Annotated in this window: 45 protein-coding genes, 1 tRNA gene and 1 pseudogene (1 of these 47 running past the window's edge); 20 read left to right on the top strand and 27 right to left on the bottom strand. The window is 43.3% G+C overall.

Annotated elements, in window-relative coordinates:
* From nqrF to JMX94_RS05310, 9 genes are all read left to right on the top strand, one after another.
* A protein-coding gene (gene nqrF / locus JMX94_RS05350) for an NADH:ubiquinone reductase (Na(+)-transporting) subunit F (protein ID WP_201563911.1) crosses the window boundary here: on the top strand, nucleotides 1–363 show its 3' portion. 873 nt of this gene lie to the left of the window's left edge; 363 of the gene's 1,236 nt are visible here — the last part of the coding sequence; its start codon lies beyond the left edge, outside the window; the stop codon is at nucleotides 361–363.
* Nucleotides 364–547: 184 nt separating this feature from the next.
* The gene (locus JMX94_RS05345; RefSeq protein ID WP_201563909.1) at nucleotides 548–1,348 is read left to right on the top strand and encodes an SDR family NAD(P)-dependent oxidoreductase; all 801 of its coding nucleotides are present in this window, start codon (nucleotides 548–550) and stop codon (nucleotides 1,346–1,348) included.
* 191 nt (nucleotides 1,349–1,539) lie between these two features.
* Nucleotides 1,540–2,670, top strand: coding sequence for an FAD:protein FMN transferase (locus tag JMX94_RS05340; protein WP_201563907.1), 1,131 nt, complete (start codon nucleotides 1,540–1,542; stop codon nucleotides 2,668–2,670).
* Nucleotides 2,671–2,792: 122 nt separating this feature from the next.
* Nucleotides 2,793–3,038 (top strand): (Na+)-NQR maturation NqrM, encoded by a 246-nt coding sequence (gene nqrM, locus JMX94_RS05335; RefSeq protein WP_201563905.1) that lies wholly within the window; start codon nucleotides 2,793–2,795, stop codon nucleotides 3,036–3,038.
* Nucleotides 3,039–3,443: 405 nt separating this feature from the next.
* Nucleotides 3,444–4,769: a CynX/NimT family MFS transporter gene (locus JMX94_RS05330; protein WP_201563903.1), complete on the top strand. Its 1,326-nt coding sequence runs from the start codon at nucleotides 3,444–3,446 to the stop codon at nucleotides 4,767–4,769.
* Between the two features lie 112 nt (nucleotides 4,770–4,881).
* On the top strand, nucleotides 4,882–5,697 hold the full coding sequence (locus JMX94_RS05325; protein ID WP_201563901.1) for an arylesterase: 816 nt from the start codon (nucleotides 4,882–4,884) through the stop codon (nucleotides 5,695–5,697).
* Entirely contained in the window at nucleotides 5,694–6,377 is a 684-nt protein-coding gene (locus JMX94_RS05320; RefSeq protein ID WP_201563899.1) for an ABC transporter ATP-binding protein, read from the top strand. The genes JMX94_RS05325 and JMX94_RS05320 overlap by 4 nt, the downstream gene beginning before the upstream one ends.
* Entirely contained in the window at nucleotides 6,377–9,064 is a 2,688-nt protein-coding gene (locus tag JMX94_RS05315) for an ABC transporter permease (protein ID WP_374220401.1), read from the top strand. The genes JMX94_RS05320 and JMX94_RS05315 overlap by 1 nt, the downstream gene beginning before the upstream one ends.
* A gap of 131 nt (nucleotides 9,065–9,195) precedes the next feature.
* The gene (locus JMX94_RS05310) at nucleotides 9,196–10,542 is read left to right on the top strand and encodes a valine--pyruvate transaminase (RefSeq protein WP_201563897.1); all 1,347 of its coding nucleotides are present in this window, start codon (nucleotides 9,196–9,198) and stop codon (nucleotides 10,540–10,542) included.
* A gap of 46 nt (nucleotides 10,543–10,588) precedes the next feature.
* Here the strand turns inward: JMX94_RS05310 and JMX94_RS05305 are convergent, their stop codons facing one another.
* The 3 genes from JMX94_RS05305 to hisB form a co-directional block, all read right to left on the bottom strand.
* Complete coding sequence (locus tag JMX94_RS05305; RefSeq protein ID WP_201563895.1) at nucleotides 10,589–10,981, bottom strand: hypothetical protein; 393 nt, start codon at nucleotides 10,979–10,981, stop codon at nucleotides 10,589–10,591.
* 183 nt (nucleotides 10,982–11,164) lie between these two features.
* Nucleotides 11,165–11,809, bottom strand: coding sequence for an imidazole glycerol phosphate synthase subunit HisH (hisH, locus tag JMX94_RS05300; RefSeq protein ID WP_201563893.1), 645 nt, complete (start codon nucleotides 11,807–11,809; stop codon nucleotides 11,165–11,167).
* Nucleotides 11,810–12,484: an imidazoleglycerol-phosphate dehydratase HisB gene (gene hisB / locus JMX94_RS05295; protein ID WP_201563891.1), complete on the bottom strand. Its 675-nt coding sequence runs from the start codon at nucleotides 12,482–12,484 to the stop codon at nucleotides 11,810–11,812. It lies immediately after the preceding gene.
* Nucleotides 12,485–12,871: 387 nt separating this feature from the next.
* Here hisB and JMX94_RS05290 point away from each other — a divergent pair, with 387 nt between their 5' ends.
* The 4 genes from JMX94_RS05290 to JMX94_RS05275 all read left to right on the top strand — a co-directional run bounded on the left by JMX94_RS05290 (nucleotide 12,872) and on the right by JMX94_RS05275 (nucleotide 14,982).
* The gene (locus JMX94_RS05290) at nucleotides 12,872–13,294 is read left to right on the top strand and encodes a hypothetical protein (protein WP_201563890.1); all 423 of its coding nucleotides are present in this window, start codon (nucleotides 12,872–12,874) and stop codon (nucleotides 13,292–13,294) included.
* Between the two features lie 122 nt (nucleotides 13,295–13,416).
* Nucleotides 13,417–13,492: transfer RNA gene (locus JMX94_RS05285), tRNA-Phe, on the top strand.
* A 195-nt stretch (nucleotides 13,493–13,687) separates the two neighbouring features.
* Nucleotides 13,688–14,188, top strand: coding sequence for a DUF4385 domain-containing protein (locus JMX94_RS05280; protein WP_201563888.1), 501 nt, complete (start codon nucleotides 13,688–13,690; stop codon nucleotides 14,186–14,188).
* A 101-nt stretch (nucleotides 14,189–14,289) separates the two neighbouring features.
* Complete coding sequence (locus JMX94_RS05275; protein ID WP_201563886.1) at nucleotides 14,290–14,982, top strand: phosphoglycolate phosphatase; 693 nt, start codon at nucleotides 14,290–14,292, stop codon at nucleotides 14,980–14,982.
* A gap of 12 nt (nucleotides 14,983–14,994) precedes the next feature.
* Here the strand turns inward: JMX94_RS05275 and JMX94_RS05270 are convergent, their stop codons facing one another.
* Nucleotides 14,995–16,563: a YifB family Mg chelatase-like AAA ATPase gene (locus JMX94_RS05270; RefSeq protein ID WP_201563884.1), complete on the bottom strand. Its 1,569-nt coding sequence runs from the start codon at nucleotides 16,561–16,563 to the stop codon at nucleotides 14,995–14,997.
* A 380-nt stretch (nucleotides 16,564–16,943) separates the two neighbouring features.
* Between JMX94_RS05270 and JMX94_RS05265 the strand changes: the two genes are divergently transcribed.
* Together JMX94_RS05265 and hemN are read left to right on the top strand one after the other, a co-directional pair.
* Nucleotides 16,944–19,439 carry a penicillin acylase family protein gene (locus tag JMX94_RS05265; protein ID WP_201563881.1) on the top strand — a complete coding sequence of 832 codons (2,496 nt, stop codon included), beginning with the start codon at nucleotides 16,944–16,946 and terminating at the stop codon, nucleotides 19,437–19,439.
* Between the two features lie 183 nt (nucleotides 19,440–19,622).
* Nucleotides 19,623–21,167 carry an oxygen-independent coproporphyrinogen III oxidase gene (gene hemN, locus JMX94_RS05260; protein WP_227673521.1) on the top strand — a complete coding sequence of 515 codons (1,545 nt, stop codon included), beginning with the start codon at nucleotides 19,623–19,625 and terminating at the stop codon, nucleotides 21,165–21,167.
* A 116-nt stretch (nucleotides 21,168–21,283) separates the two neighbouring features.
* Here the strand turns inward: hemN and JMX94_RS05255 are convergent, their stop codons facing one another.
* From JMX94_RS05255 to grpE, 7 genes are all read right to left on the bottom strand, one after another.
* Nucleotides 21,284–22,660, bottom strand: a complete 1,377-nt coding sequence (locus tag JMX94_RS05255; protein WP_201563878.1) for an esterase-like activity of phytase family protein — start codon at nucleotides 22,658–22,660, stop codon at nucleotides 21,284–21,286.
* Nucleotides 22,661–22,859: 199 nt separating this feature from the next.
* The gene (locus JMX94_RS05250) at nucleotides 22,860–23,720 is read right to left on the bottom strand and encodes an SPFH domain-containing protein (protein ID WP_201563875.1); all 861 of its coding nucleotides are present in this window, start codon (nucleotides 23,718–23,720) and stop codon (nucleotides 22,860–22,862) included.
* A gap of 21 nt (nucleotides 23,721–23,741) precedes the next feature.
* Nucleotides 23,742–24,215, bottom strand: coding sequence for an NfeD family protein (locus tag JMX94_RS05245; protein ID WP_201563872.1), 474 nt, complete (start codon nucleotides 24,213–24,215; stop codon nucleotides 23,742–23,744).
* A 186-nt stretch (nucleotides 24,216–24,401) separates the two neighbouring features.
* On the bottom strand, nucleotides 24,402–24,950 hold the full coding sequence (locus JMX94_RS05240; RefSeq protein ID WP_201563869.1) for a porin family protein: 549 nt from the start codon (nucleotides 24,948–24,950) through the stop codon (nucleotides 24,402–24,404).
* Nucleotides 24,951–25,188: 238 nt separating this feature from the next.
* Nucleotides 25,189–25,731, bottom strand: a complete 543-nt coding sequence (locus tag JMX94_RS05235) for a porin family protein (RefSeq protein WP_201563866.1) — start codon at nucleotides 25,729–25,731, stop codon at nucleotides 25,189–25,191.
* 332 nt (nucleotides 25,732–26,063) lie between these two features.
* The gene (gene dnaK / locus JMX94_RS05230; RefSeq protein ID WP_201563864.1) at nucleotides 26,064–28,007 is read right to left on the bottom strand and encodes a molecular chaperone DnaK; all 1,944 of its coding nucleotides are present in this window, start codon (nucleotides 28,005–28,007) and stop codon (nucleotides 26,064–26,066) included.
* A 253-nt stretch (nucleotides 28,008–28,260) separates the two neighbouring features.
* Nucleotides 28,261–28,890, bottom strand: a complete 630-nt coding sequence (gene grpE / locus JMX94_RS05225) for a nucleotide exchange factor GrpE (protein WP_201563861.1) — start codon at nucleotides 28,888–28,890, stop codon at nucleotides 28,261–28,263.
* A 507-nt stretch (nucleotides 28,891–29,397) separates the two neighbouring features.
* Here grpE and JMX94_RS05220 point away from each other — a divergent pair.
* Complete coding sequence (locus JMX94_RS05220; RefSeq protein WP_201563859.1) at nucleotides 29,398–30,879, top strand: alpha/beta hydrolase; 1,482 nt, start codon at nucleotides 29,398–29,400, stop codon at nucleotides 30,877–30,879.
* 166 nt (nucleotides 30,880–31,045) lie between these two features.
* Here JMX94_RS05220 and JMX94_RS05215 read toward each other — a convergent pair whose 3' ends face one another.
* From JMX94_RS05215 to fmt, 8 genes are all read right to left on the bottom strand, one after another.
* A complete protein-coding gene (locus tag JMX94_RS05215) occupies nucleotides 31,046–32,128 on the bottom strand; it encodes a metallophosphoesterase (RefSeq protein ID WP_201563856.1) in 1,083 nt (360 codons plus the stop codon).
* A 256-nt stretch (nucleotides 32,129–32,384) separates the two neighbouring features.
* Nucleotides 32,385–33,341, bottom strand: a complete 957-nt coding sequence (locus JMX94_RS05210) for an epimerase (RefSeq protein WP_201563853.1) — start codon at nucleotides 33,339–33,341, stop codon at nucleotides 32,385–32,387.
* A gap of 228 nt (nucleotides 33,342–33,569) precedes the next feature.
* Entirely contained in the window at nucleotides 33,570–34,265 is a 696-nt protein-coding gene (locus tag JMX94_RS05205) for an L-threonylcarbamoyladenylate synthase (RefSeq protein WP_201563851.1), read from the bottom strand.
* 107 nt (nucleotides 34,266–34,372) lie between these two features.
* Complete coding sequence (gene dprA / locus JMX94_RS05200; RefSeq protein WP_201563849.1) at nucleotides 34,373–35,629, bottom strand: DNA-processing protein DprA; 1,257 nt, start codon at nucleotides 35,627–35,629, stop codon at nucleotides 34,373–34,375.
* A 57-nt stretch (nucleotides 35,630–35,686) separates the two neighbouring features.
* The gene (locus tag JMX94_RS05195; protein ID WP_201563847.1) at nucleotides 35,687–36,784 is read right to left on the bottom strand and encodes a LysM peptidoglycan-binding domain-containing protein; all 1,098 of its coding nucleotides are present in this window, start codon (nucleotides 36,782–36,784) and stop codon (nucleotides 35,687–35,689) included.
* 348 nt (nucleotides 36,785–37,132) lie between these two features.
* Nucleotides 37,133–38,557, bottom strand: a complete 1,425-nt coding sequence (gene thrC, locus JMX94_RS05190) for a threonine synthase (RefSeq protein WP_201563845.1) — start codon at nucleotides 38,555–38,557, stop codon at nucleotides 37,133–37,135.
* A gap of 58 nt (nucleotides 38,558–38,615) precedes the next feature.
* Nucleotides 38,616–40,202, bottom strand: a complete 1,587-nt coding sequence (locus tag JMX94_RS05185; protein ID WP_201563843.1) for a transcription antitermination factor NusB — start codon at nucleotides 40,200–40,202, stop codon at nucleotides 38,616–38,618.
* Nucleotides 40,203–40,306: 104 nt separating this feature from the next.
* Nucleotides 40,307–41,413 (bottom strand): methionyl-tRNA formyltransferase, encoded by a 1,107-nt coding sequence (gene fmt, locus JMX94_RS05180; RefSeq protein ID WP_201563841.1) that lies wholly within the window; start codon nucleotides 41,411–41,413, stop codon nucleotides 40,307–40,309.
* Between the two features lie 233 nt (nucleotides 41,414–41,646).
* Here fmt and JMX94_RS05175 point away from each other — a divergent pair, with 233 nt between their 5' ends.
* Nucleotides 41,647–44,640, top strand: coding sequence for a response regulator (locus tag JMX94_RS05175; protein ID WP_201563838.1), 2,994 nt, complete (start codon nucleotides 41,647–41,649; stop codon nucleotides 44,638–44,640).
* 259 nt (nucleotides 44,641–44,899) lie between these two features.
* On the opposite strand, the gene JMX94_RS05170 is transcribed toward JMX94_RS05175, so the two are convergent.
* The 8 genes and pseudogenes from JMX94_RS05170 to rpmH all read right to left on the bottom strand — a co-directional run bounded on the left by JMX94_RS05170 (nucleotide 44,900) and on the right by rpmH (nucleotide 52,479).
* Nucleotides 44,900–45,574, bottom strand: a complete 675-nt coding sequence (locus tag JMX94_RS05170; RefSeq protein WP_201563835.1) for a riboflavin synthase — start codon at nucleotides 45,572–45,574, stop codon at nucleotides 44,900–44,902.
* Nucleotides 45,575–46,052: 478 nt separating this feature from the next.
* Nucleotides 46,053–47,108 carry a bifunctional diaminohydroxyphosphoribosylaminopyrimidine deaminase/5-amino-6-(5-phosphoribosylamino)uracil reductase RibD gene (ribD, locus tag JMX94_RS05165; RefSeq protein WP_201563833.1) on the bottom strand — a complete coding sequence of 352 codons (1,056 nt, stop codon included), beginning with the start codon at nucleotides 47,106–47,108 and terminating at the stop codon, nucleotides 46,053–46,055.
* Between the two features lie 109 nt (nucleotides 47,109–47,217).
* Nucleotides 47,218–47,676 (bottom strand): transcriptional regulator NrdR, encoded by a 459-nt coding sequence (gene nrdR, locus JMX94_RS05160; RefSeq protein WP_149490272.1) that lies wholly within the window; start codon nucleotides 47,674–47,676, stop codon nucleotides 47,218–47,220.
* Between the two features lie 174 nt (nucleotides 47,677–47,850).
* On the bottom strand, nucleotides 47,851–49,296 hold the full coding sequence (mnmE, locus tag JMX94_RS05155; RefSeq protein WP_201563999.1) for a tRNA uridine-5-carboxymethylaminomethyl(34) synthesis GTPase MnmE: 1,446 nt from the start codon (nucleotides 49,294–49,296) through the stop codon (nucleotides 47,851–47,853).
* A 205-nt stretch (nucleotides 49,297–49,501) separates the two neighbouring features.
* Nucleotides 49,502–51,184, bottom strand: coding sequence for a membrane protein insertase YidC (yidC, locus tag JMX94_RS05150; RefSeq protein ID WP_201563830.1), 1,683 nt, complete (start codon nucleotides 51,182–51,184; stop codon nucleotides 49,502–49,504).
* Nucleotides 51,185–51,400: 216 nt separating this feature from the next.
* Nucleotides 51,401–51,775 (bottom strand): membrane protein insertion efficiency factor YidD, encoded by a 375-nt coding sequence (yidD, locus tag JMX94_RS05145; protein WP_201563828.1) that lies wholly within the window; start codon nucleotides 51,773–51,775, stop codon nucleotides 51,401–51,403.
* Nucleotides 51,772–52,146, bottom strand: coding sequence for a ribonuclease P protein component (gene rnpA, locus JMX94_RS05140; protein WP_201563826.1), 375 nt, complete (start codon nucleotides 52,144–52,146; stop codon nucleotides 51,772–51,774). The genes yidD and rnpA overlap by 4 nt, the downstream gene beginning before the upstream one ends.
* Nucleotides 52,147–52,345: 199 nt before the next feature.
* A pseudogene (gene rpmH / locus JMX94_RS05135) lies at nucleotides 52,346–52,479 on the bottom strand (50S ribosomal protein L34).
* Between the two features lie 622 nt (nucleotides 52,480–53,101).
* Here rpmH and dnaA point away from each other — a divergent pair.
* The 3 genes from dnaA (at nucleotide 53,102) to recF (ending at nucleotide 57,246) form a co-directional block, all read left to right on the top strand.
* Complete coding sequence (gene dnaA / locus JMX94_RS05130) at nucleotides 53,102–54,547, top strand: chromosomal replication initiator protein DnaA (RefSeq protein WP_201563823.1); 1,446 nt, start codon at nucleotides 53,102–53,104, stop codon at nucleotides 54,545–54,547.
* Nucleotides 54,548–54,738: 191 nt separating this feature from the next.
* Nucleotides 54,739–55,914 carry a DNA polymerase III subunit beta gene (gene dnaN, locus JMX94_RS05125; RefSeq protein WP_201563820.1) on the top strand — a complete coding sequence of 392 codons (1,176 nt, stop codon included), beginning with the start codon at nucleotides 54,739–54,741 and terminating at the stop codon, nucleotides 55,912–55,914.
* Nucleotides 55,915–55,995: 81 nt separating this feature from the next.
* On the top strand, nucleotides 55,996–57,246 hold the full coding sequence (gene recF, locus JMX94_RS05120) for a DNA replication/repair protein RecF (protein ID WP_201563817.1): 1,251 nt from the start codon (nucleotides 55,996–55,998) through the stop codon (nucleotides 57,244–57,246).
* Nucleotides 57,247–57,671: the final 425 nt, after the last annotated feature.

Genomic DNA, 57,671 nt, shown 5'->3' with positions numbered 1-57,671 from the left:
CGCTCGCACATCTTCGATCAGCTTAAACGCTTACATACTGACCGTAAGATTAGCTTTTGGTATGGTGCGCGCTCGATTCGTGAGATGTTCTACGTTGAAGATTATGATCAACTAGAAGAAGAGTTTGATAACTTTGAGTGGCATGTGGCTTTGTCTGACCCATTACCAGAAGACAATTGGGAAGGTCCAACGGGCTTTATCCATAACGTACTACTTGAGAATTATCTCAAAGACCATCCAAACCCAGAAGACTGTGAATACTACATGTGTGGGCCACCGATGATGAACGCGGCGGTAATCGACATGCTACACAGCTTGGGCGTGGAAGATGAAAACATCATGCTTGATGACTTCGGTGGTTAAGTGGGTGGTTAAGCGGGTGGTTAAGCTGCTTGATTAAATTGGGTGATAAAAGCCATTCATCAAGCAAACAGTATTACCCAGATAATATATGCTAAATTAAGAGTCTCAATGGAGGCTCTTTTTTTATGGGCTAAATAAATTAGATGATGTGATGAAAAACATATTCGCACAAGAAAGGATTCTTATGAAAACCAAAGTGAAAGATTTAACCATTTGGATTACTGGTGCTTCTAGCGGTATTGGTGAAGCACTATCTATCGCCTTTGCCAAACGCGGTGCCAGCATTATTTTAAGTGGCCGTGATAAGGATAAATTAGAAGCGGTTAAAAGTCGCTGCAAAAACAGCAAAAAACATATCGTTGTCTCCTTTGATATCGCCGATGCTAAGCAAGCAAAAGAAGCCTATGAAACAATCAAAGCCCAAACTGGAAAAGTGGATTGGCTGATTAATAATGCCGGCGTCAGTCAACGTTCGCTTATCATGGAAACCACTGAAGACGTCGAACGCCAAATCATGGAGATAGATTACTTTGCGCAAACGCGGCTGACCAGATTGGTATTGCCCGATATGATTGCGCAAGGCGGAGGCAAAATTGTCATGGTATCGAGCGTGGCAGGTTTACTTGGCACCCAATATCGCGGCGCTTATGGTGCTGCAAAAGCGGCTATCCATATGTGGGCAAACAGTCTACGCGCTGAATTGCATGACCAAGGTATCGAGGTGGCGACGATATTTCCAGGATTTATTCAAACCAATATCTCTATAAATGCCTTAACGGGTGATGGGAGCGCGCAGGGTACGATGGATGAGGCAACCAATAAAGGACTGACGGCGACTACATTTGCCAAACAGGTCGTCAAAGCACTGACTAAAGGTGATGAATATATTATCGTTGCCGGCAATAAGGAAAAACTCGCCACTAGAGTCAATCGTTTATCGCCGCCAAAGCTTTATAAGCTCATCCGTGAATCGAAAGTAAAATAAATCTAATAAGCTCAGCAATCAGATCTTAAGTCGATGATTGGCGTTATGGGTGACAAGGGGTGTAAAATAGGCAGCGCTTAGCTTAGTTAGTTATTTATTAACTGTTCTTAAATAGCCATTCTTTACTGACCATTCTCTACTAGCTAACGCCCCCACTCACCCCTTCGCTTTATCAAGCTGTGATGACTTATATGACAAATTTAACCGCGTTTTCTTCTTCTACTAAACCTATAAAACCCGCCTTCTTGTCCGTAATTGCTATCGGCTCTGTATTAAGTATTAGCGCCTGCCAGCAAAAAACCGATTATAACAATCTCAGCGGCGAGACCATGGGTACCAGCTACCATATTAGTTATCAACTGCCCAAAGGCGCTGATGAAGCTGCCATACAAGCCGCCATCGATAAGCGCTTGCAAGACATCAATGACAGCATGTCCACTTATCAAGCAGACTCAACTATTTCTAAATTTAATCAATTAGGCAAAGATACACCCATTGCTATCGATGCCGATTTTAACCATGTATTAGAAGCGTCTAGGCAAGTTTATGAGCTGTCGGGCGGCGCGTTTGATCCGACGGTAATGCCATTGATTGAAACATGGGGCTTTGGCAGTACCATGACGGTTGAGCGCTTACAAAGTCCACCGACAGCGCTTGAGATTGCACAAGCCAAAGCCTTGGTCGACTTTAAAAGCGTGATACAAAAAGAGCAAACTATCTATAAAACCAAAGATGGCGTCGAGCTTGATTTTTCGGCGGTTGCTAAAGGTTATGGCGTTGACGTCATTGCCGATGTACTCCGAGATGACTATCAGATTCGCAATTACATGGTTGAAATTGGCGGCGAAGTGGCGACCTCTGGGGTCAGCGCTCAGCAGCAACCGTGGCAAATCGCTATTGATGCGCCCATCGAAGGCAGCACGGTGAGCGCGCGCCAAACCATGGCAGTGATTCGCCAGCCTATTAATAATGGCTCTACTATGTCGCTAGCAACCTCTGGCAACTATCGCAATTCCGTCGTTTTTGATGGTAAGCATTACAGCCATACCATTGACCCGAAAACGGGCGAGCCCATTGTTGGTGGCGCGCCATCAGTGACTGTGGCAGCAGAAACAGTCGCACTGGCGGATGCTTGGGCAACTGCTTTGACCGCGATGCCTTATGAGAAGGCCCTTGCCACTGCCAAAGAGCACAATATCGCCGCCTTATTTGTTATCTTGGCTGATAATGTAAATCTTGATGCAACGGCCGACAGTATCGATGATTGGCAAGTAGTAGAAACCCCTGCGATGAAAGCCTTACGTGCCGACAAAAAGTCCTAATATCCAAAGCATGGGCTTTACTATGCCTGCTAAGCACAAACGGGCAAGGCGAAATTTTGCTATACTATAAGCAAGTTATCGACTAGATGACTGTCCTATATTTTAAACGAGAGGTTCCCTCTATGCTTAACCAATTGCTCCCCATGCTTGCTATCACCTTTACCGTCTTCATGCTGTTTTTTATCTTCATGGGTATCGGTTATATGGTCAAGAAAAAGCCGCTTAGAGGCTCTTGCGGCGGTGTGGCAAAATTGATGGGCGACGAGCATTGCTCATTTTGTGGTAATGACCCCAATAAATGCGATTCACTGGTCGACCAACAGCAAGAAACCGCCCTTAAAGCTGCCCAACTAGGTAAGTCTGTATAAACGCCTTATTTGTTACTATATGCTGGTAGTATTTAACTAACCTCTGTTCCTATAATAGCGTCTAGTCCTTTGCAATTGAACGTTGCAAGCTAACAGGGACTGACGCTATTTTTTTGGGCGCTTAGTCCTTTATAGCTTAGCCTTTGTATAGAATACTTTTTATAAGCCAATTTCTATCATAAGCGCTTGATAAGCAAAATCGACTTATAAGCAAAAACTAAAAATCACTACTCATATACTAAGCTTACCCTGCTAAATGGGGTAGAAATTTTGTATGACGGGCTTTCTGCAAGTGTTTTTATATCCTAAACTCGTACATTCTAATATATTGTCTTAGCCTTAATTACCGTCTTAGTGACGTACTCTGGTGTTATTTTATAAGCGATGGTGCGCCAGCGCTTTTTAATGACGTGTCCTTTTTCTTATGCTGATAGTCGTGCTGCTATGTCTACCTCTCCTAATTTGCAAACTGATTTGCCGTCCCAGTCTCCCACGTCTCAGTCGAGTGCGCCGTCAAATTTTAAGCTACCCTCTTCGCGCTTTACGTTTTGGTTGGTGCTATGTGCCATGATTTTATTGGCGACCAATATGCGCTCGCCGATTGTGGCGCTGGGTTCTATTGCGCCGGTGGTTCAAGGGGCGCTTAATATCTCCGAAACCCAAATTGGCTGGCTTGGCGCGGTGCCGATGCTGACCTTTGCGCTTGGGGCGTTTATTTCGCCAGCGATTGGTAAGCGTTTTGGCCTTGAAAACACCTTGATTGCGATGATTGCCCTCTTAACCACGGGCATGATTATTCGCAGCGTTATTCCTACTTGGATTGGCTTTTTAGGCGGCACGTTATTGCTAACGTTAGCGATTGGCTTTGCCAATACCCTTGCTGCGCCTGTTATCAAGCAGCGCACACCGAATCATATTCCGTTGATTACGGGTCTATTTAGTCTCACCATGACGGTGTCGGCAGGGATTGTCGCTGGCGTGGTCTTGCCATTATCTGAGCAAGTTGGCTGGCAATGGGCGCTTGGTGGTTGGTCGATTTTAGGTTTGTTTGCCTTAATGATTTGGGTGCTGCTACGCTTGCGTTTGGGTTCATCAAACCATCAACCAATAGTACCGCTTGCTGAAGGGGTGCAAGCACCGTCACCTATTTCTATGTGGCGTACACCTTTTGCTTGGCAAATTGCGGTATTTATGGGCTTGCAATCGCTGCTTTTTTATACCGTTGCCAGTTTTTTACCCTCGATTTGGCTCAGTAAAGGATTATCAGCGGTAAGCGCGGGGCAGATGAACTCAGTCTTCCAGTTTATGGCACCGGTAGCGATTTTAAGCTTAACCTGGCTGGTCAATCGCGGACGTCCTATTCAGGCGCTAGCGGTACTTGCTGCGGTCTTAAACGTGATTGGCATTTTAGGGGTCAGCTATTTATCAGCTGATTTGGCGTGGTTATGGTCGGCGCTGATGGGCATTGGTTGTTCAGCGATTTTTACCTTAAGTATGATGCTGTTTTCGATGCGAACCTATACCGCCAATCAATCAAGCGAGCTGTCGGGCATGGCGCAAGCGGTCGGTTATCTGATTGCGTTCTTTGGTCCGCTGGGCACCGGCTGGTTGCATGAAGCAACGGACAGCTGGGATTTGCCCTTATTAATCATGTTGGTTTTGATGGTGGTAAACGTGGGTTTTGCATGGATGGTCAGCCGTCCAGTGATGGTCGATGGTAAGAAGGTTTAATTTTTACCGTTAATGTCAACTGACAGGCGCGCAATACCGTTAACTGTCGCGCCATATTGCTCATAAGCTTAGTTTGCTACACTGGTTTGATTGTAGATAGGACAGCAAAATCATGATAAATATATCTTCTTATTTGGCTAAACCTTTAATAATAGCGGCGGCATTAAGCGTTACCCTTGTGGTTAGCGGCTGTCAAAAAGAGCCTGATAGCAATACAGCTGATGATAGTACGCAAACTACCAGCACTCAAAGCACTAGCACTCAAACTAATGAAACTCAGAAAATAACAGAGGCAACTGAGCAGCAGCAAGCGCCATTAACAATATTGGCATTGGGCGATTCATTAACCGAAGGGTTGGGCGTCGATAACGATGCCAATTATCCCGCGCAGCTAGAAGCACGTTTAAAAGAACTGGGCTATAAAAATGTCAAAGTAGTCAATTCAGGCTTAAGCGGTGAAACCAGTACGGGCCTCGTCAATCGCTTAGATTGGGTTTTGCAAACCAAGCCTGATATTACGATTTTGACTGTTGGAGCTAATGACGCCATCCGCGGTATCGATGTAGCAACGGTCGAAGCCAATATTCGCACCGCTGTTAAACGCCTGCAGGATAATGGTAGCGAGGTTATCTTAGGTGGCATGCAGATTTATGACAACCTTGGCTCCGACTATGTAGAGTCCTTTGCCGCGATATACCCAAGAGTGGCTAAAGATATGAATGTGACGCTGATTCCTTTCTTTTTAGATGGTGTGGGCGGCGACCCTAAGCTCAACCAAGCCGATGCGATTCATCCAACCAAAGAAGGCTATACCATTATCGTTAATGATAATATTTTGCCAATTTTACAGCCTAAAATTGAAAAGTTAGAAGCTAATCACGCCAATACAGCAACGAAATCTAGCACACCTACTGAGACTACCCAATGACCGCTACACCCAATAATAAAGCACTACTTACCGCCACAAAACTGAATAAAACCGTGCAAGTCGGTGAGCAAAAGCTATCTATCATCAAAGATGTAGATATATATGTTAATGCGGGCGAGTTTGTGGTCATTATGGGTAAATCTGGCTCAGGTAAATCTACCTTATTAGGTCTATTAGCGGCGTTAGATTATCCGGATAGTGGCTCGGTTGAGCTAGCGGGACACAGCTTAAGTAGCCTTGATGAAGATGCGCTTGCCGTCATTCGTCAACGCGATATGGGTTTTGTCTTTCAGTCGTTTCACCTATTACCGACATTAACGGTAGCAGAAAATATTGCCTTCCCGCTTGATATTGCCCGTCGTCCGAATAAAGCACGGGTAAATGAGCTGATTGAAGCGGTTGATTTGGGGCATAGGCGTGATAGCTTACCCAACCAATTATCCGGTGGTGAACAGCAGCGTACTGCCGTGGCGCGCGCCTTGGTTTCGCAGCCAAAAATCGTCTTTGCCGATGAACCAACCGGTAACTTAGATGAGCAAAATGCCAATCAAGTGATGCAATTACTCTTAGATTTACGGCAGCAAGTTGGTTCAGCATTGGTTGTTGTCACCCATGATGCCGCGCTTGCGGAGATGGCAGATCGGGTTATTACTATGCACGACGGGCGGATTATTTCTTGATGAATAACTTGAAGAATAATAAGCAAACAGAGAAACATTCAGCCATCGATGCTACTGCTACGACTGATACTCGCATGGCAAAAGAGTCAGACTATACTGGCGGTATCATGCGCCAGTTGTTTAGCGGTATTTTGAATTTGCCCATATTGGGCTTACAAGGATTGGGCGCACAAGCCCTAAGTCGCAGTTGGTGGCAACGCTGGATTTATCCGCTATTATTTTTATTGACGCTAACGTTATCGCTTGCAACCTACTTGACCCTCGACTCTGTTCAGCAATCGGTTAATACCTATATCAATGATAACCAGCGCGCGCTCGTTGGCGGCGATTTGATATTAAACAGCAAGCAAGAGTGGCCAAGCGAAGTATTAACGCAGGTAGAGACGGTTACTGATACGCAAATAGTATATGACTATCAGTTTAGCGCGATGGTGGTGACCGATGAGCAAACCTTGCTTGCCAGCGTCAAAGCCGTCTCTCCGGCTTATCCCTTATACGGAGAAGCTGAGCTTGCTTCAGGGCAACCGTTATGGGAGCAATTAAGCGCTGATAATGTCGTCGTCGCACCAGAAGTCCTGAATAGCTTAAATGCCAGCGTCGGTGACCAAATCACCATTGGTGATGCTGAATTTACCATTAGCGACGTGCTAACCAAAGAGCCTGACCGTCCATTGACCGCCTTTGGTTTTGGCGGACGCGTTTTGATGCATCAAGATGCGCTTGTAGCGACCAATTTATTGGGACAGCGTAGCCGTATAAACTATCGTATTGAGCTGGCCGGTGAGCCAGAGTTAATGGTAGTACAGCGAGATAAGCTCACGCAAATACTAAGCAATTATCCTGATATCGAGCTGTCTGATGCCGAGTCAGCAGATACCTCTGTCTCGCGTATCTCTGACAATGTCTTGATGTTTTTAAAGCTGCTCGTCATCGCCGTGCTGTTATTATCTGCGGTGGCGATGTATGGCGTCATTACGGCTTTTGTGACCAAGCAGCAGTCTAGTAATGCCATTCGCTTGGCATTAGGTGAGCCGCTTAGGTCGCTGAAACGCAGCTACTATCAGCTGTTGATTGTCACCACTATCATCGCTTGTGTGGCCGCGGTTATCGTCAGTTTTGGCTTACTGAAAGTCGGTCAACCGTATCTGATTGCTATCTTACCAGCTGATGTTGGTTTAGCTATTAATCCTATCAGTGCCATTAAAACCATTATTATCGCGTTAGTGCTAACATTGCTTATCGCTCAGCGTGGTTTAAGCACATTAAGTACGACCAAGCCTGCTACTTTACTTAATCAAGGAGTAAGTACAAACTCGCAAAACCTACCTTGGTATCGACGTTTGCCATTATTATGGTATGGACTGACGCTCATCGGACTGTATGCGTTTTTTGCTTATGAAGTAGACTCTTTGATACTAGGTGCGCAGCTACTGATAGGCTTAACTGCCTTCGTAGCAATATTTTGGCTCTTGGCACGCGGTTGGTTATGGCTGCTGACTAAGTTTGCCAAGCATTCTAATATCAGCTGGATGCAGCGTATTGCTATCCATAACCTTGCGCGTAAAGGCAATCAGTCGGCATTATTCTTTGTCACTTTATCGCTGTCAGTGGCGGTCTTAACCCTGATTACCACGCTCAATCATAGTATCAATACCCAGTTTATTAATGCTTATCCTGAAGATGCGCCCAATTTATTTTTGCTCGATATTCAAAGCGACCAGCATGATGAGATTAATAACATCATTGCTGCACCTGTCAGCTATTATCCTGTCATTCGTGCCCGCGTCGTCACTGCTAATAATGTACCGGTACAGGATATCGAACCTGCTGACGGCTTCGATGACCCTACACGCGTCTTTAATTTAAGCTACGCTGATACGGTGATGGATACTGAGTTTATTACGGAGTCGTTAGCAGATGACAAGCTTTATGCACCTATTGAAACTGCAGATAGTGACTCAGCACAAACCGTTGCGCCGTTATCGATTTTGGATACTGCTGCCAGCTTGCTAAACGTCGGTATGGGTGATCAGGTGCGCTTTAATATCCAAGGGATTGAGATTGTCGGGCAAATCACCAGTATCCGCTCGCGCTATGAAAAAGGACCCAGTCCCTACTTTTACTTCTTATTTGAGCCAGCGGTTTTATCAGCTGCTCCGCAAATCCAATTTGCTACCGCCCACGTTGCAGCAGAGGATATTCCAAAACTCCAAGGTCAGTTAGTACGCGAGTTTCCTGCGGTAACGACCATCGACGGCACAGCAATCGCGCAGCAAGTCCAAGAGTTGGTCGTGCAAATGAGCCGCTTGGTTTACGTCTTCACCTTACTGGCATTATTGACCGGTATCATGGTCTTGATTAGCTCGCTACTCTCCACCTCACAAGACCGCATGGCAGATAGCGCATCATTTAGGCTACTCGGTATGCAAAAGCGTGACCTATATATGCTCAATATCTTAGAGCTTGGCATACTTGGCATTAGTGCCGCCTTATTTGCGGTTATTATCGCTAATATCGGTGCTTGGGCTGCTATTACCCAATGGTTTAATCTGCGCTTTAGTGTGCCGTGGGCAAGCTTGGGTATCGGCGGTGTGGCGTTAGTTGGTTTGCTGTTTGCTATTGCCATTATTTATGTGCGATTGGTGATTGGGCGTGGGATTATGGCAAGGGTAAGGGCGATGATATAACGGTCGATATTGTCAATATCAGCCAGTATTCATATTCAAGCTCGTTTAAAACTGACTATTTGCTATACTAATGCCCATCTCAGCATTCAGATATAGCCCTCATAAACCATTTAGGAAAGTACGGTAGCCTTATGAAATTCTCAAAGTTCGGTCAAAAATTTACCCAGCCAACTGGCATCTCACAACTGATGGATGACTTGGGCGATGCGCTAAAAAGCGATCAGCCTGTCAATATGCTGGGCGGTGGTAATCCTGCCAAGATTGATGCCGTCAATGAGCTATTTTTAGAGACTTATAAGGCGCTTGGCGTTGATAACGATACCGGTGAAGCCAATAGTAGCGCGATTATTAGTATGGCAAATTACTCCAATCCGCAGGGTGATGCGGGTTTTATTGATGCTTTGGTTGGCTTCTTTAACCGTCATTATGATTGGAATTTGACGGCAGAAAACATCGCTTTGACCAACGGTTCACAGAATGCTTTTTTCTATTTGTTTAATTTATTTGGTGGGGCGTTCGCTGATGAAAAGAGCCAAGATAAAGAAAGCCAGTCTATCGATAAATCAATTCTACTGCCATTAACCCCTGAATATATTGGCTATAGCGATGTGCATGTCGAAGGTCAACATTTCGCAGCAGTATTGCCGCATATCGATGAAGTGACTCATGATGGCGAAGCAGGTTTCTTCAAATATCGTGTGGATTTTGAGGCGTTAGAGAACTTGCCAGCGCTAAAAGAAGGTCGCATTGGCGCGATTTGCTGCTCGCGTCCGACCAATCCAACGGGCAATGTGTTGACCGATGAGGAGATGGCGCATTTGGCCGAGATTGCCAAGCGTTATGAGATACCGCTGATTATCGATAACGCCTACGGTATGCCCTTCCCGAATATCATTTATTCAGACGCGCAATTAAGTTGGGATAACAATACGATTCTTTGCTTTAGCCTGTCTAAAATTGGCTTGCCCGGTATGCGTACCGGCATTATCGTTGCTGATGCTAAAGTGATTGAAGCAGTCAGCGCGATGAATGCGGTGGTCAATCTAGCACCGACCCGCTTTGGGGCGGCAATTGCCACGCCATTGGTGAACGATGACCGTATCAAGCAGTTAGCTGATAATGAGATTAAACCCTTTTATCAAAAGCAAGCCACGTTAGCAGTAAAGCTTTTAAAAGATGCTTTGGGTGATTATCCATTGATGATTCATAAGCCTGAGGGCGCGATATTTTTATGGTTATGGTTTAAAGATTTGCCAATTAGCACGCTTGAGCTATACGAGCGCCTTAAAGAAAAAGGCACATTGATTGTACCAAGTCAGTATTTCTTCCCTGGTGTCGATGTCAGTGGTTACCAACATGCCCATGAATGTATCCGTATGAGTATCGCCGCTGACGAACAGACCTTAACGGATGGCATTAAAGTCATTGGTGAAGTGGTGCGCGAGCTTTATGATGAGGCTAATAGTCAGAACTATTAAAGTTTTTATTAAGCAAAGTGTTAATGGTAGAAATAAAAAAACGGACTTATGAATAGTCCGTTTTTTTCTGCCTTTTAATCATAGGTTTGACGGTATTGATTGATTGAAACGTCTTTGTCCATACCGTAAAGCCATAGATTATATAAGACAGCAGACAGGTATTAATCAAATCGTGAATACTGGCTTTTAGCTCCGTGCTGCCTATCGCTGTGATACCCAGCTCAGTAATCGTCTGGCGATTATCCAAATATTCGCCCAATAAGGCGATGGCGGTCACCATAATTAAAGCGATAAACGCCCTGACACTATATTTTTTAAAAATTGGACGTAGCAAGATTAAACTTAATAGGTACACGCTGATGCCCACATAAATATGCAAGGCGTCTTTGTCTAACCCTGTGGCAGCCACGACACCGTTTTTGAAGAGATAAAAATCCACGATTTTATTCCGCGTATAAGAGATAGAAGATAGCTGAGTATAAATAAAAAAAACAACTAAGTATAAATTAAAAATAAAAAAGGTAGATTATGCATTTGCTAACCTACCTTCCTATTTAATCGAAGCTGTTTAATCGAAACTGTTTAATCAAAACGGACCAATCAAACATTTAATGCATACTGGTTAAATATTCCAATCGACAAAGTTCTTTAACAGCTGTAAGCCCGCGGTGTGGCTTTTTTCTGGATGGAATTGGGTGGCAAATAAATTGTCTTGCAAAATACTGGCACAAAACTGCTGACCATAATCACAAACGGCCGCCACTTGCGCGTTATCGCTAGGCGCGCAGTAATAACTATGTACAAAGTAAAAATGCGCATTGTCTTCGATGCCATTCCACAATGGATGCTCGAAATCCATACCGTTAATAGTATTCCAGCCCATGTGCGGCACTTTAATGGTCGCCCCTTGCTCGTCTTTCCACGTCGGGTCAAACGCTTCTACATTGCCATCTAAGATGCCCAAACATTTTGTACCACCATCCTCAGCGGACTGCTCAAACAACGCCTGCATGCCAACACAAATGGCCATAACAGGCTTATTAAATATCGCCTGACGTATGACCTCGTCAATACCCGCATCTTGCATGCCAGCAATACAATCACGCATCGCACCGACACCGGGGAAGAAAATCTTATCAGCCGCCGCGACCACTTTTGGGTCATTGGTAATAGAGACTTCCGCGCCTACCGCTGACAATGCCTTGCTGGCCGAGTGCAGATTACCCATGCCATAATCTAATAAAGCAATCTTTGTGGTTCGGCTCATCTAAAAAGCCTCTTTGGTCGATGGCAAGGTATTCAGCGCACGCTCATCATATTCGCAAGCCATACGTAGCGCACGAGCAAAGGCTTTAAAGGTAGATTCGATCTGGTGATGGCTGTTTTTACCTTTAAGATTGTCTAAATGCACCGTCAACCATGAATGGTTGACGAAGCCATAGAAGAACTCGCTAAATAAATCGACATCAAAGTTACCAACATGCGAGCGGGTAAAAGGAATGTCCATATGCAAACCAGGGCGTCCTGATAAATCAACAACCGCGCGCGTTAGTGACTCATCGAGTGGCGCGTAAAAGTGCCCGTAACGACGGATGCCTTTTTTATCGCCCAATGCTTTATTGAATGCTTGCCCAAGTGTAATACCCGTATCTTCGACACTATGGTGATCATCGATAAAGGTGTCGCCGGTACATTTGATGTCTAAGTCAAACAAACCATGACGCTTGATTTGATCAATCATATGGTCTAGAAATGGCACGCCAGTATCGACAGTTCCTTGTCCCGTTCCATCAAGATTGACGGTGCAAGTCACTTGCGTTTCAGCAGTATTACGCTCAACGGTAGCGGTACGGGCTGGGCGACCATGTAAATTTAGATTGGCAGATTGGTTTTGCCCAGTTGTATCGGCGGTATTGGTTGTCGTCGTAGAATTGGCAGTCATGGCTACTCTCTATAAATGAAAAGCGGTCAATAAAATAGGGCGAAAAAGCGCCCAAATCATTCTTACTAGCGTCTAAAGCAAATGATAAAACAATGAATAAAAAATATAAAAAACTAAGCTAAAAATGGGTTCAATGCTTATTCAAAAAGCTTATGCATAAAAGCCAAAGTATTAGCTTTTATGCATAAAAAGCATCATCTATCTTCATCATAGCAAACCCTAGCATTTACTGCCACGACCAAGCAGTAAACCACGCACAAAATCCTGTCATTCTGCTAAAATAGTGAGTTCAGTATTATCAATCATGAACCGCACCGACTCTACAATGCTACACTCGATGCCACGCTGTATCACCTTATAGCAACCGATTATTTATAGGAACTGATTATGCCTTTAGAAGCGATCGCCATCAACAGCTTGGATGCGCCACTGATTAAAAAACCTGTGCGTGAAAACGAACTATCCGAGCGCCTGCATGCCTTATATGACAGCGATGAGAACCAGCCAAGTGGCGCAGAAGTACTACATCTCGTTGAGCAAGGCTTTAAGCGTGGTCAAACCCTGTATGTCGGTATGTTTAATGACAAGCCTATCGCCGCCGTTGCCTGCTTTGATGATGGACAAACCGATGCCAAGCGCTTGCAATATCTCACAGTACACACCCAAAATCGAGGTCGCGCTATCGATGCTAAATTTATCAAACTGGTCTATGATGCCGAAGTGAAAAAAGGCGTCCGTGAGTTTGTCCCAGTCGATGCCGATATTCATCGTATCATGAGCGAGTATGAGCTACTGCGCGTTAAGGATTAAATGTGAGGTTAAAAGCTTGAATTTGGCTTATATTTGACTATTTATGCCTTTTTATCGCATATTATGCAAAAACCACTTGACAGTAACGCCGATATTTAGTTTAATAGCGCCTCAACGAAGACGGCTCGATAGCTCAGTCGGTAGAGCAACGGATTGAAAATCCGTGTGTCGGCAGTTCGAACCTGCCTCGAGCCACCATTCGTTTAAGAATTCTAAAAAGCCCCGAACATTTATGTTTGGGGCTTTTTTTATGCTTAAAATTTGATAAACATTACAGGGATACCTATCAATAACATCTGATACCCACACTAATACATAACATTTTTAGGCTGTTTTTGAAGTGCAAATGCTCTCTATACTAAAACAACCAATTAGCTGCAAGAGGTAGAAGCCATGAGAGAGTTTGATTATGATTTGGATTATAAAAACCTAAACTTACGCGCGCAGCCTGAGCTGTATCGCGTCGGTCGCGGTGAGCAAGGCGTGTTATTGGTCGAGCCTTATAAATCCGAAATCCTGCCGCACTGGCGCTTTGCGACGCCTGATATCGCGCTTGAGAGTAGCGAAATTATTTATCAAATGTTTTTAGATTATTTGGCAGCTGATGACTTTGTTGGTGCGGATATGGCGCGCAAATTTATTCAAATGGGTTATACCCGCGCCCGCCGCTATGCCAATCATAAAGGTGGCAAAAAGTATAAGGGACCCGTGCCCGATGATAAAAAAGGCCAAAGCGGCGCGCATGGACGCGAAGAATTACCACGGCAAAGCGAAGACCCTATCAAAGCAGAATCTGCGCGTATTTTTAAACAAAAATGGGATAAGTGCCGTAAAAATGAAACCTATCTAAAGATGAAAGCGGCACACCGTGAGCGCTATAAAGAGGTTAAATAATCGAGTAAAAATGCGCTTTGCATGCGCTTTAATGGCTTCTTATGCTATGGTTAAAACATAAATCTAAGAAACAGACGTGATAACCCGAAAGGCGAGAAATAATGGATAAGCAGCTTTTAATTTTTGACTTTGATGGCACATTGATTGATAGCGTACCAGATTTGGCTGATGCGACGAACGCCATGCTAACCACACTTGGTAAAGAGACTTATTCTCTCGACATCATCCGCAATTGGGTTGGCAATGGTTCAAGAATGCTGGTCGAACGCGCGTTGGTGGGTAAAATAGAAGTACTAGAAGATGAATTAACGGTCGAGGAAGCCGATCACGCCGAGCAGGTGTTTTTTGACGCTTATAAAAATATTAGCGGTAGCAAAACCGTCGCCTACCCAGATGTCGATAGCGGACTAAAAAAGCTCAAAGCAGCGGGCTATACGTTGGCATTAGTGACCAATAAACCGATTCGTTTTGTCCCTAAGATATTGCAGTCTTTTGGCTGGCAGGATTTATTTTCTGAAGTACTGGGCGGAGATAGTCTACCTCTTAAAAAGCCTGACCCCACGCCGCTATTGCATGTCTGTGAGGCGTTGAATGTGACTCCAGCACAGGCGGTGATGATAGGTGATTCTAGAAACGATATATTAGCCGGACAAAACGCCAATATAGACACCCTTGGACTGTCTTATGGTTATAACTACGGGCAAGATATTCGCGAGCTCAATCCTACCGCAGCATTTGATGACTTTGCGGCATTGGTTAAATACCTTTTAAAAAAGGAGATTATAAATAATTGAACTTCAAGTAAATTACTTACTACGATAACTCAGCGCCTCTGATACATGAGCGCTGGTAATATCAGTACTATCAGCCAAATCAGCAATGGTACGCGCGACGCGTAATACACGATGATAGCCACGGGCAGATAGATTAAGACGTTGCTGAGCGAGCTGTAATAACTGCTGCTCGCCCGCGCCTAGCTGAATATATTTATCAATCTCGCTAGGACTCAGCTCGTTATTGACCTTTTTTTGGCGTTTTAATTGCTGCTTATGGGCAGCAGCGACCCGAATTCGCACTTGTGCCGAGGTTTCGCCAGCTTGAGCATTTTGCAAATCAGCTATTGGCAGTGCTGGCACGGTAATATGCAAATCAATGCGATCAAGCAGTGGCCCTGATAGCTTATCTTGATAGCGCTTAATTTGCTCCGGTCGGCAGCGACATCGTCCTGATCCGTCGCCATCATAGCCACACGGACAAGGATTCATCGCCGCCACTAGTTGAAAATTTGCCGGAAAAGTAAGCTGTGAGTTTGCACGGCTAATGGTGATTTGCTTGGCTTCCAACGGCTGACGCAATACTTCTAACACCGTACGGTCAAACTCTGGTAATTCGTCCAAAAATAAAACGCCCTTATTGGCAAGGGTAATCTCGCCAGGTTTGGGACGAGAACCACCACCGACCAAAGCAACAGCTGATATAGTATGGTGAACTTGGCGAAATGGCCGCGTACCATAATCATAGTCGCTGTCTGCCACTGAGTAGGTACTGGCAACTTCTAACGCGTCCTCATCACTCAAATCAGGCAAGATAGTCGGTAGGCGTGACGCCATCAAAGTCTTGCCCGAACCGGGTGGCCCTGTAAACAACAGTGAATGACCACCGGCTGCAGCAATCTCTAACGCCCGCCTAGCATGATGCTGACCTTTTACATCCGCCAAATCTACGTGATAACCAATATGCTGCTGCGCCGGACTGGGCGTGACTATCTCCAGTCTCTCAGTGATTACGCTTGGGTCAGCTAACGATTGTAAGTGGTCACAAACCGCTTTTAGGCTTCGAGCGCCTAATATCTCGACGCCTTCAACACGACTTGCTTCCGCGCCATTATCAATCGGTACTATTAATTGACGTAATTGCCGTAATTGCTGTAACTGGCGCGGCTCTTGTTCATCAGCTGTTGCAGACTTTGCCACTACTGACTCTGCTTTCATTGCCCGTGCAACCGCCAAGCTACCACTTACCTGCCGCAACTCACCATTCAATGCTAACTCGCCGATAAACTCAAACCCTGACAGTACTTCTGGCTCAAGTTGCCCGCTTGCCGCTAAAATACCGATGGCAATCGGCAAATCTAGCCTTGCACCATCTTTTGGCAAGTCTGCTGGTGCTAAATTAATCGTCAAGCGGCGATTAGGGAATTGAAATCCCGAATTCAAAATCGCCGAGCGCACCCTATCTTTACTTTCACGTACGGCAGCAGCAGGCAAACCGACAATGGTCAGCGCTGGCAAGCCTTGTGATAAATGCACCTCGATGATGACCTGCGGGGCATGCAGTCCGACGACTGAGCGCGTATAGACTTGAGCAAACGACATGAGCGTTTCCTAATATAGATATTTATCGATAATAGAGTATTATTAATCAGTGCGCAAATGTCGTGTCTTATAATTTATCAATCTGTATGAATAGTATTGTTCCTAGCCTATTATTTAAATAGATAAAGGTCATTTATTGCTATCTTTAAGCCAAATATCAGCCATTAAATCCGTTGGTTTATTCGCTAGCATAGAGGTTTGAAAGTGTTATATGATTGATAAATGCTTTTTAACTTATCTTATCTATCATCACGCATAATAAATGCAATATAAGGCATAAAAAAGCATGGCAATAAAAGGAATTTATTGACATATAAAGCTTGATGGTGGTTTTTGTCGACGCTTTATAAAATCGTAATTAACCATGGATGGGTAAGCTTATGAGCATCAATATGCTGAATCGGCGTGTACACACACTCACGCTATTGACGATGGCAGTCTCGTTGGGATTGTTTGGCTGTTCGGATAACGATAATTTTAATGGCAATATAGATAACGATGACAGCTATGCGGCGGATATCCAGCGCACTGAGTTTGGGATACCGCACATCACTGCCAAGAACTATAAAGGCTTGGGTTATGGCGTCGGCTATGCCTTTGCTGAAGATAATATCTGCTCACTGGCGCGCGAAATCGTAATCGCTAAGGGCGAGAGTATGCGTTATCTGGGTGATAAAGGCGATGTCGATAGTGATGTCTTTTATACCTGGTATAACTCAGAGGCTAAGCGTAAACAGTTTTTAGATGCGCAAGAGCCTGAGGTTTTGGATGCGGTAGCAGGTTATGCCGCGGGTTATAGCCGCTATTTACGTGATAAAGGCGTCGACAATATCGATCCTGATTGTGCAGGCGCTGAATGGGTTCGCGAAATCACTACCGATGATTTGCTAGCGCTTTACGGCAAGGCCAATTTGCGCGGTGGTCTATCAAACTTTGTTACGCCTATCGCCACTGCGGCGCCTTCAGTCGAAAAAGGTATCATGGGTAGCTCTCGAATGCGTACGCTTTCTATAGAACCAGAGAACGACTTATCGCCAGAGTCGGCAGCGGATTTGGCCTCAGGCTTTGATTTTGATATGAAAACCATCAATGTGACTGATGGCGGCAGTAACGCCTATGCTTTTGGTAGTGAAGTCACTGGCACTAAGAGCGGTATCCTTTATGGCAATCCTCATGAGCCATGGGATGGTCTACAGCGCTTTTATGAGTTCCATTTGACGATGCCAGGCGAGCTTGATGTCATGGGAGCAGGACAGCAAGGACAACCTTTCCCCAATATTGGCTTTAATAAAGACGTCGCTTGGAGCCATACGGTTTCTACCGCCAAACGTTTTACCCTGTATCAGCTCAGCTTAGTAGATGGCGACCCAATGAAGTACAACTATACCAATAGTGCAGGCGTCGTTGAGCAACGTGATATTAAAAAGGATGACGTCACCATCCAACTGCCAGATAATAAGACGCTGGTCAGATCTATTTATTCGTCACATTTTGGTCCTATGATAGCCGTCAATCAAGTCAATGGCTTACTGCCACCTTGGGGCGCAAATAATATCGCCTTTACTATCCGTGATGCCGCCGCAGAAAACGCCCGCTCATTAAACCAATGGCGCAGTATGAATAAAGCCATCAGTGTCGAGGATTTGGTCGATAAAATGCAAGATATGGTTGGGCTAGGATTTGTTAATACCATTGCCACCGACCGCTATGGTAAAGCGCTTTATGCTGATATCTCAACCGTACCGCATGTCACCGCTCAAAAACTCACGAGTTGTACTGCTGGCAAGCCCTATTTACAAGCCATCGTCAGTTTTGGGCTACCAGCATTGGATGGTAGCAAGGCGGATTGCGAATGGGGTAATGATGCCGATTCGCCGCAAGCAGGTATTTTTGGGCGCTCAAATCTGCCTTTCTTAATTCGTGATGACTATGTGCTTAACTCAAACGATACTTATTGGTTGAGCAACTTAGATGAGCCTTTAACAGGGTTTTCACCGCTGCTACGTCGTCGTTTAACGCCATTCCCTAGTGCGACTAGCCCTGAGGGCGTGCCACTTTCTTTACGCACACGCATGGCATTTCAGCAAGTATTAGACCGTCTTAATAACTCAGATGGCTTGGGTGGCACTACCTTTACCTTAAACAATATGCAAGACGTCGTTTATGGCAACCGTAGCTATGCTGCCGAGTTGGTTCTCGATGATGTTTTAGCAGATTGTAACGCCAACGCTATGTTACCTCTGACGGGTGGCGGAACTATCGATGGCAAACAAGCTTGTAGCATCCTGAGTAATTGGGATCGTCGCAACAATATCGACAGCCGAGGCGCTCATGTGTTTAGAGAGTTTTGGAGCAAGGCTGGTGTTAGCGAGTACACAAATACCGCATTTGAAGTGCCATTTAACGAGGCAGACCCTGTCAATACGCCTCGTGAGCTGAAAATTACGCCACAAACTCGCCAAGCTTTGGGCGATGCGATTGCCTATTTCCAAAATAAAGGCATAGCGCTTGATGCCAGCTTAGGTGAGTTGCAATATGTGCTAGATGCTGGCAAGAATAATCAGCGTATCCCTATGCATGGTGGTTATGGTAGCGAAGGTATCTTTAACGCTGCCCGAGGTGAAGGAGTCAATGAGGTTGGTAATTATATTATTAATAATGGGCCAACCTACATGCAAGCGGTGACTTTTGATGCTAAAGGTCCTGTCGTAGAGGCGCTGCTTGCCTATTCACAAGCAGGGGATAGTACGCGCCCTTATCATCGCGATCAGACGCGTCGTTATTCAGCTAAAGAGTGGATTCGTGTGCCTTTCAGCAGCAGCGAAATCTCCCAAAAAGCCGTTGGTGAGGTAATTAAATTAAGGGAAGAGTCATAGCCAAATCGTTAAGCATTACAAAAAAGACTTTAGGCCAATCCTGAGGTCTTTTTTTATTCCAGATAACAATACAACTTTATGGGTATATACGAAAACTTGCCATCCATGCCACTATAACCAATGATTTGTTATACTGCTTATTACTTAAATGGCGATTTATACAGTTAAACCGAGGAATCTCGCATGTCAGAACCATCCGATATCAATAGCGACCAAACGTCTTTCGCTCATGCCAGCGAGCAGCCGACCACGGTACGCCCTGTGACGCAGCCGGACAATCCGTATGCCAGTACCCGTGGCAGCATCACCAGTAAGCAGCTGCCAGCATTCGATGAAGAGATTATTAATAAATACAATCGTTCTGGGCCGCGCTATACCTCCTACCCGACCGCTTTAGAATTCTCACCGATGCCAGCAGGACTCGAGACTAAGATTCTACAAGAACGCGAAGCCCATGCGCCCTTATCGCTATATTTTCATATTCCGTTTTGTCGGCACCTTTGCTATTACTGTGCTTGTAATAAAATCATCACCAAAAAAAATAGCGATGCCGGTGATTATTTAGAATATTTAATGGCGGAAATTAAGCATAAACGTAGCTTATTACAAACACCAGAAGACGGCAAAAAACCACTGGTCAAACAGCTGCATTTCGGTGGTGGTACGCCAACCTTTTTACAAGATAATGAGTTGGTACAACTGTGGGAGTTTTTGCAGACCCAGTTTGAATTTTTGCCAGAAGACCAAGGCGATTACTCTATTGAAATCGACCCGCGCGAGCTGGGAGACGAGACATTAACAGTACTACGTAACTTGGGTTTTAACCGCGTGAGTTTGGGCGTACAAGACTTAGATGAAAAAGTACAAATTGCCGTCAACCGTATAAATTCTGCTGAATTGATTGAAAATGTGCTTGCTGAGGCGCGCGCCCTGGGCTTCCATTCTACCAACGTCGACCTGATTTACGGCTTACCGCATCAAACGCCTGAAACTTTGGATACAACGGTACGCCGCATTATTGAAATGGCACCCGATCGCTTATCGGTATTTAACTATGCTCATCTGCCTGAGCGTTTTAAATCTCAACGCCAGATTAAAGAAGCGGACTTACCGACGCCAGCTGCCAAGCTTACGATGCTCGGCAATACCATCAACACCTTAACCGAAGCCGGTTATCAATATATTGGTATTGACCATTTTGCCAAACCTGATGATGAGCTTGCCATCGCCCAGCGCGAAGGCAAATTACATCGCAATTTTCAGGGTTATACCATCATGGGCGATTGCGATTTATTGGGCTTTGGGGTGTCGTCAATCAGTCAAATCTCTAATGCTAATAGCAGCTATATCTTGCAAAACCACACTGATTTGCAGATATATAAAGAAAATATCGACGCAGCACGTAATAACCCAACCGTCATGCCCGCGGTCAATGTGATTAAAACCTCGATTAAAGATCGCTTACGTGAATACGTGATTATGAATTTACTCTGTCACGACTATATGGATTTTCGAGATATCAATCAGAAGTTTGGTATCGACGCTATTACCTACTTTATCGATGAAATCCAACAGTTGGGTGAGATGCAACAGGATCGCTTGATTGATATGGATGCTGCTGGTATTCGCGTATTACCCAGAGGTCGTTTATTAGGTCGCAACGTCGCTATGGTATTTGATGAATACCTTGAGAAAAAACATAAAAACCGCTTCTCCAAGGTCATCTAAAATACACTGAGTCAATATTTAACAATAAAAAAGACCTCACTTGTATGAGGTCTTTTTTATTGTCTGTAGTAAGAATAAGTAGTTAAGAATAAGTAGTTACGAAAAATCACGCTACTCTATTCAGTCGGCATCACGATATATAAGCGATTGGCATCTTCTATCGTTTTATCTTTATCGAGATACTTTTGCTCAACCGTGCTTTTTGGGTTCATTGTCTCTGAATCAGTCATGGCAAAATCATCATCATTGAACAAACCTAATGAGCCATCTTGCCGTAACCATAAGCCTTCAAGCTTATCGTGCGGATAATCTAAAGTAGCTAACACATCGACAACCAAAGTTTTTTTAACAGGCGTAATGTTTATCTTCTCAAGCATTTGCCAGTTTTTTTCGTCTACTGCAATCAACTGCTCAAGCGTTTGTCCATTGACTAGCAAGCCAAGCGTTTCATCTTGCTTAACATTCTCATCATTTAGAATAGTTTCGATATCTGTTGCTTGCGCGATATCTATTTTGTAGATTAGTTTTTGCGCTGACTTATCTTGGAGTGGGAATTTACGATCATGTTCAATTAAGTAAAACTCATGACTACTCACGGCCACGATGCCAGAAGTCACGTGCTCCGCTTTATCTAATCGATATAGATACTGGGTTATTTGCCCCGAAACCAAATTGATCGTCACCATACGCACCAAAGAAGACAGACGCCCTGATTTATCAGGATTGTCCATAGAGGACTCCATGATACCGACCAATGTCGTTTGGTCTGGCGTCATCGTCAATGCCTCCATACCGCGATTGGCACGACGCTTGGTAAATTCTGTCGGTAACAGAACCTGCTTACCATTGATAATTACATTATTACGCTCATCACTAGCAAAGGCATTGATACGGGCAATCTCTATTCCATTGGCATCATAATGCACAAGGTGTGGACCATATTCATCACTGACCCAAAAACTACCATCTTGCAGCGCCGCTAGCCCTTCAGGATCTAAACCATTGATATCGGCTTTAATCGGATTGGTCACCGCATCAAAAGGTAAATTTGGGTTAACGGTCATCGGCTGCCCATCGATATCATAAGGTACTTCATTGGTGCCGCCCAGTGCCTTTGGATTCGGTAACCCAGAGATGGGTTTGCCCTGACTGTCTTTAAGCAGTATTTCTTTTACTTTGATAATTTTGCCGTCAGCTTGCAATTCAAACAATCCAATAGACGGCGTATAATTTGGCACAAGAAACTGCTTACCTTTACCAGCAATCCCATCAAAGTCTGCATTAGGACCACGATCGGTAAGGGCATAAAATTGATTGGCATTGGTTGGATGTGCCGCCGCATCTGAACCGTAGCCGCCGCCACGAATCTCTAACTTCTGCTCAGGATAAGCGGCATTAATATGCGTCGCATCAAGTACGGTATAAGGCAATGGGCTGCCTTGCGCAAATTCATTTATAGCAATAATTACAGCATTCATATCTTGCTTGGTCATTATTATTTTCCTTATACATTTATTTTATAGGCGTATTTTTATTATTAAACAACAAGAACATCGTACGCTAAAAACCACTGACATGATTAGGGATAAATTAAAGTTAAAAAAATAGCCAGCACGTAAAACGCTCACTGACTATTTTTACTCGCTGGCTACTTTTAAGAGTTACTTCTATAACAGCTTAAAATATGCTTGATTAAACCTTAAGTTTATCGCCAACCATACCTTTAATAGTGCTTAAAATATCAGCGGGTAATACCACCATTTTTGCGTTATCCGATTCTGCTAACTGGCGAATCGACTTAATATATTGCTCACCCAATAGGTACACAATCGGCATTTCTTCTTTGCCCATCGCCGCGGTAATAAGGCGAATAGACTCTTCTGAACCTTTCGCCAATACCACTTGCGCTTCAGCATCACGGCGTGAGGCTTCCAAACGACCATCAGCCTCTAAGATAGCCGCTTGCTTTTGACCATCAGCACGGGTCACGGTCGCACGACGTAAACGCTCTGCCGCCGCTTGCTCTTCCATTGATGCTTGCATGGTCTGCGAAGGGTTAATATCTTGGATTTCTACCGTTTTCAGGGTAATACCCCAATCAGCAATATCTTCTGAGATGGCGTGTTTTAGCTTTGTTTTGATTTCATCACGGCTTGATAAAGCGCTGTCCAAATCCATCTCACCAATGATTGAGCGCAAAGACGTCTGTACCAAATTACGAATACCATACTCATAATCTTCAATACCATAAACGGCTTTATCAGGACGGACAATATTAATATAAGCAACGGCGTTGGCGATAATCACCACGTTATCTCGGGTAATAACCTCTTGTGAGGGAATATCAAGGACGATGTCTTTGGTTGTGACTTTATAAGCGACATTATCAACATAAGGAATAATAATATTGAGTCCAGGCTCTAAGGTTTGGCTATATTTACCCAGTCTCTGCACCACCCACTTATAGCCTTGTGGGACAATGCGCACCCCTTTAAACACTGTAAATACCACCAATGCAATCAATACCACCATCACAATACTAAAACTTTCCATGTTCCACCCCTATTATTCTGCTTAACTATTTTTATTAATGACCGCTTGCGATGTCATCGTACTGACAATCAGCTCATTACCGACGATATCTGTCACTATCACCCGATCACCAACCGCTACTTGCTCGCCTCTGGTACGGCACATCCATTCGGCAGCACCAACGATAGGCACGCTAAAACGTACCATACCAGCTCTCTCAGGTTGCGGCGCGACGATAATCATACCAGTCTCACCGATAATCACACTGCCGCCCAATCCCGCTTTGGTGCGATCGACAGACAAGGGTTTGATAAATTTAAACCACGCTACTAAAAAGATAGCCGAAAGTACCAACCAAATAATGATTTGGACGGAGACAGGGATAGGTATTAACCATAAGAGGGCGGCAACGATAATAGCGGCTGCCCCAAACCAAAGGCTGGCAAACGTCGGTACAAACATCTCGACGATCAGCAGCACAAAGCCTAATACGAGCCAGTGCCAAGGTTCAATCATCCAAAGCATCTCCATTATTGTCATATCCCCTATTCTTGCCAATCTAGCTTTCAATGTAGCACATTTTGTTATCAAACAGCGCCTTAAAAGTTATACGCATAAAAAAACGACCACCGAAGTGATCGTTTTTTATTTATTTAACTGATTTAACTTTGAAAATATCAAAGCTAAAACTCTAAACTCATACTAGAATTTGAAATGTGCACCAACAGTTAATAGCGCAATATCTTCAGCAACATAGTCATATTCAGCTTCAAGGCTCATGTTAGGGTTAAAGTTATAACCTAAACCGATACCACCAGCAAGACCGCTATCGCTATCACTTTCGCTAACAGAGCCTCCTAAAACATTGCTGGCAGAAACATCAATCTCAGCTTTAGCAAATCCCAGTTTACCTTTAGCGTATAGACCAGTATTAGGGAATTGATAACGGTAGGTGCCGTAGGCGCCATAAGTTTTAAGGTTGTATTCAGCATTAACACCCCTAACACCCGTCTCAATATCAGTGTCACTAGAGCCTACATACTCAATTTCGGCACCAAAGTTAGGATCAAAGTTATAACCCGCATAAATACCGTAAGCAGTAGGATCATCTAAACCATCAGTATCTACCAGAAACTTACCAACTTTAACACCAACATACGGCTGACCTGCATAATTAACTGCTGCTTGAGCACTCACACTCAGTAAAGAACCAACTGATAATGCGATCAAAGCTTTTTGTAAAGTATTCATATATGTTCCTGTTAAATAAACTAAAATGCAGTCTGGATGGGTATTACAAGGCGTACAAATTAGTTAGACTATTGTTGAACGCGCAATACTAACAGAACAATTTTAGTAATGCTCGTTTTTTTAATGACGCTTACAGCACTTTTTCTTTTCGCATAAAAAAACGACCACCGAAGTGATCGTTTTTTATTTTACTAACTATTCAGGCTATTGCTAATTAAAGAACTTAAAATTCAAATAATTAGAATTTAAGTTGTGCACCAACGGTCATAAGATCAGCATCACTACCTAATTTGTCATATTCAGCTTCAACGCTGAAGTTAGGGTTCACTGAATATCCAAGACCTACACCACCAGCTAGACTAGTATCGCTATCTGAGTAGGTGTTACGACTGCTATTACTACTTAAATAGTTACCTTCTACCTTAGTTTTCGCCACACCTAACTTACCTTTGGCATATAAACCAGTGTTAGGGAACTGATAGCGATAAGTACCGTATGCGCCATAAGATTTAGCATCGATATCACCGTTATAGTAATCAGCATCATCTGAACCTACGTATTCAGCTTCAATACCGAAGTTAGGATCAAAGTTATAACCGCCATATACGCCATAAGCTGTTGGCTTATCAGCACCGTCTACGTCTAAGTCAAACTGACCGACTTTTACACCGACGTATGGTTGACCAGTATAGCCGTTACCATAAGATACAGCTGCTTGTGCACCCATGCTTACTAAAGAACCAGCGGCTAGTGCAAGTAGAGTTTTTTGTAGAGTTTTCATATGTAGCTCCTTAAAATCAATTTGGACAAACAAGTTATTTATTTATGTGGGCTTTTTTAGCCATATCGCCTTGTTTGCTAACGATGTATACATAGTAACAAACTATGTCAAAGACTCTGTCAGTGTTTAATGGTAAGAAAGTTAAGTTTTGCAAGTGTTTGTCAGCACTCGGGTTACAAAGGCCGATATATGAAATCTTTTGTTACAACCATCAGTTTTGGGTAATACTTCCTACTCATTAGCCCGAGCTAAGTTTGCAAAATAAAAGAACGCACCTCGAAAGGTGCGTTCTTTATGATAAATCAGACGTCAATTTTAGCTTTTAATCTGGCTTATTTTTTGTCTTCGTCTACTTCAGTAAACTCAGCATCGACGACGTCATCATCAGCTTGGTTGCTGTTGCCAGCATTGTCCGCACCTTGTTGGAACTGGTTTGGATCCATACCTTCTGCGCCTGCACCACTATCTGCATAAATCTTTTGGCTAACTGGCAAGAAGGCATTGTCTAACGCTTCAAGCTTGGCTTTGATTTCGTCATGATCGTCTTCTTTAGCCGCTGCTTCAAGCTCAGAGATAGCTGTTTCTACTGTTGATTTTTCATCTTCAGTCACTTTATCTTCGGCGTCTTTCAGTGCTTTTTGTACCGCATGGATACGACCATCTGCTTCGTTACGAACTTGTGCTAAGTTAGCGAATTTCTCGTCTTCAGCAGCGTTCGCTTCGGCATCACGCACCATTTGTTCGACTTCTTCGTCCGACAAACCAGAATCCGCTTTAATTTGGATACTTTGTGCTTTACCAGTACCTTTATCTTTCGCTGAGATATTCATGATACCGTCAGCGTTGATGTCAAAAGTCACTTCGATTTGTGGTAGACCACGTGGTGCTGGTGGAATATCGGTCAAGTCAAAACGGCCGAGCTGTTTATTTTGGTTAGCGATTTTACGCTCACCTTGATAAACCTGAATGGTGACTGCTGGTTGGTTGTCTTCTGCCGTTGAGAATACCTGTGATTTCTTAGTCGGAATCATGGTGTTTTTCTCAATGATTGGCGTCATAACACCGCCCATTGTTTCGATACCTAGCGTCAATGGCGTTACGTCAAGCAATAGGACGTCAGTTTTGTCACCAGACAATACCGCACCTTGAATCGCAGCACCAGCGGCAACTGCTTCGTCAGGGTTGACGTCTTTACGTGGCTCTTGACCGAAGAACTCTTGTACTTTTTGCTGTACCAGAGGCATACGAGTCTGACCACCTACCAAGATAACGTCATCGACATCGCCGATTTTTAGACCAGCATCTTCTAGAGCTGTTTTACAAGGACCCATGGTACGTTGTACCAATTCTTCCGTTAAGCTCTCAAGTTTTGAGCGGCTGATAGTGACAACCAAATGCTTAGGACCACTGCTATCGGCAGTGATATATGGCAAGTTCACTTCCGTGCTTTGGGCACTTGATAGCTCAATTTTCGCTTTTTCTGCCGCTTCTTTTAGACGCTGCATCGCAAGAGAGTCACCTTTTAGGTTGACGTCTTGGTCTTTTTTGAATTCGGCTACTAAAAAATCAATTAGCGCTGAGTCAAAGTCTTCACCACCAAGGAATGTATCACCGTTGGTTGCTAGTACTTCAAATTGCTGTTCGCCATCGACGTCAGCGATTTCGATGATTGATACGTCAAAAGTACCACCACCCAAGTCATATACAGCAACGGTGCTATCGCCTTGCTTTTTATCCATACCGTAAGCAAGTGCTGCAGCGGTTGGCTCGTTAATAATACGTTTTACATCAAGACCGGCAATTTTACCGGCGTCTTTGGTTGCTTGACGCTGTGAGTCATTAAAGTAAGCTGGGACAGTAACAACAGCTTCAGTAACGGCTTCACCAAGATAGTCTTCGGCTGTTTTTTTCATTTTTTTCAAGATTTCAGCAGAAACCTGTGGTGGCGCTAATTTTTTACCGTTGATTTCTACCCACGCATCACCGTTATCAGCTTTGGCGATTTTATAAGGCACCATACCGATGTCTTTTTGCACGACTTTATCATCAAAACGACGACCAATCAGACGCTTAATGGCAAATAGGGTGTTGTTTGGGTTGGTGACCGCTTGACGCTTGGCTGACTGACCAACAAGGATCTCGTCATCTTTATAAGCGACAATCGATGGCGTGGTACGTGTACCTTCAGCGTTTTCGATGATTTTAACTTTATCACCTTCCATCACTGCCACACATGAGTTAGTTGTACCTAAATCAATACCAATTACTTTACCCATAATTAATTGCTCCTAATTTATTTTTAAATAAAAATATCTATATCATCAGACCCTAGATTATGAAAACTATCGACATCTAGTCGGTCACTTGTTGCTTTATATCGGTTTAAGGCTTCGTTTTTTCAAGTCAATCCACTACTAAATATTGCCTTTTGTGTGATTTTTTGTGTAAAGCCCCATTAATAATAGGGTTTAGTACAATTAAAGACTTATTTTTTAAATACTAATACCTTAAATCTTCTATATTTGATTGCTACTGACCAACGCGTACCATCGCGGGGCGCAACAGACGACCGTTTAAGCTATAACCTTTTTGCAAGACCGTACCTACTGTATCGGCTGGCGCATCGGCATCGATACCGACCGCTTCATGCAAATCAGCATTAAATTTCTCGCCTTGTGGCTCGACGACTTCAACGCCATTTTTATTCAATACATCTAACAACGCTTTATGAGTCAATCTTACCCCTTCGGTAACAGGATCATCTGCATGGGCGTTTTCGATGGCGCGCTCTAAATTATCGACTACTTCTAATAGCTCTTTGGCGAATTTCTGCAGCGCGAATCTTTTGCTTTTATCGGCTTCTTGTTCCATGCGTTTTTGCGCGTTATACGCTTCGGCATTGGCGCGAGCGGTGCCTTCTTTGGCTTGCTTGACTTCGCTTTCTAGCTCAGCGATACGCGCTTTAAACGTATCTAAATCGATATCGTTTGCAATCGTGCTCTCTGCACCTGAATTATTTTGTGGATCAAATTCTTGCAAGGTTTCATTTAAAATACTGTCGTCGTGTTCGACATTATCGTGCGAAACGTTGTCGTGTGAGACATTGTCATGTGGCATGTTTTGCTCATTAGATTCGTGGTTATTATTCTGCTCGCTCATGATAGCTCCTTAATAGGGATATAATTATTAATGGGGTTGTTAACATAATAATGATGGATTGAAAAACGAAATAAAGCGGCTACTGACTAGCCAAACTGTGTTTTTCTCCATTGCTTACTTAATAGGTTTATCGGCTTTTAACAATCATCTAGCCGTTATCACTCACTTTTTTATCACTCACGGATTTTTAGCAATCGCTTTTTTAACCTCTTCTGATAGCTGCTTGATAAAGGTGATGAGGGCAAATTTCAAGCCTAATCTGAGGAATTTTTCTCGATATTCATTAATGTCGGGATAATACCTACCAACTATGCCCTAAAATGACCGCCTTACCTTTACGCTTATCGTCAATAAGTGGTTAATTTCGCTAACAAAACCAACAAAACACCGTCAGTTATTCCAAATAAATTACTATTCAGTCCTAAACCATTACCAAAGAATACTCAACTTTATTTCCACTTATCATATGATGGCTGCAAATATTATCTATCATTTATAGGAGGTGTTATGCCTAATTCAACAGTATTATCAATCAACACCTTACTTAATAAAGCAGTGAGGTCACTTAACCTGACCGCTTTGGCTCAAGAAAAGCCTGAAAATCTATGTGATAGTGCATCAAGTAGCTCATTAAAAAGCCGTAAACCAGAAAACTTACCGACTTTGCCAATAAAGAATGCAGGGATTGTAACCAGCGCTGAGGATAAGCCATTATCCATCAAAGATAAGGTGCTTTATCATAACCTAATGACCAGCTATCAGCCGCACCTACTGCATTACGCTATGAAAGGCATCGGCTGCTTACCAGAGTCAGTATTAGAAAGCTTGGTCGGCTATTTGGATGGACCGACCGCTAAGCAATACGAACACGTCGATGCCCATTTACGTTTAATCCTTGCAGTCAATAGCAAGCTTAAAACGCCATTACACCTTGTAGACATGGTCGAATTGCGTAAACGCTTTGCAGCCGACGTCGTTGCGATGCAAGCGCCAAACGTTTGGCAGCAGCCAAGCTCTACCTTATTTAGCAGTATTAAACCCTTTGTCAAAAAAGATAGCCCTACCGTAGAGTGGGAAGACAAAACCATTGCCAATGCTGATGATGGTGACATGACCATTCGTTGCTATCAAAAACAAGTAAGTGCAACAGGCTTTGGCTTTAAAAAGAAACCGAAACGCAATCCCGATGAAACTGTGATGTTATTTTTTCATGGTGGTGGATTTTGTATCGGTGATGTCGACACCCATCATGAATTCTGTCATGCCGTCTGTGAGCAAACGGGCTGGCCGGTGGTTAGTGTTGATTATCGCCTAGCACCTGAATATCCTGCACCGACAGCGTTACAAGATTGTATTGCTGCTTATGGATGGTTGGCTGAAAACTGCCAAGCATTTGGCGCATTACCATCGCGTATTGTACTGGCAGGTGATAGTGCGGGCGGCGGGTTATCAACCATGGTTGCTCAACAAGTCATCACCCCAACGGCAGAAGCATGGCAAGATTTGGGTATTAGTGGGCAAAAAACTTTTGAGATATTGCAGAGCATGCCATCACCCATGGCACAAATGCCTCTGTATCCTGTGACGGATGTTGAAAATGATTATCCTAGCTGGGAGTTATATGGCGAGGGTTTATTACTAGATCATGCCGATGTGGCGGTATTCGACGCCGCGTGTTTGGAAAACAGCCCGTTACCGCGCCAGCATATCTTGACTTTACCTATGCTTGGCGACAATAGCCATATCTGCCCTACTTATATCGTCGCGGCCGAATTAGATGTCTTGCGGGATGAAGCTTTTGCTTATGCTAAGCAGTTAGAAAGCCATGGTGTTGCGGTCGAAACCTATACTGTTTATGGCGCACCACATGGATTTATCCATTTTATGAGCGTCCATCAAGGGCTTGGACAAGAAACGCATCATATTATTAATGGTTTTTCTAGCTTTGTACGTGAGGTCATCAGCACCCAAGAGTTAGTGGCTGCGTGAATAGCTGAATAATGGCTGTGGGTTACGGGCTAAATACGGGTAGCTATTAAAACAAGCTAAAAGCTAGCATTAACTGACAATTGGAAAAAGATAGATAAAAAGTACGGATAACCATAACGGCTAGTTACTATGAATCAGTTACTATGAATCAGCTACTATGAATCAGCTACTGTGAATCAGCTTGACCTGTCAAAGTAATTAGCCAAATCTCAGAACGCGTACCCAATCTAAATGGCACCGCGCCGATACCATAGCCTGAAGTCACCAAAAACTGCGCGCCTTCTAGTTGTTTGGCGCCATAAACCAGTGGCGTGAACCATTTTAGCAATGTCGTTAAAGGAAATATCTGCCCACCATGGGTATGCCCTGATAAATGTAAATCAATGGGCAAGCCTTTTATTTGTGCTAAATCGGCAGGGCTATGCTCTAAAAATATCACCGGTTTATCCGCCCTCACGTCACTAAGTAACTCTGTGGCGGCAGGGCGTGCAGGATCGGTTTCATCCGAACGCCCTATCAGCAATACTGAGTCATCCAACCAGACACTTTTATTATCAATCACTTGAATACCTGCCCGCTCGACTGCTTTGGCAATAGCAACTTGATTACCTGAATAATCGTGATTGCCCAAAGTAGCATAGACACCGAGCGGCGCTCTTAGTTTTGATAAATGCTCATGCATATTGGTATTGTCATAAGCAGCCGTGGAATCATTCATGACATCGCCCGCGATAACCACCACATCTGGACTTTGGACACCTATCAGCTTGACCATCTTATCTATCTGCCGATTGCCAAACCATCTACCTAAATGAGTATCAGACACCAAAGCTATCTGCATTGGTTTATTGAGTGGCTTATCTGTCGTTACTTCCAAGTGATGTACGACAGGCGAATAAGCATTAAATACTGCTAGACCTACAAGACCAGCATAAATCACAGCAGCAACGGCTCTCATGAGAATTGGATGGTATTTTTGCTTCAGGATATAGACATAAACTAAGGTAATGACAGCGGTTATTAAGCCTGCATAGAACATAAAGCCTTGTAAAATACTGGCAACCAAGTAGACATGGAAGCGCTCATGCCAAAACTCACTCAGTCCGTAAATAAGAAAAGCATTATTAATGACAAAAATGCTTAAGACTAAAGCAGTCTTAGCCAAGCGCTGTTTTGGTTTGATGAACCAGTACAATATCCCGCTACTCATCATCGCGAGCAGCTGGGTAAGGATGATAAAAAGCCACATAATAAAATTGAATCAGACAAAGACGGGCTTATAGTACGCCAATATTCTTACCTGTTGTAGACAGCATGATTGTTTATTGAAACTGTATAAAGGTTTTAAAAGAAATCACAGTTATACAAAACGTTTATCGAAAAGTCAGCTTATTTTAAGGCGCAGATTGTTTCACATGAAACAATGCCTTATGTCATTTGATACGTCTTATATTTAAGAGATAATTTTTTCGCTACTCACTTTTTATAGTTGCTGCTTATACTTTCTACTCTAACGCTTGCTTAAGGGTTGGCTGTTTGAATTTAAAATCTGCATTGAGTAATGCTTGTGGCAACACCTTTTGCCCATCAATCAGCAAGGTCGACATTTCACCAAATATCAATTTTAATAAAAATTTTGGTAAAGTAAAAAACGTCGGACGATGCAGCCACGCGCCAAGCGTCTTGGTAAAAGTACGATTGGTCACAGGGTTAGGCGCGGTTAAGTTATAGACCACGGCTGGCGTATCGCTTGCTGTGTTTAAAGTATTGCTCGTATTATTTAACTGAGCTTGCCGCTGACCCGTAAGATGCTGCTCGATGATAAAAATAACTGCCCTTACCCAATCTTCACGGCTGATCCAACTCATGATTTGCTTACCATTAGCCAATTGACCGCCAACGCCCATTTTAAAGGGTGTTAATAACTTACTAACCATGCCGCCCTCAGGATGGATAACGACACCGGTGCGCACGATAGCAACAGGAACGCCATAATCGGTAGCTTTCAATGCCAACTGTTCCCAATCGTCACATAGTTTATGCGAAAAATCAGTATTAAAATCACTGCTCTCAATTAAAGGCTTATCACCTTGAGCGCCATACCAACCAATCGCTGAACCGCTAACCAACAGCTTAGGTTTAGTGCTACTACGCGCTATAAAAGCAAGTAACGCTTCGGTAGGCTGTACACGGCTGGCAAGCAGTTGCTCTTTACGTGCAGCGCTCCAACGCTTATCCGCAATCCCTGCGCCCGCTAGATTTAAAATGACATCAAAGCTTTTATCGGATTTCGTCAGCTCATCATAAGTCATCATCTTAATATCGATAGGATGTGGCTGATTACTATCACGGGTCAGCCACATAATATGCACTTCCTTATTCTCACTGCGATAGCGCTTGATAACGGCTTCACTAAACGCGCTACCTAAGAATCCTGAGCCACCGCTGATTAGAATATTCATTGGTTTTTATCCTTATATTTATCCCACCTTTTTGTCAGTGTGACAAAAAACCTGCTATAAAAACAAGACGTTAATTGTAGGTCTAAAATTTAGCCTAAAGTGGGGTATAAAGAAGGATTTTAGCTATATAAAAGATTCAAATGGTCAGTGATAAATGGGTAAAAAGGATAAGATGAATTACTGCCGGTTAGCAGTTATTATAAAAAATCGATCAGACTTAAAAGCGGACTAACGAATCACCTGCCCCGTTAGTGCATCGCTGATTTGGCTAGGTAATAGATAGCCAAGCGTCTCGCCCTTTAAATAACCAACTTGTTCGTTACCATTTATATTAGCAGAGTCATTAGTGTAGATATGGGTACTGATATTGGCGACATTGTTATTATTTAGAAAATAAGACTGCGCGTCTGCTAATGACAAAGCGGGCGGCTGACCAGAAGGGTTACAGCTGGTCGAGACCACAAAGCCATAAGGATTGTGGGCAGAAACCACCTGTTGACACAGCTGCTGCACCAAAGGATGGTCGATAACCCGCACCGCCACACTATTATGAGCGCCAGTTATCCATGCGGGAATAGCAACCGGCAGGTTTGGCGCTAGAGGCAACAACCAAGTATGCGCCTGCTTAGTTTCAGCATCAGAATTAAAGTCGTTACGCCAGCTGTCTAATACTAATTGGCGTTGCTCATCACTTAGATAGTCTAACAATGCCGTTAGTCGGCTGGCGCTATCGGTGACCACTATCATGCCCTTCTCTAGCGGTCGCTGCTTGATGGCCAAAAGCTGCTGTACCGCTTGTTGGTTAAAGGGATCACAGCCGATACCCCAGACGCTTTCGGTTGGATAAGCAAGCAGCTGTCCTTGTTGAAGCCAACGCGCAGCTTTAACGACAGAATCGGTAATGAGTGGTTTAGAGGTAGACATAGCTGAAGGGAAAAGAAAAAGTGTGAGCGGATATAATACAACTTTAATGATGCGCAAAATAGCACGTTTAGATATTTCTTAAAATCGCGTTAAGTTTAAAAATAAAATTACACGCGCAAATAACGCCCACCTTGCACACTGATAACCCCTAATAATTCAAGCTCCATAAGTTGCCCAATCAATTGCGGTGGCGTCAGGTTAGTAGTGCTTAATAATGCATCCAAATCTTGTCCATGCCAGTCAAGCTGCTCATAAACCTGCGTTAAATGCTCGGGAATAACGATAGCATTGGAAGAAGATTTGAGATTAGACTGCGGCGCGTGACCAATAGTGGTGGTAGAAGTTCTGTCTGTATTTATAGTATGAGAGCTTTGGCTAAGATTTGCTTGCTCAATATTAAGTTCTGCGTTATCCGATGAATTATAGTTACGGCTTTGATAGCCTAATTGACTGTTAATATCTTCGAGTACTTGCTGTGGATGATAAATTAAAGTTGCGCCCTCACGTATCAAGTGATGACAGCCTTCAGCATTATTATTATCGATATGACTTGGAATCGCAAAGACTTGCTTGCCTTGCTCAGAGGTTAGGCGCGCAGTAATGAGCGAACCACTTTGAATCGTCGCTTCAGTGACAATTGTCGCGAGGCTGAGCCCTGCAACTAAGCGATTACGGCGCGGAAAGGTATGCTTATGTGGCTGCGTATGCGGTAGCAGCTCACTGATGATACAGCCACCTTGCTCGATAATCTGGCTAAATAACTTGTCATGATGATTGGGATAATTGACATCAATCCCTGTACCCATCACGCCGACCGTACGACCTTGATATTCCGCATCAACTTGAGCCAAAGCACCTAAATGTGCACGCTTATCGACACCCATAGCAAGACCACTGGTGATAATATAACCGGCTTGCGCTAAATATTGCGCCATATCAAAGGTGATTTTTTGGGCGTGGGCAGTAGGTTTTCGGCTCCCAACGATGGCGATTTGCGCTTGTTGCAAGCGTGCTTTATCGCCACGATAAAACAATAAAGGCGGTGGGTCATAGATATTTAATAACTGCGGAGGATAATCGGACTGATCGGCAAATAGCAGACCGTATTTGTTATCTAGCAATGCCTGTTGGATGGTATCGATAGTGGCTTGCGTTTGCTGTGGCTGTTCGTGACGCTTAAGATGCGTACTATGAATGCCAAGCTGCCGCCATGCCTCTACTTTGGCACACCAAGCAAGCTCGGCATTACCAAAAGAAGTAACAAGCTTATGATAAGCCGATAATGACGCATTGACCTCAGTCCACAGCGCCAATACTGCGCGCTGCTCATCGGATAAAAGAGAGGAGACTGCGGTCACGGTCATAAGCGCTTAACTCATAGTAACTGACGGGGATAATGACTCAATAGAGGCTCAAGTCAATTATAAGTAAGGCGGTGGTAAAAGCTGATCACCGACGTTGAGCGGTAGCTCAGAGTCAAGCACATACGCATAGCTGATATTATCAAAGGTATTAAACACCATCACCATACCACTAGGCTCACTTGGCAAACGTACTGGGGTATCGTTGTCCTTGATATCGCGTATGACCGCGCCTTTTTGATAAACGGTCAACACATCACCAGGTTTAGCGCCGTGCGTGCTACCTAAATTGATAGCAACCACACTGCCTTTAGCAGCTGAGCTAATAGAATCCATGACGCGGACAATCATACCGCCACGGTTGACGGTGGCAGGCGTTGGATAAAATACCGGCGGGATAGAATTGTTTAATTCTACAAAAACGCGATCGCCTTCACGGACTTCTTTGCCATAACTGTCAATCAGCTGCAAGCTAGTCACACCATTGGTTTCTGTAGACGTGACCAAACCGGTAGCAACTTGGGTGACTTCTAAACCGATGATTTTTTGCGTTTTAGGCTCGACATACTTCTCCCCTTCACGGTAAATACCATAACGCTGTCCAACGATAAGTGGTACGCCTTTAGCATAGACTTTATCGCCGCTTGCGGTGATTAAATTGCCTTTTTTAGAAGCTAAAATATAGGGCGTGGTATTAAAATCTGCTGGATTAACAATGATGGTCTTATCGAGCCAATGCTGAATCGCAGACCATGGAATAGGCGGGATACTATTAGCGGTTGAAGTGACCGAAACTGTGCTAGACACTACATTGCCCGTCAACTGCTTTTCAACGCCCGCACAGCCCTCGCCTGTATCAACGCCAATTAAAGTCTTACCTTGTATCACACATAAAATAAGAATGTCGTTAGGATAAATAAGGTTGGGATTTTTGATTTGCTTATTGGTCGCCCAAATCTCTTTCCAGCGCCATGGGCTGTCTAAATAACGCCCTGAGATATCCCACAACGTATCGCCTTTTTTAACGATATAACGATTGGGTGCGTCCGCTTTAATGGTCGGCGGTGGATTATTAGCGTGGGCAGTGGTCATCAGCATTGCACCACTAAATGTCGTCACCAATAGTGCTTTTGCTATATTTTTTAAGCTCATCTTCATTGTTATATCCACAATATGTAGCGCTATTAGCGTCGAATCTGGTCTACTTAAGTCTATTACTTAGGTTTAAAACCTCATTCTAGTCATTAAGCAATGACCAGAAAATAAAAACATAAAAGGCTTACGTATCACCATCATAAAGCTTCTAGAGCAGCTGTTCAGTGTTGTCGACTGATATGATTGACGGGTTTGATTGCTAAAAAAGCGCCGAGCATGATGATGACTCGCCGACGCTGTTTCTAATATTACAATTATATCTACCATAACACAATCATAAACACTTTATTACAATAGCGTAACCTTTAATTGGATATTAATTTCAATGAATACTTTATATAAATAAGCTACCTACGCAAGATTTGGCGTCACGTGCTGACGGATTTGCTCAGCGACCAGTTCAGCCTTGTTATCTAGTACCACCACATGTTGTGGTAAGTCCTCTAAGCCTTCGGTATGAGCAGGGCGAGTAATCTCTATTGGACCAATAGCTTCGACAATCGTATCGGCAAACTTAACCGGTAAAGCCGTTTCGGCACAAATAATCACTTCACCTGCTGCGCGCTGTAATTCTTTAGCAACTTTAATACCGTCGGCTGTGTGCGGATCCACCAACTCACCATGCTGCTCATAAAGTGCTTTAATCGTTTGTAAGCGGTCACTATGCGTCGATTTACCCGCAGCAAAGCCATAACGCGTATTAACCGCCTCCATCAAGTCAGACAAATCAAAACCTTGACCGGATTTCACGCCTTCAAATAACTCGCTGACACGGGCGCTGTCTTTGTCGAGTAGTAGATAGACAAAGCGCTCAAAGTTAGAGGCTTTAGAGATATCCATTGACGGGCTGGATGTTACGTAAGTTTTATCGGTCGGACGCGGCTGATAAGCACCTTGATTAAAGAAGTCGTTTAGTACATCGTTTTCATTGGTAGCAACAATGAGGCGGTCAATTGGCAAGCCCATTTCGCGGGCAATATGACCGGCGCAAATATTACCAAAGTTACCAGATGGTACGCTAAAGCTGACTTTTTCATCATTGCTCGTAGTCACGGCAAAGTAGGCTTTAAAGTAATAAACGATTTGCGCAAGGATACGACCCCAGTTAATAGAGTTAACCGTACCTAGATTATAAGCCGCTTTAAATTCAGCATCTTGTTGCAGCGCTTTGACAATATCTTGGCAATCATCAAACATACCATCGATGGCGATATTATGGATATTATCATCGGTCAAACTATACATTTGCGCACGCTGGAATTCACTCATTTTACCGTGCGGTGACAGCATAAAGACTTCGATATTGTCTTTACCACGTAGGGCATATTCTGCTGCACTGCCCGTGTCACCACTGGTTGCACCAATGATGGTAATACGCGCGTCTTTTCTTTTGAGTACGTATTCAAAGGCATTGCCCAAGAACTGCATGGCAACGTCTTTAAATGCCAATGTCGGACCGTTCGATAATCCTAAAATATATAAATTATCCTCAAGCTTACGGACAGGAACAATCTCATCAGAGCCAAATACTTCAGCGGTATAAGTACGCTCGATGATATCTTGCAAATCAGCCGTAGGAATATCAGTGGCAAAGCGCTGCATAATCGCCATGGCAAGCTGTGGATAGCTGAGCGTACGCCACTCATCAAGGGTCGTGCTATCAATGTTTGGATAGTGCTCAGGCAGCATCAAACCGCCATCTGGCGCAAGCCCCATCAATAGCACATCACTAAAATCCATCGGCGCTGTCTGACCACGGGTACTGATATATTTCATTAGATTGTCCTGTCTATAATGAGGTTATTCAATATTTAAAACGGTTTATTCAGCAGTTTTATGCCATTGTCTTATGAAGCAACGCATAATAAAACCCATCACCACTTTCGCTATCAATCGGCAAGCACTGACGACCGATTGCTTGCGTGATACCCCAACTGCAGTCTTCGGTAAACTCAATCGCTACCGCATCATTATGATGACTGATAAAATCCTGCATTTGCTCGACGTTTTCTTGCTTTAAGATAGAACAGGTCACATACAATAGATAACCACCCGCTTTCAATTGTGGCCACAAGTTATGCAAAATATCGGCTTGTAATAATGCGGTTTGCTCAACATCTTCTTCGGTACGCAAAATACTGATATCAGGATGACGGCGAATCACGCCTGTCGCGGTACAAGGAGAATCGAGTAATATTGCATCAAATACCGGCTCATTGGTAGCCGCTTTTTTATTTTTCCCATGCTGCCATCTGGTGGCATCAGCACAGACAATATTCAGTGCGACACTTTTCTCTGCTTGCTGCAAATCGTACTGACTTAAATTTAAGCGCTGTAAGTTTTCACGAATACGCTCAATACGCGGTGCTTCATTATCGATAGCCGTTACCTTGATATCAGCGGTCGCAGCCGATGTCTCAGCATCATCTTGTTTCACGTGAAACAACGATGATTCGTTATTAGCGCTTATGAGCTCTAACCAGTGAGCCAATTTACCACCAGGTGCCGCACAAGCATCTAAGATATGCAGCTCATTATTATTGGCTTCTGAATCAATGTCTGTATTAGATTTATCAGCGCTTATTTTAGCCATTAACGCTTTATTAATAATCGGCGCAGCAAGTTGGGCATGCATGTCTTGGACGCTGGCAACTCCTAAAGCAAAATCAGGCAAAGCGTTTACGGCTGTGCTTTGATGCAGCCGGAGACCTTTTGTGGATAGCGTTGTTGCTATAGCTGTATCTGATGAGTTAGGTAAGTTAAAACCACTCGTTAGCTCAACGATGTCTGCATCAATCTCTGCGCCATCAAGTGCTTGCTGATAATCCTCTACTGAGCTAACCGCTGAGTTTACGCGTAAAAACATCGGTGCCGCTTGGCGCAAACCTTGGGTCAGCTCATCATACTGCTCACTCCAGTCTTGCTTAAGCTGATAAGCGAGCCAATTCGGTAGGCTATGCTTTTTATCGCACTTCTTACGGAACTTACTAGGGTTTTTAGCCACTTTACGCAAGATAGCATTGATTAAACCTGTTGCATGGGCAAAATCAATCTCTTTTGCCGCTTCAACCGTTTCGTGAATTGCCGCATGGTCAGCGACTTCCAAATACAGCAACTGTACTAAGCCTACTTGAATGGTGGTACGAACTTCAACTTCATCGATAGGGTTGTCCGCTAAGGTATCGAGCAAACGCGCCAGTGCATGCCACTGACGTAATGTCGTTAGTAGTAGCGCATGGGCAAAACCTTTATCGCCGTCATGTAGACTGTTGAGTAACGGATCAAGGACGCTGGCAAGCGACTGACCATTTTGAATAGCCAGTAAAGTGCGAATGACCCGTACACGTACGCTACCATTCATAATCAGGTTGCTTGATGGTTTGAGCTTATTGTTTCTTGGCGCAGTGTTGGTTTGTCTCATTAAATTGGATTTCCTTGACGTCTGGTCGATCGCGTCTGATAAAAGTTGGTTTATTTGGTATTAAATTACCGATATTAAAATATACAGATTTAATTTGGCGTAGGTTATTTCGAATCGGTCGTAAACTGGTCGCCATCATTTAATTGATTACCATGGCAAATTTGCTCAGCGGTCATCGGCTTGCCACCAGCGAACTGCAAATCAGTAATAGCCAAAGTCGTGGCTGATTCTTCATTGCTTTTTTGTTTGGTCTCATCTTCTTTGCCACAAGCTACTAGAATCGCTTTGCGGCCGACGCTGATGACAGTGCCAGCAGGCTCATTGGTTTGCTGTGATGGGTTCACAGGTAAGCTGGCTAAAATTTTGACCCGCTGCCCTGCTAAAAAAGTATAGGCACCTGGCCATGGCGTCAGCCCACGAATTTGTCGTTCAATCTTAATAGCAGACTGTGTCCAGTCGATTTCGCCTTCGGTTTTGACCAATTTTTCAGCATAATTGGCTTGGCTGTCATCTTGGGCTACTGCTTGCGCTTGATAATGCATTAAGTCTTTTAATACCGTACTAATTGCCGCAGCGCCAAGCTCAGCCATTTTATCATGTAGGCTCGCAGCCGTATCATTGGCTTCAATAGGCGCGCTGACCTTGTGGAGCATGTCACCGGTATCAAGCCCCTTATCCATCTGCATAATAGTAATGCCGGTCTCAGCATCGCCAGCCAGTAATGCACGATGAATAGGCGCCGCACCGCGCCAACGTGGCAGTAGTGAAGCATGAATATTTAGACAGCCATAAGTAGGCGTGGTTAATACGCCAATCGGTAAAATCAGACCATAAGCCGCGACAATCATGACGTCTGGCTGATAAGTACGTAAATTCTCACGTGCTGCCATACCTTCTGTGCTAGATTTTTTAAAGGTAACTGGCTGCTCAACCGCAATACCATGCGCCAATGCCACTTGCTTGACGGCAGATGCTGATAACTTTTGCCCACGACCTGCCTTACGATCAGGCTGTGTATAGACCGCAACGATATCTATATTCAGTATGTCTTGCTGCTTGATAAGCGCTTCAAGGCTGACAGCAGCAAACTCAGGTGTACCGGCAAATATCACTCTTAAAGGGCTGGCGGCACTCTGCGCCCCAGTGATAAAAGTTTGCTCAGCTTGATTGGCGTCAATAGATATATCAGATTGTGCAGCAAGTGTGGTCATAGTCAGGCATTATTTATGGTTAATTTGTCTATTATAGGTGAGTTTGTGGTGTTGTGCCATGATTGTAATAGCAGCCATCCAGCGCTATTAATGGTGCTATTTATCTCTATAATAGTAAGCAGGCTCAGCTACTTATTTATCAAATAAGCCATAGCAAGCAAATCTGTCAGATTTATCATTATTTTACGATGCGCCATCACACCGACTTACGGTCGATTTAGGGTCATGCTTTTATGCAACAATTTCAGTCTCTCCAACGCTTGCTGATTTTTTATACGCTGACATTATTGGCGATGTTGTCAGTGTATTACTTCACCATGTTTTATGAGATAAGGCAGGATAATAAGCAAGACAGCATAGAGAGCTTTTATGCATTGCAGTATGAGATTTCTGAGCTTGCCAACCCTGACAATACTGACATTAAAAAGGTTTTAAAAAAGCCGTTTCTAAAAGACATCAGCTATCAGCTGATTTTTATGATGCCATCTGGACAGACTTATATTCATCGTCATACCCGTCCTAATGAGCGTGAGTTTAGGGGTATTACCTTTCCCAAGGTCATCGCTTCACTGCCTTCTAGTAGCAATCATTATAGTGCCTCTACGGTAAACAATAATGCCTTAATCGGCACCATTGAGCTTGAAAGTGGTCATAAGATTTATACCATCCTGCGTCATAAGCCACTCGATATCAATTGGATATCGTATCGCTATTGGCTGCCTTTAATGATAGCCATCATGTTTTTTACCATGGCATTACTCTATACGCTCAAACGCCGTGCCAACTGGGAACAGCTCCTCGTTTATACCGATGAGTTAAGCAGCCATGCCAAAGATGCCTACATCACGCCGCCCTTTATTGAAAATAAAACCACGGCTGAGTTTTTGCGTTTAGGGCACGCACTTAGCCGCATCAGTTATCAGCTGCATAATAATCACCGACGCATTACCACCCTAAAACATCGTCTCGAGCGTTTGGTTGATCATGCGCCGCTGCCCATGCTGATGATTATGAGACATGGTCAAATCAGCTTTTTTAATCAGCGTTTTGAGCAAGTATTTGCAACGCCCTTTCAAAGCGATAGCAATTATCAATTGACGGATTTTGTCTTTGCAGAAGACGAAACAACTCAGGCACTATTATATAAACTGGTAGAGCTGCGTGTCACTCGTACCTTATTGGTGTATGGATTACATAATAAAAAAGCCTATCAGTTGCATATTACCCCGTGGTTTGGCGAGCACGGGCAAGTACATGGCTTTACAGTACTGCTGAATAATATCAATGAGATGGTCAATCAAAGCGCGGACTTACAACAACGAAACCAGCAGCTACAACGCCAACTTGATGAGTTTAATACCCTTAAATCGACGATGGGCCATGATTTACGCCTGCCGTTAGAGGCGATGATTGACACCTTAGAGCCGATTGACCCTAGCACCTTAACCGCTAAACAAAATAAAACTGTCACAATTTTAATTCAAACCAGTCATTCTATGCTTACCATGCTTAATGACATGCTAGATATCGGTGAGATAGAGGTACGGAAAACCCGCCTAAATATTGAGGCGGTTGACCTTTATAAACTTGGGCAAGAAGTCAGTCAATCAGTCATAGAAAGGACGAAAAACCAAGGGCTAGAGCTGCTTTATTTTTTTACACCGGACAGTCCGCGTTGTATCGATACCGACCATAAACGCCTGCAACAAATATTACGCAATTTACTAGACAATGCGGTCAAATTCACCACGGCTGGCTACGTGGCATTGACCATTGATACGGTGAGCAATACAGAAGTATTGTCTATCAAAAACCGAACTTTGATAGACGTTAATAAAGATACTAACACGCCTGAAAACCCTGACATCAACAACGACAATGCCAGTCATGCCGCACACGATTGGGTTCGATTTAGTATAAAAGACAGCGGTATAGGCATCGATATAGCAAAGCAACACCAACTACTGACTTATCTTAATCAAAACAGTAATCAAAATAACCGCCAAAGCCAAAATAGCAGCCAAGCCAATAACCCAAGCAAAAACCAGAACCTTAACTACATTCAAAATAGCAGCACTGAGAAAGGGCTCGGGTTAAATAATGCCAATAGTTTTGCGCGCTTACTGGGTGGTTTTATCGAAATAAAAAGCACGGTGAATAAAGGCAGTACTTTTAATCTTTACCTGCCTTGCAAGCGGCCAAATTATCAGCCGGTCTACCACCTTAATCCCCATCTGACCCAGATTCATCTGCTTGCGGTAATCAAACAACCGCTGCGAGCTGACTATCTGCGCCGCTTATGTGCCTATTTATCGATACCAGCCACCATCTCGACTTTTATAGACAGAAGCACGCTACAGCAACTGAGAGAGAGGTTAGCAAAAGAGAAGCAGAGCCTCGCCCCTATCTTGCTGCTAGATTATGAATACTATGAAGAGGTAAATATCGCGCTTTCCAATCAAGCCTTAGCCAGTGATAAAAATATAGACTTTGAAAAAATAAAAAGCATAAACACAGAAAACATAGCAGCTTTGCATAAAAAAGCGGAAGATGAACTGTCTGTTTATATCGATAGACAACAGGCTTTAAACAGTTTGCTTGCCGATACTGCGCTGCCAAAGATATTGGTTAGCATGAAAGCTGAACGCCGTATTCCGTCTATGCTATTAGATAGGTGTGACGGCTTTTTAAACAAGCCAATCGATGTGGCATTGTTACTCTCTGAATTACTGCGTTTGACCTTGGCTGTTAGGCAAACCCTGATACAACCAGAAAATATTCAAGAAGACACCCAAAAGAATACCCAAGAAAATAGTAGCCAATTAGTCACAGCTACAGATGAAGCTAGCAGCGAAACTCTAGCGCCATTAATTCTAGTGGTAGAAGACAGTTTAACCAACCAAAAAATAGCCTGTAAAATATTGGCGAAACTTGGCTATCGTAGTGTGGTCGCAGAAGATGGGCAGCAAGCGTTAGATAAGTTAAAAGAACAACGCCAAGAAATTGCGCTTATTTTGATGGACTGCCGGATGCCAGTGATGGATGGACTACAAGCGACCCAAGCGATTCGTGCGCAAGGGGATGATATTCCTATCGTGGCGCTGACGGCAAATAATACCGAAGAGGATCGCAGCGCCTGCTTGCAAGTTGGCATGGATGAGTTTTTAGCCAAGCCTATTAATAAACTTAAACTACAAGAGATTTTGCAAACGTTTATTAAAAACTAGGGCGTGTCCTCATTTTAAAAATGGTGATAAAAATGAGATAAATTGTAGCCAAACAAGGAAAATAGTGCAGTTAATATCGGGATATTACCCAGCTATTTGACGAAGTTTGGCAAAATTTAGCCATTTTTAGACCATTTAGATGTCCATCGATTGAATTGAAGACACGCTCTAGTATGCGTTTGCAATATTTGCCAGCCTTATCAGGACAGCGTCACAGCTAAATCACCAGAAGGACAGTTATAAATTTAGACTTTAGCCGTTATTTCATAAAACCATTATCTGCCAAAAATGCCTCAGTAATCTTGCTCTGGGGACTGCTTGTATTTGAGCTATCTGCTTGCGATTTATTCAACAAGCGCTCTAAATAGCGCGCCACGATATCCACTTCTACATTGACCTTAGCTCCTAGCAACCAATGCTGCGCTATATTGGTCACTTGCGCGGTATGCGGAATGATATTCAGCGCAACGATATTATCGCGTACTAAATTGGTGGTTAGGCTAATGCCATCAAGGGTAATAGAACCTTTGGTCGCCGTATAATGCGCCAGCTCGTGTGGTATCTCAACTTCGATATAAATAGAGCGCGCATCTTTTTGCAGCTTACTAACCACACCGACGCCATCGACGTGACCGGCGACGATATGCCCACCAAAACGGGTGGTCGGTAGCATGGCTTTCTCTAGGTTCACAATATGACCTGGCTTTAATTCCGCTAAAGCAGTACGAGCAATCGTTTCACGTGAAACATCAACAGAGTAGTAATTACTACCAAACTCGACCACGGTCAAACAGATGCCATTAGAAGCAATCGAATCTCCCAGTTTCACATCACTAAAATCCAAACCGTCAGATTCTATCGTTAGACGAATATCACCGCCAGTCGGCTGCATAGATTTTACTTTGCCGACGCTTTCTATAATTCCGGTAAACATATCAACCTCTTTTTATTTTTTATTGCCGTTAAAGGCAGAATATATTATTTAAGCCTATTGTTTCATGTGAATCCATCAATCAATCCGTCAATAATGGCGACTATTAGACTTTATGATAGCTATGACGTTTATTATAAACCTAGCGAGAATAAGAAGAATCATGGGATAAGTTGTGGATAACTAGGGATAATTCAGGATATAGCAGGGTTAAAACCTTGGTGTTTAAAGAGTTATCCACAGAAAGCCTGTTTCTTGCTAATTTTATATCAGAAATAAAAAATACACATAAGTTATTGATTTTAAATGAATTAATTACAAAAACGATTGTCAATAACCACTAATAAGTTTCATGTGAAACAAAGTTATACACAGTTTCATGTGAAACCTTTATTAAACCACTATATTTATCCACATACCCTATCAATAGGTCTAATCTTGTGGATAATACATTGAAAAACAAGGGTATCTAGCAGAAGATTTATAGAGGGTACAAGGTCAGCTTAAGGTCAGCGCCCAATTGCTCATGGCACTGAATATCGAAACGTAGCTGCTGCGCTAACGATAACGGATTGATAGCAACCATAGGCCGTGCTTGCGTACCTAATAAGCAAGGTGCTTGATAGACAATGAGCTCATCTACTAGCTGCTGTTGTAAAAAACTACCAGCGACACTTGCCCCTGCCTCTATCAGTACGTCATACCATTGATAGTCACGCACTAGGCTTTTTAATAATTCGATTAAATTCTCTTCCCGCCAATATAATGTATCTGAGCGACGGCATAGCTGATAGTCAGATTGCAAATCGTGTTTTAGTCGCCCTCGCCTATCCAGTATCACTATCTTAGGCGGCGGCACTTGCTCAGGCGCGACACCCAACTGGTTTGAGCGTACGTTTAATTGCGGATTATCAACGATGACCGTTTCGCTACCCGTGATAATAGCGCCACTTTGCGCGCGTAGTTTCTGTACATCTTCACGTGCAGCAGTGCCCGTAATCCATTTGGACTCTCCAGACGCCATGGCCGTCCGACCGTCAAGACTGGTGGCAATCTTAAGCCTGACATAAGGCATTTGGCTGCGCATCGCCTTTAAAAAGCCTTTATTTAAGGCTTCTGCTTGCGCGGTTAGCACGCCAACGGTTACGGCTATGCCCGCTTCTTCTAACAGTTTCACACCGCGACCAGCCACTTGAGGATTGGGGTCGAGACCAGCGATGACGACACGTTTTACACCGGATACAATAAGTGCTCGCGCGCAAGGCGGTGTGCGCCCAGTATGACTACAAGGCTCTAAAGTCACATAAGCAGTTGCACCCATGGCTCGCGTACCGGCATCTTTTAGGGCGAAAACCTCAGCATGCGGCTGCCCCGCTTTAGGATGAAAACCTTGACCCACTACCTCGTCTGCTTGCACAATCACACAGCCGACAGCCGGATTGGGACGCGTCGTATACAAACCACGCTTGGCCTGCTCAATGGCAAGCATCATAAAATAGCGGTCTGTGGCATCTTGAGAATGGTTTGAGTTTGGCATAAAGGTGGACTTAATCAATGATTGATAATTATTATTAAAGATTTTATAAAGTAGAGCGAGTAAGAAATATAAACTTGCAAGCAGGCTAAACACTTAGCATGAGTCATGCTTATTTCTCATTAGGACGGATATTGGCAATCTCTTGATGAAAAGCGTCGATATCTTGAAAGTCACGATAGACACTGGCAAAGCGCACATAAGCGACATCATCGAGGGTTTTAAGCTCACTCATGATAATTTCACCTAGCACTTTACTACTGACTTCGCGCTCGCCCATTTGTCGTACGCGTTTTTCAATACGGCTAATCATCGCTTCTTGTTCATCAATGGTAATCGGGCGTTTTTGTAAGGGTAATAAAATCGAGCGGCGCAATTTATCATTATCATAAGGTTCGATTTTGCCACTTGATTTGATAATACGCGGCATCACCACTTCTACCACCTCAAAGGTCGTAAAGCGTTCCTGACAGCTATTACATGAGCGGCGGCGCCGTACTTGCGCGCCTTCAGCAGCCAGCCGTGAGTCGATAACCTTGGTATCTGACGCATTACAATAGGGGCAATGCATACTCTATTCCTTGTCTTAATATTAAGCGCTATAGGAGCAATTACGGCATAAATAATGGTATCTGAACAATAGATTTAATGATTAATATGAAACATATTTAAGGCTAAGCATTTTGAGGCTAAACAACTTAAAGACATTAATCAGTGCCCATAGGTAATGCCATCAATAATGACATCATTTACCAATACAGAAGCTACCGAAAATCTTACCTAACAAATCATCAGCGCTAAATTCACCAGTAATCTCACCCAAACTATGCTGCGCTTGGCGTAAGCTTTCTGCGACTAACTCTCCGGCTTTAAAAACTGTCAGCTGCTCATGCGCTTCTGCTAAATATTCAGCCGTTCTTCTTAACGCATCTAAATGACGCGTACGGGCGATTAAGCTATTTTCTGGCGGATGAAAACCTACTTTAGCACATAAGGTTTCGACTAAGTCATCAATACCCGCGCCTGTTTCACATGAAACATTGACCTGTTCGTAGCCGCGACTCTTGATTTCTGCTTGCGAAATAGAAGTTATCTCATTACTGCTGCTATCGTTTAATAAATCGCTTTTATTGGCAATAATCAGTAAGCGCTTGGCTTCTGGCAACTCACCAAATAGCTGTTCAGCCAACTGTAGCGGTGTGCTGTCGCTTACAAGGTCACGAGTCACATCATAAACCATCAGTAGCATATCAGCCTGCGTGATAGCGGTACGGGCACGTTCAATACCGATACGCTCGACCGTATCTTCAGTCTCGCGCAAACCTGCGGTATCGGTCAAATGCAGCGTCAAACCGTTCAGCACGACGGTTTCTTGCAGGGTATCGCGCGTTGTCCCAGCAACGTCGGTAACGATAGCACGCTCTTGTCCTGCTAAGCGATTCAGCAAGCTTGATTTGCCGGCATTGGGTCTACCAGCAAGCACCACATGAATGCCATCGCGTAATAGCTGACCTTGCTTGGCGGTCGCTAGCACTTGCTGTATTTTAGCTTGCGTCTGCTCAAGCTTATCTTGGATAATCCCATCAGATAAAAAATCAACATCTTCTTCATCGGGAAAATCAATCGCTGCTTCAACGTGCAAGCGCAGATGAATCAACTGCTCAAGTAACTGGTTAATTTTTTGTGAAAACTCACCGCTAAGCGAGCGAATCGCACTACTGGCAGCGGCGGCACTAGTGGCATCAATAGCGTCAGCGATAGCTTCTGCTTGCACCAAATCCAGTTTATCGTTATCAAAGGCACGGTAAGAGAACTCCCCTGCGCCCGCTTGTTTTGCGCCCAATTCAAACACCCGCGCTAACAGCTGATTTTGCAAAATCATGCCGCCATGACCTTGCAGCTCAATGACGTGTTCACCTGTAAATGAGTGCGGACCTTTGAAATAAAGCACCAAACCTTCATCAATGGTCGTGCCATCAGCCTGATAAAAACGGCAAAAACTGGCCATACGCGGCGTGAAAGCCAACTTACCGGTGAGCTGACACGCAATATCATAAGCACGTGCGCCCGACAGACGAATAACCCCGACGCCACCACGCCCAAGCGGTGTGGCAATCGCCGCAATGGTTGGTAGGCTAGATAGATTAGACTTTTCAGGTGACTCATCTAAATTATCGGCGGCTAGTGCCATCTCTAAAGAATCCACAATCACTCTCAATAAGCAAAAACCCCATTATAGACGGCTTGATGCACACTGACAAAGCAAACTTCAATGAGCAATTTTCAAAACCGTGACGCATGCCTATTTTCCTCGGTTATCAATGCAATAAAACGCCATTTTTTAGCACAAAAAAACCACCGCCGGAGCGATGGTTTTTTCTCAGTTTGAAAGCTATTTAATCTAGAACTTTAACGGTACGACGTTTTTGCTCTTCTTCAACTTTGCGGTTGATTAAGTACTGCTGCGTCATACTAAATAAGTTATTCACAGTCCAGTATAGAACCAAACCTGCTGGGAAGAACAACATAAATGCGGTGAAGATAATCGGTAAAAACTTCATCACTTTCGCTTGCATTGGATCAGCTGGCTGCGGGTTTAGCTGCTGCTGTACAAACATCGACGCACCCATGAGCAATGGTAAAATGAACCACGGATCCATCGCTGATAAATCTCGAATCCATAAAATCCAAGGCGCATGACGCAGCTCAACACTTTCAACCAACACCCAATATAGCGCTAAGAAAATTGGCATTTGCATCAGAATTGGCAAACAACCCGCCATCGGATTGACCTTTTCTTCTTTATAAATTGCCATCATTTCTTGCGACATTTTCATGCGATCGTCGCCATGCTCTTCTTTCAATGCCGCTAGTCGTGGCGCGATAGCACGCATCTTTGCCATTGAATAGTAGCTCTTATTTGAGAACCACATCAGGGCAATTTTCACTAAGATAGTCAGTAAAATAATTGACCAACCCCAGTTACCGATAACTTTATGAATACCATCCAAAACGGCAAATAATATCTTCGATATCGGCCATAACAAGCCATAATCGACGGTTTGATTCAAACCTACTGCGACTTCTTTGAGCTCAGACTGTACTTTTGGACCAGCATATAAGGTTGCATTCAAAGTCACTTGCTTATTTGGCGCAACATTGACAGGTTGGCTGTTAAAGCCAATAAAATACTCATCACCCGTTTCGCGGCTAAAGAATTTACCCGTAAAGTTTTCAGGCGTCCAAGCAGAAACGAAGTAATGCTGTACGATGCCAACCCAACCTTTATCGCTGGTGGTGGTCAACTCACCATCATTAAACTTGCCGAATTTCAGCTTATTATAAGGGTCATCAGGTGTGCCCCAAGCGCCGCCCAAATAAGTCGCCATGCTTAGCGCGCCTTTATCAGACATCCCAGGATCTTTACTATCATCACGTTTTAACTGTGCAAACATCTGCCCTTGCCAGGCATTGGCAGAAGCGTTTTGAATTTGATAGCTGATATCAATCGGATATTTGTCTTGGGTAAAGGTAAAGGTCTTAGTAACCGTTACGCCGTCTTTTTTATACGTAAGCGGTACTGACAGCGTTTGCTGACCTTTCTCCATCACATAGTTGTTAGCAGTGTGGCTGTATTTAGCGCGGCCTTCTGCGGTATCGATACCATTTTGACCAATCAGACCAGACTGTGCGACATAAACGCGATTGCTATTATTTTCTAACAACACAAAAGGCTTATCACTATCGAGCGTCGCATCATACTGCTTTAGTGCAGCATAAACGATATCGCCGCCTTCTGGATTGATTTTGATGTCATAGCGATCGGTGGTTACCGTGATAAGACCGGTATTAGCAGCAGGTGTTGCTGCTACCGCACCCGTATCTACTGGTAACGTTTGTACCGGAATGTCGCCTGCTGCGCCGCTGGTCGAAGGAATATCCGCTCCTACCGATGTTGCAGTTTTTGGCACCGTGTCTACAGCTGGCGCATCGGCATAATCATCTCGCCATGCCAAAATCAGCAGATAAGCGGTGATTAGCATCGCAATGATGATCATCACCCGAAATATCTTTTGCATAAACCTTTCCTAGATTAAAAAATTAGGGAATGAAAAATCAGGCATGTGTCATGACCACCACACAGTATTAACCCGTATTCCTAGCGGCAATATCAGTAGTCAATCACATAAAATGTTCATCATTTTACTAAAAAACCACTCTAAATGATACCAAGAGTGTGGATAACTTGTGGGTAACTAAATAGATATCCACAACAGCCCTGTCGCTAATAAGATTTAGGCCCGTTTCATCATATGATTTAGGCGCGAAACATAGCTTGTCGTATCTCTAAAAACATATAAACCTTGCACTCTGACGTCAGCAAGTGCGATAGGGGCTAAATATTGGTAATAATAAGTAGATAAAGGTAACGGCACAAAATCAATGCCATGTCCGCCCAAAGGATGACAGCGGCCAATACGTTTTAATAACAGCCAACTACCTGACCAAACGCCATGCCAAGCTAAAGCTTGTTTACCGTAATTTGAGCAAGTTGGATAATAACGACAGCGAGCAGGTAATATAGGACTAATTATCTTCTGATAAAATGTAATAAAAAAATAAAATAAATTACAGAAAATTTTATTTATTGTTTTTAATAAATAATTCATTTTATTTTTTTTCTATTTTTAAATATATTGTTAATCTCATTAATCAATTCTTTATTACTTAAACCTTTTATAGATTGTTTAACAATAAAGACAATATCTTTATTTTCTAAGTTACTAGCTTTTACGCGAAACTGTTCACGTACTTGACGTTTAATTAAATTTCGCGCAACAGCAGTAGGCACTTTACGTTTAGTAATGGCCATACCGACTCGAGGCTGCTCATGGGTATTGGTACGCACAAACGCCATTAGATGGCTCTGATGAAGCTTACGCTCAGGTGCATCAAACACCTCACGAAAGGCTGCAGGCGTGAGTAAGCGCTGCGCTTTGGTGAAGCGAGCATTAGGTGGCGCTGAAACAGTATTAGACATAGTACAACCTAGTATAAGAGCTGATAACAATAGCAGAAATAGTAGCGTAGAAATAATCATAAAGTATAGAGACAAAAAAGCGCCGATGTGGGCGCTTTTAATATATGGCTAAGTGTCAGTTGTGATGATTGACGATCGCAATCTATAAATAATAGAAACACAACAAGCACTATGAGCCATGCTTATCGCAATCTACTGATTATACAGTAAGGCGATGACGTCCTTTAGCGCGGCGACGAGCTAAGACCTGACGGCCTTTTTAGTTGCCATACGAGCACGGAAACCGTGAGTACGTTTACGCTTGATCACGCTTGGTTGGAATGTACGTTTCATAACTCACCTATCAAAATAATGGACTAAATTCGTAATAACGGAGGATTATACCACCGCATAGTATCTTGGTCAATAAACTAATTAAGTCTGTGTTTATACAGATAAGTTTTATAACAGAGAAAATAGTCTTTTCAATGATTCATTGTTAAAAAACACTGATTTCTAATACCAATCTACCTACTGAAAACATCTATTTTGATAATTGAATTTTAAAAGTTATCCACAATTTTTGTCAGTCTCTATAATAATTAACTATTAATATATATAAGTATTGTTGTTATTGGGAGCCGTATTATCTGTGGCTAACTCAGATTTTCCGTTTAATATCAAAATATTAGACTATGGGTAAGGTTGTGGATAACCTGTGGGTGAAATATGGATAACTCGTGTTGTTTACTTATCCACAAAACTATCCACAGTCTTATCCACAAAAAACAAGGTGTTATCCACAGGCCGTTTGTGTTAGATTAGCCCCCTAGCTGATGTATGGTTTTAAGTAATCTCACCATAGAGTCTCTTAGGTAAGAAACGATTCACTCTATAGGTAAAGATTCAGTGATTTTAACAATAAAAAAGTTGTTCTTTTGACCAATTATTTTGGACTATGGGGTTAGTACTTTTCATGATTGATACAGCAACTATTTGGGATAAATGCCTAAATGACTTACGTTATCACGTTAAAGACAACGTCTTTACGATGTGGTTAAGACCATTATCGGCGCATCAAGAAGCCAATAGCTTGATTATTCTTGCTCCTAATGATTACTTTGTGACCTACATTAAAAAGAATCATCTGCAAGATATCCAACAGCTGGTCGCTAAACATAGCCAAGGTAGTATCGAAGAGGTGATTGTTCGTGTTGATAATGCGGGTCGTGACATGGATGACAGCCATCAATCACAGTCAGGCTCATTGTTTGAAGACGATAAGCCCTCCCCTCCCCCGGCAGATCACAGTTTTCAAACCACGCATAATAATATTGCTAGAGCAGATATTGATGCCAATATGCGTCATGCAGAACTGATCGAGTCTGCCGATGCCAAATCATTGAGCTATCTAAATCCTGATTTCACCTTTGAAACCTTTGTCACTGGTAAGTCCAATAACCTGGCTTACAAGGCCTGTTATGAGCTTGGAAAACGCCAATCAAAAAATCGGCACAATCCTTTATTTATATATGGACCTTCTGGTTTGGGAAAAACGCATTTAATGCATTCTGTAGCGCACCGCTATTTAAAAAATAATCTAAGTTTTTATTATTTCACTTCTGAGAAATTTATTAATCAATTAGTTTATTCATTAAGAAATAATAAAATAGAAGATTTTAAAAAGAAAATAAAAAAAGTAGATTTATTAATTGTAGATGATATTCACGTATTAGCAGGAAAGACAAAAAGTAGTAATGAGTTTTTGACTTTATTTGCAGATTTTACCAGTGGTGATAAACAGCTGATTTTGGCATCAGATCGCCATCCATCACAGATGACGGAGTTTGATGAACGTTTTAGGTCGCGTTTTTCGTGGGGTTTGACGGTTGCGGTTGATCCTCCTGAGATTGATACACGTGTACAAATCTTACAGAGAAAAGCGGCATCGTACGGAATGAGTCTCCCTAAAGAATGTGCCTTATTTATCGCTCAAAATGTGGTTTCTAACGTCAGGCGTTTAGAAGGTGCGCTCAATCAGGTATTTGCCAATGCCAATCTTACCGGTGCGCCCATTACGCTTGAGATGGTGCAATACGCGCTAAAAGATATCGTTGCGATGCGCGTGCAAGCCGTGAATATGGACAATATTCGTAAAGTGGTTGCTGAATATTACGATATTACAATCAAAGATATGATGGGACGCAAACGTACGCGCAGTATCGCAAGACCGCGTCAAATTGCGATGGCATTGTCACGCGAGCTAACGAGTGAGAGCTTTCCTGAGATTGGACAGTCATTTGGTGGACGCGACCATACGACCGTGATGCATGCTTGTGATAAAGTAAATGAGCTACGCGCTGCCGATCCGGCGTTTGATAAGGATTACAAAACCTTGGCTTTGATGCTGCAAGCGGGTTAGAGGCTTGTGGTATCGCAATGTTGTCATAAGCAGATATGGTTTATAATACTTTGAGTAGCAGTAGACACAAGCTGTATGGATTATCGTTAGTAGACAGGGTATTATTAAGCCATTATTTTAAAATTATATAAATTAAAACCCTATAAAAAATCCTTTTAATAAGAGCAACTAATAAACAAGAGTAACTAAGCATGCAATTATCGATTAATCGAGAGTCGTTACTAAAAGCTATTAACTTGATCGCCAAGGCTGCTGATAAGCGCCATAATATGGTTATCTTGGGTAATATTAAGCTACAGTTGTCTGAATCAGCGCTGATTTTGACCGCATCTGATTTAGAAGTAGAGCTGACATCGACGTTGAAATTGCCTGCCGGTGCTTGTATTGAAGCCGGTACGACGACGTTGCCTGCGACTAAGCTCAAAGATATTTGTAAATCACTGCCGTCGCAAGCGCAAGTCAATCTTACCACGCAAGAAAACGAGCGTTGCTTGTTGACCAGTGGCAAAAGTCGTTTCACTTTAGGGACATTACCTAGCGAAGACTATCCAAGTCTTGGTAATCCTGAAAATATCACACCTTTAATCATTAGCCGTAGCCGTTTGACGGATTTGATTCATAAAACCCAATTTGCAATGGCGATTCAAGATGTCCGTTACTATCTAACGGGTATGTTGTTTGATGTTTCACAGCAGCAGCTGACTACGGTTGCCACCGACGGCCATAGATTGGCGTTAGCGCGTAGCGTTATTGACGTTAGTGCTGATTTGAATATGCAGGCGATTTTACCGCGTAAAGCTGTGATTGAGCTTGAGCGCTTGGCTTCTGAGCTTGGCAAGATGCTGGGTGATAAAGACAATGCAGTCACACTAAGCTTTGGTCGTGAGTTCTTGCAAGTAAGCTTGCCGTTTGGTGATGTCGATAGTACAGGGCAGGTGAGTGATAACTTAATGGTGACCTTTACCGCGCGTCTTATCGATGGCAAATTCCCGGATTATCGCCGCGTTATGCCAAGTAATACCGATAAATTGGCGTTGTTTAACCAAGAAAAAATGACCGATGTGCTGCGCCGTGTAGCGATTTTGAGTAATGAAAAGTCTCGCGGCGTAGTATTTAACTTTGCTAGCGATGGTATGGTAGAAGTACGCGCCAATAACGCTGAACAAGATGAAGCAGTCGAGATGATACAAGCGAAGTATCAAGGCGAGCCGATGGAGCTGTCTTTTAATGCCGCTTATCTGCAAGATGTCTTAGGTGTGATTCAAGGTGATTTGCAAATGCATATGAGCCAATCAAATGCCTCGGTACTGGTTAATCAGCTCAACGATGAGTTCCACCAGTATGTCATTATGCCAATGCGTATATAGTGCGATTCTATTATAAAATTATTTTTTAATAAACTTTTGCCTACTAATTAATAGGTGGTAATATAGGCGGCTGTCACTGTTATGATTGAACGTCTACAAATCTCACACCTGCGTAATCTAACCCAAGTGAGTCTGCAGTCCGCTGCTTGCAACGTCATTATTGGCGCAAATGGTAGTGGTAAAACCTCTTTACTTGAAGCGATATTTTTGCTTTCAAGAGGTAAAAGTTTTCGTCATCATCAGCCTAAACGCTATATTCAACACCATCAAAATGCAGCAACGGTGCATGCTAGGCTCAATGATAGCATTACCTTAGCTATCCAAAAGCAAGCTGATGCGACAACGGTTCTACGTCTGAATCAAACCACGGTTTATAACCAAAGCATCTTAACCGAACAGCTACCCACGCTACTGATAGATCCCTCGACGATGGATATGTTAGAGCAGGGTAGTGCCAGTCGCCGGCAGCTCTTAGATTGGCTAGTGTTTCACATGAAACAAGGGTTTCATCCCCAATGGGTAGCTTACCAACGCCTGCTAAAACAGCGCAATAGTTTACTAAAAAAGAGCCGCCATTTAACCCAAGTACAGCTTGCTGAGCTAAAATCATGGGATAAAGGACTCAGTAATCATGCTGCGCTTATTCATCATTATCGTGAGCGTATCTTTACAGAATGGCAGCCTTATTTTGCTGACAGTATTGCGCAATTATTGCCTGCCTACGCTGAGCAATTAAGTCTGAGCTATAATGCTGGCTATGACACCAGTGTGGCGCTTGAGGTGCAGCTTAACGAGCGCTTAGAACAAGATTTACAACTGGGTTATACGCGTATCGGTAACCACCGCGCTGATATTCATGTGCATTGGCGCTCTAGTGATGTATCAGAAACGACCAGTGACGATGAAAAGGACGCTAATTCGAATCCCACCGCAAACACAGACCTCAATACCAAACTACCAATTTTAAAAGAACAAGCGGCCAATGTATTGTCTCGCGGTGAGAAAAAGCTGTTAATCACCGCCTTACGTTTATCACAATTGCCGTTATTGCTTAATGACGAAAAGCCCCCGCTTGCTATAGGAAAAGACGGTAATAGTGATACCGTGCTCAACAGCCATACCAAGTCGAGAGCCACGCCAGTGGTGTTGCTAGACGATATCACGGCAGAACTAGATGAGAGGGCGATAGATATTTTATTGTCGACGTTAGCGCAGCTGCCATGTCAGGTATTTATGACCAGCTTAACCGAAGATATTCTACCGTTGGTGCATCAATATTGGTCAGAACCTAAGATGTTTCATGTGAAACAAGGAAGTTTGACAATTTTATAAACAACAATTGATAAAAAGTCGTTTTTAATGACCAATATTAGCTGAATTTGCGCTTAATTCTTAGCGCATGTTACTTATATTCCCCCTCAATTATCATTATATTGCTTATATTTTTAGCAAAGTAATGACCATCCCAAAATACTTGCTCAATATCGATAAAACTGTCAGTAAACAGTGACTTAGCGCCGAAAAAATGCTAAAATAGAGCTTTATTTTTGTCCTATTCTCAGCAAGTTATCTTACAAATTTTTATCAGTATTTTTTAAAGACTTCTTAACACTTATAAGAATATAAGTGTTTGATAAATATACGCTTAATTTTACTCTGCTTTAATGATGGGTAAAAAAAAGTAGAAGCGAATATGAAAAACGGTGATTGAAAAACAGATTATGTTTAGAGCTGCTTTTTTAACACGGTTTTATACG

This window comes from Psychrobacter sp. CMS30, assembly GCF_904846565.1.
Classification (GTDB): domain Bacteria; phylum Pseudomonadota; class Gammaproteobacteria; order Pseudomonadales; family Moraxellaceae; genus Psychrobacter; species Psychrobacter maritimus.
Note: the sequence above shows the minus strand (reverse complement) of the source record. Positions and strands in the feature narration are given on the sequence as shown.

Excerpts from the sequence above, each read along its gene's own strand:
- yidC (WP_201563830.1), bottom strand. The coding sequence starts at position 51,184 with ATGCAAAAGATATTTCGGGTGATGATCATCATTGCGATGCTAATCACC.
- fmt (WP_201563841.1), bottom strand. The coding sequence starts at position 41,413 with ATGACCACACTTGCTGCACAATCTGATATATCTATTGACGCCAATCAA.
- JMX94_RS05175 (WP_201563838.1), top strand. The coding sequence starts at position 41,647 with ATGCAACAATTTCAGTCTCTCCAACGCTTGCTGATTTTTTATACGCTG.
- JMX94_RS05275 (WP_201563886.1), top strand. The coding sequence starts at position 14,290 with ATGGATAAGCAGCTTTTAATTTTTGACTTTGATGGCACATTGATTGAT.
- JMX94_RS05245 (WP_201563872.1), bottom strand. The coding sequence starts at position 24,215 with ATGATTGAACCTTGGCACTGGCTCGTATTAGGCTTTGTGCTGCTGATC.
- JMX94_RS05185 (WP_201563843.1), bottom strand. The coding sequence starts at position 40,202 with ATGAGACAAACCAACACTGCGCCAAGAAACAATAAGCTCAAACCATCA.
- JMX94_RS05345 (WP_201563909.1), top strand. The coding sequence starts at position 548 with ATGAAAACCAAAGTGAAAGATTTAACCATTTGGATTACTGGTGCTTCT.
- dprA (WP_201563849.1), bottom strand. The coding sequence starts at position 35,629 with ATGACCGTGACCGCAGTCTCCTCTCTTTTATCCGATGAGCAGCGCGCA.
- JMX94_RS05255 (WP_201563878.1), bottom strand. The coding sequence starts at position 22,660 with ATGACCAAGCAAGATATGAATGCTGTAATTATTGCTATAAATGAATTT.
- JMX94_RS05280 (WP_201563888.1), top strand. The coding sequence starts at position 13,688 with ATGAGAGAGTTTGATTATGATTTGGATTATAAAAACCTAAACTTACGC.
- JMX94_RS05250 (WP_201563875.1), bottom strand. The coding sequence starts at position 23,720 with ATGGAAAGTTTTAGTATTGTGATGGTGGTATTGATTGCATTGGTGGTA.
- hisB (WP_201563891.1), bottom strand. The coding sequence starts at position 12,484 with ATGACTGCCAATTCTACGACGACAACCAATACCGCCGATACAACTGGG.
- JMX94_RS05270 (WP_201563884.1), bottom strand. The coding sequence starts at position 16,563 with ATGTCGTTTGCTCAAGTCTATACGCGCTCAGTCGTCGGACTGCATGCC.
- nrdR (WP_149490272.1), bottom strand. The coding sequence starts at position 47,676 with ATGCATTGCCCCTATTGTAATGCGTCAGATACCAAGGTTATCGACTCA.
- rnpA (WP_201563826.1), bottom strand. The coding sequence starts at position 52,146 with ATGTCTAATACTGTTTCAGCGCCACCTAATGCTCGCTTCACCAAAGCG.
- JMX94_RS05205 (WP_201563851.1), bottom strand. The coding sequence starts at position 34,265 with ATGTCTACCTCTAAACCACTCATTACCGATTCTGTCGTTAAAGCTGCG.
- JMX94_RS05195 (WP_201563847.1), bottom strand. The coding sequence starts at position 36,784 with ATGAAGATGAGCTTAAAAAATATAGCAAAAGCACTATTGGTGACGACA.
- JMX94_RS05215 (WP_201563856.1), bottom strand. The coding sequence starts at position 32,128 with ATGTGGCTTTTTATCATCCTTACCCAGCTGCTCGCGATGATGAGTAGC.
- mnmE (WP_201563999.1), bottom strand. The coding sequence starts at position 49,296 with ATGGCACTAGCCGCCGATAATTTAGATGAGTCACCTGAAAAGTCTAAT.
- dnaK (WP_201563864.1), bottom strand. The coding sequence starts at position 28,007 with ATGGGTAAAGTAATTGGTATTGATTTAGGTACAACTAACTCATGTGTG.
- recF (WP_201563817.1), top strand. The coding sequence starts at position 55,996 with ATGATTGAACGTCTACAAATCTCACACCTGCGTAATCTAACCCAAGTG.
- JMX94_RS05330 (WP_201563903.1), top strand. The coding sequence starts at position 3,444 with ATGACGTGTCCTTTTTCTTATGCTGATAGTCGTGCTGCTATGTCTACC.
- JMX94_RS05240 (WP_201563869.1), bottom strand. The coding sequence starts at position 24,950 with ATGAATACTTTACAAAAAGCTTTGATCGCATTATCAGTTGGTTCTTTA.
- JMX94_RS05170 (WP_201563835.1), bottom strand. The coding sequence starts at position 45,574 with ATGTTTACCGGAATTATAGAAAGCGTCGGCAAAGTAAAATCTATGCAG.
- JMX94_RS05315 (WP_374220401.1), top strand. The coding sequence starts at position 6,377 with ATGAATAACTTGAAGAATAATAAGCAAACAGAGAAACATTCAGCCATC.
- hisH (WP_201563893.1), bottom strand. The coding sequence starts at position 11,809 with ATGAGCCGAACCACAAAGATTGCTTTATTAGATTATGGCATGGGTAAT.
- dnaN (WP_201563820.1), top strand. The coding sequence starts at position 54,739 with ATGCAATTATCGATTAATCGAGAGTCGTTACTAAAAGCTATTAACTTG.
- nqrM (WP_201563905.1), top strand. The coding sequence starts at position 2,793 with ATGCTTAACCAATTGCTCCCCATGCTTGCTATCACCTTTACCGTCTTC.
- JMX94_RS05265 (WP_201563881.1), top strand. The coding sequence starts at position 16,944 with ATGAGCATCAATATGCTGAATCGGCGTGTACACACACTCACGCTATTG.
- dnaA (WP_201563823.1), top strand. The coding sequence starts at position 53,102 with ATGATTGATACAGCAACTATTTGGGATAAATGCCTAAATGACTTACGT.
- JMX94_RS05325 (WP_201563901.1), top strand. The coding sequence starts at position 4,882 with ATGATAAATATATCTTCTTATTTGGCTAAACCTTTAATAATAGCGGCG.
- JMX94_RS05340 (WP_201563907.1), top strand. The coding sequence starts at position 1,540 with ATGACAAATTTAACCGCGTTTTCTTCTTCTACTAAACCTATAAAACCC.
- grpE (WP_201563861.1), bottom strand. The coding sequence starts at position 28,890 with ATGAGCGAGCAGAATAATAACCACGAATCTAATGAGCAAAACATGCCA.
- JMX94_RS05320 (WP_201563899.1), top strand. The coding sequence starts at position 5,694 with ATGACCGCTACACCCAATAATAAAGCACTACTTACCGCCACAAAACTG.
- JMX94_RS05290 (WP_201563890.1), top strand. The coding sequence starts at position 12,872 with ATGCCTTTAGAAGCGATCGCCATCAACAGCTTGGATGCGCCACTGATT.
- thrC (WP_201563845.1), bottom strand. The coding sequence starts at position 38,557 with ATGAAATATATCAGTACCCGTGGTCAGACAGCGCCGATGGATTTTAGT.
- JMX94_RS05210 (WP_201563853.1), bottom strand. The coding sequence starts at position 33,341 with ATGAATATTCTAATCAGCGGTGGCTCAGGATTCTTAGGTAGCGCGTTT.
- JMX94_RS05310 (WP_201563897.1), top strand. The coding sequence starts at position 9,196 with ATGAAATTCTCAAAGTTCGGTCAAAAATTTACCCAGCCAACTGGCATC.
- JMX94_RS05220 (WP_201563859.1), top strand. The coding sequence starts at position 29,398 with ATGCCTAATTCAACAGTATTATCAATCAACACCTTACTTAATAAAGCA.
- hemN (WP_227673521.1), top strand. The coding sequence starts at position 19,623 with ATGTCAGAACCATCCGATATCAATAGCGACCAAACGTCTTTCGCTCAT.
- ribD (WP_201563833.1), bottom strand. The coding sequence starts at position 47,108 with ATGCCAAACTCAAACCATTCTCAAGATGCCACAGACCGCTATTTTATG.
- JMX94_RS05235 (WP_201563866.1), bottom strand. The coding sequence starts at position 25,731 with ATGAAAACTCTACAAAAAACTCTACTTGCACTAGCCGCTGGTTCTTTA.
- yidD (WP_201563828.1), bottom strand. The coding sequence starts at position 51,775 with ATGAATTATTTATTAAAAACAATAAATAAAATTTTCTGTAATTTATTT.